Annotated in this window: 57 protein-coding genes, 1 rRNA gene, 1 other RNA gene and 2 pseudogenes (1 of these 61 cut by a window edge); 27 read left to right on the top strand and 34 right to left on the bottom strand. The window is 74.8% G+C overall.

The window, feature by feature from the left end; all coding sequences use genetic code 11:
* Window positions 1-543 carry the 5' portion of a carotenoid biosynthesis protein gene (locus LWC35_RS24965; protein ID WP_232872678.1) on the bottom strand. 255 nt of this gene lie to the left of the window's left edge, so the window shows 543 of its 798 coding nt (coding positions 1-543); its start codon is at window positions 541-543; its stop codon lies beyond the left edge, outside the window.
* 143 nt (window positions 544-686) lie between these two features.
* On the opposite strand from LWC35_RS24965, the gene LWC35_RS24960 reads away from it, so the two are divergent.
* Complete coding sequence (locus LWC35_RS24960) at window positions 687-1,811, top strand: glycosyltransferase family 2 protein (protein ID WP_232872677.1); 1,125 nt, start codon at window positions 687-689, stop codon at window positions 1,809-1,811.
* A 10-nt stretch (window positions 1,812-1,821) separates the two neighbouring features.
* Window positions 1,822-3,399, top strand: coding sequence for a phytoene desaturase family protein (locus LWC35_RS24955; RefSeq protein ID WP_232872676.1), 1,578 nt, complete (start codon window positions 1,822-1,824; stop codon window positions 3,397-3,399).
* Between the two features lie 49 nt (window positions 3,400-3,448).
* Here the strand turns inward: LWC35_RS24955 and LWC35_RS40455 are convergent.
* Window positions 3,449-3,790: pseudogene (locus tag LWC35_RS40455) on the bottom strand (CDP-alcohol phosphatidyltransferase family protein); the annotation flags it as partial.
* Window positions 3,791-4,003: 213 nt separating this feature from the next.
* On the opposite strand from LWC35_RS40455, the gene LWC35_RS24950 reads away from it, so the two are divergent.
* From LWC35_RS24950 to LWC35_RS24940, 3 genes and pseudogenes are all read left to right on the top strand, one after another.
* On the top strand, window positions 4,004-4,849 hold the full coding sequence (locus LWC35_RS24950) for a YhjD/YihY/BrkB family envelope integrity protein (RefSeq protein WP_232872675.1): 846 nt from the start codon (window positions 4,004-4,006) through the stop codon (window positions 4,847-4,849).
* Window positions 4,850-4,928: 79 nt separating this feature from the next.
* Complete coding sequence (locus LWC35_RS24945; RefSeq protein WP_232872674.1) at window positions 4,929-5,495, top strand: Dps family protein; 567 nt, start codon at window positions 4,929-4,931, stop codon at window positions 5,493-5,495.
* A gap of 34 nt (window positions 5,496-5,529) precedes the next feature.
* A pseudogene (locus LWC35_RS24940) lies at window positions 5,530-5,706 on the top strand (WhiB family transcriptional regulator); the annotation flags it as partial.
* A 188-nt stretch (window positions 5,707-5,894) separates the two neighbouring features.
* On the opposite strand, the gene LWC35_RS24935 reads toward LWC35_RS24940, so the two are convergent.
* From LWC35_RS24935 to LWC35_RS24910, 5 genes are all read right to left on the bottom strand, one after another.
* Window positions 5,895-6,530 carry an NAD(P)/FAD-dependent oxidoreductase gene (locus LWC35_RS24935; protein WP_232872673.1) on the bottom strand — a complete coding sequence of 212 codons (636 nt, stop codon included), beginning with the start codon at window positions 6,528-6,530 and terminating at the stop codon, window positions 5,895-5,897.
* A 523-nt stretch (window positions 6,531-7,053) separates the two neighbouring features.
* On the bottom strand, window positions 7,054-8,391 hold the full coding sequence (locus tag LWC35_RS24925; RefSeq protein WP_232872672.1) for a phenylacetate--CoA ligase family protein: 1,338 nt from the start codon (window positions 8,389-8,391) through the stop codon (window positions 7,054-7,056).
* A gap of 9 nt (window positions 8,392-8,400) precedes the next feature.
* The gene (locus LWC35_RS24920; protein ID WP_232872671.1) at window positions 8,401-9,924 is read right to left on the bottom strand and encodes an AMP-binding protein; all 1,524 of its coding nucleotides are present in this window, start codon (window positions 9,922-9,924) and stop codon (window positions 8,401-8,403) included.
* 34 nt (window positions 9,925-9,958) lie between these two features.
* Entirely contained in the window at window positions 9,959-10,795 is an 837-nt protein-coding gene (locus tag LWC35_RS24915) for an SDR family NAD(P)-dependent oxidoreductase (RefSeq protein WP_232872670.1), read from the bottom strand.
* Window positions 10,795-11,904, bottom strand: coding sequence for an LLM class flavin-dependent oxidoreductase (locus tag LWC35_RS24910; protein ID WP_232872669.1), 1,110 nt, complete (start codon window positions 11,902-11,904; stop codon window positions 10,795-10,797). The genes LWC35_RS24915 and LWC35_RS24910 overlap by 1 nt, the downstream gene beginning before the upstream one ends.
* A gap of 205 nt (window positions 11,905-12,109) precedes the next feature.
* Between LWC35_RS24910 and LWC35_RS24905 the strand changes: the two genes are divergently transcribed.
* From LWC35_RS24905 to LWC35_RS24895, 3 genes are read left to right on the top strand one after another with little or no spacing between them, the layout of a single operon-like run.
* Complete coding sequence (locus LWC35_RS24905; protein WP_232872668.1) at window positions 12,110-12,466, top strand: Zn-ribbon domain-containing OB-fold protein; 357 nt, start codon at window positions 12,110-12,112, stop codon at window positions 12,464-12,466.
* On the top strand, window positions 12,463-13,575 hold the full coding sequence (locus tag LWC35_RS24900) for a thiolase family protein (protein WP_232872667.1): 1,113 nt from the start codon (window positions 12,463-12,465) through the stop codon (window positions 13,573-13,575). The genes LWC35_RS24905 and LWC35_RS24900 overlap by 4 nt, the downstream gene beginning before the upstream one ends.
* Entirely contained in the window at window positions 13,572-14,795 is a 1,224-nt protein-coding gene (locus tag LWC35_RS24895; RefSeq protein WP_232872666.1) for a cytochrome P450, read from the top strand. The genes LWC35_RS24900 and LWC35_RS24895 overlap by 4 nt, the downstream gene beginning before the upstream one ends.
* Here the strand turns inward: LWC35_RS24895 and LWC35_RS24890 are convergent.
* The 7 genes from LWC35_RS24890 to rnpB form a co-directional block, all read right to left on the bottom strand.
* Entirely contained in the window at window positions 14,792-15,559 is a 768-nt protein-coding gene (locus LWC35_RS24890) for an SDR family NAD(P)-dependent oxidoreductase (RefSeq protein WP_232872665.1), read from the bottom strand. The genes LWC35_RS24895 and LWC35_RS24890 overlap by 4 nt on opposite strands.
* A complete protein-coding gene (locus tag LWC35_RS24885; RefSeq protein WP_232872664.1) occupies window positions 15,556-16,179 on the bottom strand; it encodes a TetR/AcrR family transcriptional regulator in 624 nt (207 codons plus the stop codon). Before LWC35_RS24885 ends, LWC35_RS24890 begins: the two co-directional genes overlap by 4 nt.
* Before the next feature lie 70 nt (window positions 16,180-16,249).
* Complete coding sequence (locus tag LWC35_RS24880; RefSeq protein ID WP_232872663.1) at window positions 16,250-16,579, bottom strand: hypothetical protein; 330 nt, start codon at window positions 16,577-16,579, stop codon at window positions 16,250-16,252.
* 584 nt (window positions 16,580-17,163) lie between these two features.
* Window positions 17,164-17,709, bottom strand: coding sequence for a hypothetical protein (locus LWC35_RS24875; protein ID WP_232872662.1), 546 nt, complete (start codon window positions 17,707-17,709; stop codon window positions 17,164-17,166).
* A gap of 151 nt (window positions 17,710-17,860) precedes the next feature.
* Window positions 17,861-18,427, bottom strand: a complete 567-nt coding sequence (locus tag LWC35_RS24870; protein WP_232872661.1) for a phage holin family protein — start codon at window positions 18,425-18,427, stop codon at window positions 17,861-17,863.
* 14 nt (window positions 18,428-18,441) lie between these two features.
* The gene (locus LWC35_RS24865) at window positions 18,442-19,206 is read right to left on the bottom strand and encodes a trimeric intracellular cation channel family protein (protein ID WP_232872694.1); all 765 of its coding nucleotides are present in this window, start codon (window positions 19,204-19,206) and stop codon (window positions 18,442-18,444) included.
* Between the two features lie 382 nt (window positions 19,207-19,588).
* Window positions 19,589-19,984: RNase P RNA component class A (rnpB, locus tag LWC35_RS24860), an RNA gene on the bottom strand.
* Between the two features lie 105 nt (window positions 19,985-20,089).
* Between rnpB and LWC35_RS24855 the strand changes: the two genes are divergently transcribed.
* The 3 genes from LWC35_RS24855 to LWC35_RS24845 all read left to right on the top strand — a co-directional run bounded on the left by LWC35_RS24855 (window position 20,090) and on the right by LWC35_RS24845 (window position 23,295).
* The gene (locus LWC35_RS24855) at window positions 20,090-20,743 is read left to right on the top strand and encodes a hypothetical protein (RefSeq protein WP_232872660.1); all 654 of its coding nucleotides are present in this window, start codon (window positions 20,090-20,092) and stop codon (window positions 20,741-20,743) included.
* A 555-nt stretch (window positions 20,744-21,298) separates the two neighbouring features.
* Window positions 21,299-22,060: a sulfite exporter TauE/SafE family protein gene (locus LWC35_RS24850; protein ID WP_232872659.1), complete on the top strand. Its 762-nt coding sequence runs from the start codon at window positions 21,299-21,301 to the stop codon at window positions 22,058-22,060.
* Window positions 22,060-23,295 carry an SLC13 family permease gene (locus LWC35_RS24845; protein WP_232872658.1) on the top strand — a complete coding sequence of 412 codons (1,236 nt, stop codon included), beginning with the start codon at window positions 22,060-22,062 and terminating at the stop codon, window positions 23,293-23,295. The genes LWC35_RS24850 and LWC35_RS24845 overlap by 1 nt, the downstream gene beginning before the upstream one ends.
* On the opposite strand, the gene LWC35_RS24840 is transcribed toward LWC35_RS24845, so the two are convergent.
* The 4 genes from LWC35_RS24840 to cobC are packed head-to-tail and all read right to left on the bottom strand — an operon-like array spanning window position 23,292 to window position 27,022.
* Window positions 23,292-23,981: a histidine phosphatase family protein gene (locus LWC35_RS24840; protein ID WP_308194659.1), complete on the bottom strand. Its 690-nt coding sequence runs from the start codon at window positions 23,979-23,981 to the stop codon at window positions 23,292-23,294. The genes LWC35_RS24845 and LWC35_RS24840 overlap by 4 nt on opposite strands.
* Window positions 23,978-24,715: a zinc ribbon domain-containing protein gene (locus tag LWC35_RS24835; RefSeq protein WP_232872657.1), complete on the bottom strand. Its 738-nt coding sequence runs from the start codon at window positions 24,713-24,715 to the stop codon at window positions 23,978-23,980. The genes LWC35_RS24840 and LWC35_RS24835 overlap by 4 nt, the downstream gene beginning before the upstream one ends.
* Window positions 24,716-24,740: 25 nt before the next feature.
* Window positions 24,741-25,871: a Nif3-like dinuclear metal center hexameric protein gene (locus tag LWC35_RS24830; protein WP_269804736.1), complete on the bottom strand. Its 1,131-nt coding sequence runs from the start codon at window positions 25,869-25,871 to the stop codon at window positions 24,741-24,743.
* Between the two features lie 20 nt (window positions 25,872-25,891).
* On the bottom strand, window positions 25,892-27,022 hold the full coding sequence (cobC, locus tag LWC35_RS24825; protein WP_232872655.1) for an Rv2231c family histidinol phosphate aminotransferase CobC: 1,131 nt from the start codon (window positions 27,020-27,022) through the stop codon (window positions 25,892-25,894).
* A 24-nt stretch (window positions 27,023-27,046) separates the two neighbouring features.
* On the opposite strand from cobC, the gene LWC35_RS24820 reads away from it, so the two are divergent.
* Together LWC35_RS24820 and LWC35_RS24815 are read left to right on the top strand one after the other, a co-directional pair.
* Window positions 27,047-27,505, top strand: coding sequence for a low molecular weight protein-tyrosine-phosphatase (locus tag LWC35_RS24820; RefSeq protein WP_308194658.1), 459 nt, complete (start codon window positions 27,047-27,049; stop codon window positions 27,503-27,505).
* 2 nt (window positions 27,506-27,507) lie between these two features.
* Window positions 27,508-28,320: a fructosamine kinase family protein gene (locus LWC35_RS24815; RefSeq protein WP_372463094.1), complete on the top strand. Its 813-nt coding sequence runs from the start codon at window positions 27,508-27,510 to the stop codon at window positions 28,318-28,320.
* Window positions 28,321-28,441: 121 nt separating this feature from the next.
* Here LWC35_RS24815 and LWC35_RS24810 read toward each other — a convergent pair whose 3' ends face one another.
* From LWC35_RS24810 to LWC35_RS24785, 6 genes are all read right to left on the bottom strand, one after another.
* Window positions 28,442-29,380, bottom strand: coding sequence for a GNAT family N-acetyltransferase (locus LWC35_RS24810; protein ID WP_232872654.1), 939 nt, complete (start codon window positions 29,378-29,380; stop codon window positions 28,442-28,444).
* Between the two features lie 53 nt (window positions 29,381-29,433).
* Entirely contained in the window at window positions 29,434-30,867 is a 1,434-nt protein-coding gene (locus LWC35_RS24805) for a WS/DGAT/MGAT family O-acyltransferase (protein WP_232872653.1), read from the bottom strand.
* Window positions 30,868-30,902: 35 nt separating this feature from the next.
* Window positions 30,903-32,147 (bottom strand): class I SAM-dependent methyltransferase, encoded by a 1,245-nt coding sequence (locus tag LWC35_RS24800; RefSeq protein WP_232872691.1) that lies wholly within the window; start codon window positions 32,145-32,147, stop codon window positions 30,903-30,905.
* A gap of 2 nt (window positions 32,148-32,149) precedes the next feature.
* Window positions 32,150-33,574, bottom strand: a complete 1,425-nt coding sequence (locus LWC35_RS24795; RefSeq protein ID WP_372463093.1) for an FAD-binding oxidoreductase — start codon at window positions 33,572-33,574, stop codon at window positions 32,150-32,152.
* 95 nt (window positions 33,575-33,669) lie between these two features.
* Window positions 33,670-34,650: an aldo/keto reductase gene (locus LWC35_RS24790; protein WP_232872652.1), complete on the bottom strand. Its 981-nt coding sequence runs from the start codon at window positions 34,648-34,650 to the stop codon at window positions 33,670-33,672.
* A gap of 90 nt (window positions 34,651-34,740) precedes the next feature.
* The gene (locus LWC35_RS24785; RefSeq protein ID WP_232872651.1) at window positions 34,741-35,817 is read right to left on the bottom strand and encodes an alpha/beta fold hydrolase; all 1,077 of its coding nucleotides are present in this window, start codon (window positions 35,815-35,817) and stop codon (window positions 34,741-34,743) included.
* A gap of 73 nt (window positions 35,818-35,890) precedes the next feature.
* On the opposite strand from LWC35_RS24785, the gene LWC35_RS24780 reads away from it, so the two are divergent.
* From LWC35_RS24780 to LWC35_RS24770, 3 genes are all read left to right on the top strand, one after another.
* Entirely contained in the window at window positions 35,891-37,033 is a 1,143-nt protein-coding gene (locus LWC35_RS24780; protein ID WP_232872689.1) for an acyl-CoA dehydrogenase family protein, read from the top strand.
* Window positions 37,034-37,151: 118 nt separating this feature from the next.
* Window positions 37,152-37,790, top strand: a complete 639-nt coding sequence (locus tag LWC35_RS24775; RefSeq protein ID WP_232872650.1) for a DUF47 domain-containing protein — start codon at window positions 37,152-37,154, stop codon at window positions 37,788-37,790.
* Window positions 37,790-38,788, top strand: coding sequence for an inorganic phosphate transporter (locus LWC35_RS24770; protein WP_232872649.1), 999 nt, complete (start codon window positions 37,790-37,792; stop codon window positions 38,786-38,788). Before LWC35_RS24775 ends, LWC35_RS24770 begins: the two co-directional genes overlap by 1 nt.
* A 22-nt stretch (window positions 38,789-38,810) precedes the next feature.
* Here LWC35_RS24770 and LWC35_RS24765 read toward each other — a convergent pair whose 3' ends face one another.
* From LWC35_RS24765 to LWC35_RS24750, 4 genes are read right to left on the bottom strand one after another with little or no spacing between them, the layout of a single operon-like run.
* Window positions 38,811-39,659, bottom strand: a complete 849-nt coding sequence (locus LWC35_RS24765; RefSeq protein WP_232872648.1) for a polyphosphate kinase 2 family protein — start codon at window positions 39,657-39,659, stop codon at window positions 38,811-38,813.
* Window positions 39,660-39,710: 51 nt separating this feature from the next.
* Window positions 39,711-40,559 (bottom strand): ABC transporter ATP-binding protein, encoded by an 849-nt coding sequence (locus tag LWC35_RS24760; RefSeq protein ID WP_232872647.1) that lies wholly within the window; start codon window positions 40,557-40,559, stop codon window positions 39,711-39,713.
* Window positions 40,556-41,665, bottom strand: a complete 1,110-nt coding sequence (locus LWC35_RS24755) for a FecCD family ABC transporter permease (RefSeq protein ID WP_232872646.1) — start codon at window positions 41,663-41,665, stop codon at window positions 40,556-40,558. The genes LWC35_RS24760 and LWC35_RS24755 overlap by 4 nt, the downstream gene beginning before the upstream one ends.
* Window positions 41,665-42,732 carry a FecCD family ABC transporter permease gene (locus LWC35_RS24750; RefSeq protein ID WP_372463092.1) on the bottom strand — a complete coding sequence of 356 codons (1,068 nt, stop codon included), beginning with the start codon at window positions 42,730-42,732 and terminating at the stop codon, window positions 41,665-41,667. Before LWC35_RS24750 ends, LWC35_RS24755 begins: the two co-directional genes overlap by 1 nt.
* 240 nt (window positions 42,733-42,972) lie before the next feature.
* Between LWC35_RS24750 and LWC35_RS24745 the strand changes: the two genes are divergently transcribed.
* From LWC35_RS24745 to LWC35_RS24700, 10 genes are all read left to right on the top strand, one after another.
* A complete protein-coding gene (locus LWC35_RS24745) occupies window positions 42,973-43,689 on the top strand; it encodes a pyrimidine reductase family protein (protein WP_232872645.1) in 717 nt (238 codons plus the stop codon).
* Window positions 43,690-43,803: 114 nt separating this feature from the next.
* Window positions 43,804-44,325, top strand: a complete 522-nt coding sequence (locus LWC35_RS24740) for an Asp23/Gls24 family envelope stress response protein (protein ID WP_232872644.1) — start codon at window positions 43,804-43,806, stop codon at window positions 44,323-44,325.
* Window positions 44,322-44,672, top strand: coding sequence for a hypothetical protein (locus LWC35_RS24735; protein ID WP_232872643.1), 351 nt, complete (start codon window positions 44,322-44,324; stop codon window positions 44,670-44,672). The genes LWC35_RS24740 and LWC35_RS24735 overlap by 4 nt, the downstream gene beginning before the upstream one ends.
* Window positions 44,669-45,019, top strand: a complete 351-nt coding sequence (locus LWC35_RS24730) for a hypothetical protein (RefSeq protein ID WP_232872642.1) — start codon at window positions 44,669-44,671, stop codon at window positions 45,017-45,019. Before LWC35_RS24735 ends, LWC35_RS24730 begins: the two co-directional genes overlap by 4 nt.
* The gene (locus LWC35_RS24725; protein WP_232872641.1) at window positions 45,016-45,195 is read left to right on the top strand and encodes a hypothetical protein; all 180 of its coding nucleotides are present in this window, start codon (window positions 45,016-45,018) and stop codon (window positions 45,193-45,195) included. The genes LWC35_RS24730 and LWC35_RS24725 overlap by 4 nt, the downstream gene beginning before the upstream one ends.
* Complete coding sequence (locus tag LWC35_RS24720; protein WP_232872640.1) at window positions 45,192-45,638, top strand: Asp23/Gls24 family envelope stress response protein; 447 nt, start codon at window positions 45,192-45,194, stop codon at window positions 45,636-45,638. Before LWC35_RS24725 ends, LWC35_RS24720 begins: the two co-directional genes overlap by 4 nt.
* 12 nt (window positions 45,639-45,650) lie before the next feature.
* The gene (locus tag LWC35_RS24715; RefSeq protein WP_232872639.1) at window positions 45,651-46,196 is read left to right on the top strand and encodes a DUF6286 domain-containing protein; all 546 of its coding nucleotides are present in this window, start codon (window positions 45,651-45,653) and stop codon (window positions 46,194-46,196) included.
* On the top strand, window positions 46,193-46,855 hold the full coding sequence (gene amaP, locus LWC35_RS24710; protein ID WP_232872638.1) for an alkaline shock response membrane anchor protein AmaP: 663 nt from the start codon (window positions 46,193-46,195) through the stop codon (window positions 46,853-46,855). Before LWC35_RS24715 ends, amaP begins: the two co-directional genes overlap by 4 nt.
* 21 nt (window positions 46,856-46,876) lie before the next feature.
* A complete protein-coding gene (locus tag LWC35_RS24705; protein ID WP_232872637.1) occupies window positions 46,877-47,641 on the top strand; it encodes a 3-hydroxybutyrate dehydrogenase in 765 nt (254 codons plus the stop codon).
* A gap of 35 nt (window positions 47,642-47,676) precedes the next feature.
* Complete coding sequence (locus LWC35_RS24700; RefSeq protein WP_232872636.1) at window positions 47,677-49,257, top strand: alpha/beta fold hydrolase; 1,581 nt, start codon at window positions 47,677-47,679, stop codon at window positions 49,255-49,257.
* Window positions 49,258-49,452: 195 nt separating this feature from the next.
* Here the strand turns inward: LWC35_RS24700 and LWC35_RS24695 are convergent, their stop codons facing one another.
* From LWC35_RS24695 to LWC35_RS24680, 4 genes are read right to left on the bottom strand one after another with little or no spacing between them, the layout of a single operon-like run.
* Window positions 49,453-50,433 carry a glycine betaine ABC transporter substrate-binding protein gene (locus tag LWC35_RS24695; RefSeq protein WP_232872635.1) on the bottom strand — a complete coding sequence of 327 codons (981 nt, stop codon included), beginning with the start codon at window positions 50,431-50,433 and terminating at the stop codon, window positions 49,453-49,455.
* On the bottom strand, window positions 50,433-51,236 hold the full coding sequence (locus tag LWC35_RS24690) for an ABC transporter permease (RefSeq protein WP_232872634.1): 804 nt from the start codon (window positions 51,234-51,236) through the stop codon (window positions 50,433-50,435). The genes LWC35_RS24695 and LWC35_RS24690 overlap by 1 nt, the downstream gene beginning before the upstream one ends.
* Complete coding sequence (locus tag LWC35_RS24685) at window positions 51,233-52,426, bottom strand: ATP-binding cassette domain-containing protein (RefSeq protein ID WP_232872687.1); 1,194 nt, start codon at window positions 52,424-52,426, stop codon at window positions 51,233-51,235. The genes LWC35_RS24690 and LWC35_RS24685 overlap by 4 nt, the downstream gene beginning before the upstream one ends.
* A gap of 1 nt (window position 52,427) precedes the next feature.
* Complete coding sequence (locus LWC35_RS24680; RefSeq protein WP_232872633.1) at window positions 52,428-53,075, bottom strand: ABC transporter permease; 648 nt, start codon at window positions 53,073-53,075, stop codon at window positions 52,428-52,430.
* 287 nt (window positions 53,076-53,362) lie between these two features.
* On the opposite strand from LWC35_RS24680, the gene LWC35_RS24675 reads away from it, so the two are divergent.
* Entirely contained in the window at window positions 53,363-53,581 is a 219-nt protein-coding gene (locus tag LWC35_RS24675) for a hypothetical protein (RefSeq protein WP_232872632.1), read from the top strand.
* A gap of 30 nt (window positions 53,582-53,611) precedes the next feature.
* On the opposite strand, the gene LWC35_RS40450 is transcribed toward LWC35_RS24675, so the two are convergent.
* Together LWC35_RS40450 and rrf are read right to left on the bottom strand one after the other, a co-directional pair.
* A complete protein-coding gene (locus tag LWC35_RS40450) occupies window positions 53,612-55,093 on the bottom strand; it encodes a heparan-alpha-glucosaminide N-acetyltransferase domain-containing protein (protein WP_232872631.1) in 1,482 nt (493 codons plus the stop codon).
* Between the two features lie 323 nt (window positions 55,094-55,416).
* A 5S ribosomal RNA gene (gene rrf / locus LWC35_RS24665) occupies window positions 55,417-55,522 on the bottom strand; the annotation flags it as partial.

The following is a 55,522-nucleotide window of genomic DNA, read 5'->3' as shown; positions in this document are numbered from 1 at the left end:
GTAGTTGGTGAACGGGATCCCGGGGACCAGCGGCAGCCCGGGTCCGGGGTCCAGCCAGCGCCAGTGCCCCGCGTCGACCATCTGCGGGTCGAGGAAGAGGTCCCAGGCGGCGAGCGCGGGGGCCCCGACGGCGACGACGCCCACCCGCGACCGGGCCAGCGTCCGCCCGACGACGAGCGCGGGCCAGGCCATCATCGTCCAGGCCAGCGGCACCACCAGGGGCACGTCGAGCAGCTCGGGCCCCAGGGTACCGGTGTAGGCGTAGGCGCCGAACGGGACGCCGGTGCGCAGCCCGACGGCCTCGGCCAGCAGCCCGCCCCCGCCGGCCACGGCGAGGAGCAGCAGGCCCCCGCGGGGGCCGTGCAGGCGGGTGGCGTCGCGCAGCGAGGCGGCCGCGAACACGACGACGGACAGCACGGTCACCTGCGTGCGCAACGCCTCGGGGACGAGCGGGTAGGCGATCTGGACGAGCACCGCGCCCGCGACGAGCGTCCAGGTCAGGCCGGGCGCGCGCCCGCGTACGGAGGGAGCGGTTCGGAGCACGCGTCGTCCTTCCAGGGGCAGGGAACGGGTGCGGGGCACCCGGGCTGCTCCGACCCTCCCGCGAGTCCGGCGCTCCCGCGAGTCGATCGCCCGCCCCGCGCGATCGACGTGCGGGCCCGGCCGGTGGCTCCTAGGGTTCGGCCGTGACCGCCGCGCGCCTTCCGGGACCGCTCCGGGCCGCGGCCGTCGCCGGGTCCGCGCTGGCCGTGCTCGGGACCCTGCACCAGCTCCGCAACCAGCGGCTCCTGCGCACCCCGCCCGCCGCGCCCCCGCCGGTCGCCGCGCCCGTCTCGCTGCTGGTACCGGCCCGCGACGAGGCCCGCCGCATCGGTCCCACGATCCGCTCCCTGGTCGCCCAGACCGGGCTGGCCGACGCGGAGATCCTCGTGCTCGACGACGGCTCGACCGACGGCACCGCCGCGGCCGTCCGGGCGGCGGCCGGCGGCGATCCCCGGCTGCGGGTGCTCACCGGCACCCCGCCCCCGCCCGGCCGGCTCGGCAAGCCGCACGCCTGCGCCCAGCTGGCCGCGGCGGCGCGCGGCGAGATCCTGGTGTTCGTCGACGCCGACGTCGTGCTCGCCCCGCGTGCGGTCGCCGCCGCCGTCGCCGTGCTCCGCGGTCCCGGCCCGCTCGACCTGCTCTGCCCCTGGCCGCGGCAGGTCGCCGAGGGCGTCGCGGCCCGGCTGGTGCAGCCGTTGCTCGGGTGGTCCTGGCTGGTCACGCTGCCCCTGCGGGTGGCCGAGCGCTCGGGGCGGCCGTCGATGGTCGCGGCGAACGGGCAGTTCCTGCTGGTCGAGGCGGCGGCGCTCGCGCGGGCGGGCGGCTGGGAGGCGGTGGCCGGCGCCGTGCTCGACGACATCGCGCTGGCCCGCGCGGTCCGGCGCACCGGCGGCCGGACCGGCGTCGCCGACGGGTCCGCGCTGGCCACCTGCCGGATGTACGACGACGGGCGGCAGCTCGCCGCGGGCTACCGCAAGTCGCTGTGGGCCGCGTTCGGGCCCGCTCCGGGCGCGGCCGCCGTGGCCGCGCTGCTCGCGCTGGTCTACGTCCTGCCCGCGGCCGCGGCCCTGGCCGGCTCGCGGGCGGGGGCGCTGGGGTACGCCGCCGGCGTCGCGAGCCGGGTGCTCGCCGCCCGGCGGACCGGCGCCCGTGCCTGGCCCGACGCCGCCGCCCATCCCCTCTCGATCGCCGCGCTGCTCGGGCTGCTCGCCTCCTCGTGGGCCGGCCGCAGGGCCGGCACGTTGACCTGGAAGGGCCGCACCCTGTGAGGCCGGACCGGTGAGCCGGGTGGTCGTCGTCGGAGCCGGTGTCGGCGGGCTGGCCGCGGCGGCGCGGCTCGCGGCGCTGGGCCACGAGGTGGCCCTGCACGAGCGCGCCGACACCCATGGCGGCAAGCTCGGCGTCGCCGAGGTCGGCGGCTTCACGTTCGACACCGGGCCCTCGCTGCTCACCCTGCCCGCGGTGCTCGAGGACGTGTTCGCGGCCACCGGCGGCCCGTCCGGGCTGGTCGTCGAGCCGGTGGACCCGGTGTGCGCCTACACCTTCGCCGACGGCACCCGCCTCGACATGCCGCACGATCCCGCCGCCGTGCCGGCCGCCCTCGACGCCGCGCTCGGGCCCGGCACGGGCGCGGCCTGGCAGGCGCTGTACGAGCGGTCCGGGCCGCTGTGGGAGCTCGTCGGCGACGCCGTGCTCCGTCGCCCGCTCGACCTGCGCACGCTGCTGCGGATGTCCGCGCGGCTGCAGGACCTGCGGGCGGTGGCGCCCTGGCGCACCCTGGCCGGGCTGGGCCGCACGCTGCTGCCGGACCCGCGGCTGCGCACCTGGTTCGCCCGGTACGCGACCTACTCCGGCTCCGATTTCCGCCGCACCCCCGCGGTGCTGTCGGTCACGCCGTACGTCGAGCAGCGGTTCGGCGGCTGGTACGTCCGCGGCGGTCTGCGGCAGATCGCCGACGCGCTCCTCGGCCGGTGCCGGGAGCTCGGCGTGGCCGTCCACCTCGGGTCGGAGGTCGAGGCGGTGACCGTCGCCGACGGCGCGGTGCGAGGCGTGCGGGTCGGCGGCCGCGCGGTGCCGGCCGACGTCGTGGTCTGCAACGCCGACGCCTCCCTCCTCCACGAGCGGCTGCTCCCGGCCGGGACCGCGCGGCGGGCCCGGCGGGACCTGCGCCGCACCCCGCGCTCGCTGGCCGGTTTCGTCCTGCTGCTGGGGCTGGGGAACCGGGAGCCCGGCCCCGCGCACCGGGTCTGGTTCCCCGAGGACTACGACGCGGAGTTCGACGCGATCTTCGGCCGCCGGCCGCACCCGGTCCCCGACCCGACGATCTACGTGCACGCCCCGGCCGACCCCGCCCTGTGCCCCGACGACGCGAGCGAGGGCTGGTTCGTGCTGGTCAACGCACCCGTCCACGACCCGGTCCGCGGCGTCGACTGGGACGCGCCGGGGCTGCGCGAGCGCTACGCCGACCACGTCCTCGCCACCCTGGCAGCGCGGGGCACGGACGTCCGGGACCGGATCCGTGTGCAGGACATCCGCACGCCGGCGGACCTCGAACGCGAGGCCGGCGCGCCCGGCGGCGCCATCTACGGCACCGCCTCCCACGGTCCGCGGGCCGCCCTGCGCCGCCCGGCCAACCGCTCGTCCGTCCCCGGGCTCTACCTGGTCGGGGGCTCGGCGCATCCCGGCGGCGGGCTCCCGCTCGTGCTGCTCTCCGCCGAGATCACCGCTGGGCTCATCGGCCCGGCGGGAACTCCCGTGGGATCGCCCGCCGGATCCCCACCAGCAGCTGGAGCAACCCCACCACGCCCACGACCGTCCACGCGACCACGAGCACCGTGGCCCAGTCCCAGCCGGTGAGCGGCGTGCCCGTGGGCAGCGCCCCCGCGCCCAGGGCGGCCACCGCCACGACGATCACGCGCGTCGGCCGCTCCGCGACCGTCACCGCCCCGACCCCCGGCATGCCGACGGACTGCGCCCGCGCCCGGACGTACTCGTGCAGCAGCACCAGCGCCGCGGCCGCCACCGCCCACCCGAGGGGCGCGCCCAGCGCCACCAGCACCGCCGCCAGCAGGAGGTCGCCGACCCGGTCCGCCGCGGCGTCGACCACCGCCCCGAGCGGCCGCGCCCGGCCGGTGCGCAGGGCCACCGCGCCGTCGAGCCCGTCGAGGATCCCGGCGGCCGCCGCGAGCACCGCCGCGAGCAGCGGCCACCGCCCGCCCGCCGCGGCGGCGCCCCATGCCCCGGCCACAGCCAGCACACCGACCAGCGACAACACGTCCGGGGGCACGCGCCCGACCGGGCCCGCGGCGAGGCGCTGCACCAGCCGCAGCCATCCCCGCACGACCGCCGACGGCTGCACGCCCGCGTGCAGGGCGGACCATCCCGCGGCGTCCGTCCGAGGCTCCTCCACGGCCTCAGCCTCGCACCGCCGGGCGGCCCGCGCCCGCCGCGGGAGCGGCCGATGAGCCCCGACCGCAGCCCGCGGGCCCTCCTGCGCGAGACGACCCGGTCCTTCCCCGGCAGCGACGTCGCCCTGTGGGCCGCCGGGGCGACGTTCTTCGGCCTGCTCGGCCTGGTCCCGCTCGCGCTCGTGTCGCTTCGGGTCGCGGGGGTGCTGGTCGGGCCCGACGCCCTGCGGAGCGGCATGGACACGGCGATCTCCGGGCTCCCGGGCGGGCACGGCACGCCGGCGGCGCTGCGCACGCTCACCGCAACGGCGTCGGCCATGTCCTGGTGGCAGACGCTCGTCGCGCTGTTCCCGGCGAGCCTCTACGGCGAGGGGCTGCGCCGGGCGTTCCTGCAGCTCTCCCCCGCGCGGGACCGCTTCACCGGCTGGCGGGGGCGGCTGGGCCTGCTCGCGCTGGCGGTGGTCGCCCCCGTGCTCGTGCTCGCCGTGCTCGCCGCCTCCCCGCTGGTCGCCCCGCTCTACGTGCGCGGCGGCTGGTGGCTCGTGCTGGGCGTCGTCGTCGCCTTCCACGTCGTGTGGGTGACCGTGTCGGTGGCCCTGGTGCTGGTGTTCCGGCTCGTCGGCCCCGGCCGGATCGGGGGGCGGGCGCTGCTGCTCGGCGGCTTCGGCACCGGGTCCGTCCTCGCCGGGTTCCTGCAGGGCTTCCTGCTGTTCCTCGCCATCCCGATCGAGTGGTCGGCGCCGTTCGGCGGGCTCCCGATCGTCGGGGCCGTGTCCGTCCTGGCGCTGTGGCTCTACCTGCTCCACATCCTGCTGCTCGCCGGGTACCGGGCCACGCTCGTGGCGGACGACGTCCTGCGCGGCCCGGTCCGGCCCGGATCCGCCCAGGACCACGTTTGAGCGGCGCTTCCACGACCTATCCCCCGGGTGGACCGCCGTGATGTGGACCACCGTGATCCGGCACGACAGGAAGGACACCATGACCAGCACCGAGTCCCGCCAGCAGATCAACTACACCGTCCCCGGCATGAAGACCGACCAGGCCGGCGAGGTCGTCACCCTCCTGCAGGACCGGCTCAACGCCCTCAACGACCTCGCACTGACGCTCAAGCACGTGCACTGGAACGTGGTCGGGCCGAACTTCATCGCCGTGCACACCATGCTCGACCCGCAGGTGGACGGCGTCCGCGCGATGGTCGACGACGTCGCGGAGCGGATCGCCACCCTCGGCGGCTCCCCGTGCGGCACCCCCGGCGCCCTGGTCGCCCAGCGCAGCTGGGACGACTACTCGATCGGCCGCAACGACGCGATCGCCCACCTCGGCGCCCTCGACCTGGTCTACACCGGGGTGATCGAGGACCACCGGGCCGCGATCGAGAAGACCGAGGAGCTCGACCCGATCACCCAGGACATGCTCATCGCCCAGGGCGGCGAGCTCGAGCAGTACCAGTGGTTCGTCCGAGCGCACCTCGAGAACGCCGACGGCACGCTGCGCTCCGCGTCCGCGGACACCGAGGTCGACGCCGCGAAGGCCGCCAACGGGTGACGCGCACGCCGGACGGGCGGCTTTCCCGGGCCGCCCGTCCGGCACGCGCCGCGAGACCCGGGCGAAGCAGATCTGCCGCGGCTGCCCCGTACTCGACGAGTGCCGCCGGCACGCCCTCGCCGTCGACGAGCCCTACGGCGTGTGGGGCGGGCTCTCCGAGCACGAACGGCTCGCGATCACCCGGCCGGAGCGCCGGCGCCCGCGCACCTGACGTCAGGATCGGCGCGTCGTCGGCCTGCCGGCGGGCGTCGTCGGCCTGCCGGCGGCGTCGTCGGTGCGCTCGCGGGCCCGGTCGCCGACGACCAGCCGGTCCTCGAGGTCCGCGATGGTCTGTGCAGAAGCAGGGTGTGCCCGTGTCGAGCGGCTCGCGCTGTCGATGGCCGACGCGGACCGCGACCTCTACCGCGCCGGCAGCAGCGAACAGGTGGTCGACCGGGAGGCGGTGGCGCGCCACGGCACGGGAACTGCGCACTCCGCTTCAGGCCGCGAGCAGCTCCAGGAGCCGGGTCCGGTCCGGCCCGGGCGGCGCCGGCAGGACGTCGTTGGCGTGCCGCTGGAGGGCAGGGAGATGCTGCCCATCGGCGTGATCGCCCGGCCGCGCAGCCGCGGCGGGGAGTCGCCCCGGAAGAACCGCGTGTAGTACACGAAGCCGCGGTCCTCGGACTCCTCGCGGGGTGGCCGCGCCCCCACCGCGGCCAGCCACGACGCCGCCCGGGTCCGCCGGCCCGTCGCGTCGACAACAAGATCGGCCGGCAGCATCTCTCCCACCGTCGTGACCACCCCGGTGACGTGCGGGACCCCGCCGAGCGCCGACGCCCCGGTCGCCACCGCGGCGACCTTCGTGCCGCGCCGCACCTCGACCCCCGGCTCGGTCCCGGCGAGCTCGGCGAGGACCGCCTCGACCACCGGCCGGCGTCCCGTGACGAACTGCAGGTCCTCGTCGCCCGGTCGCGGGGTCCGGTCGGTCAGCGTCGGCGGGGCCGCGGCGAGGTAGTCGACCCACACGCAGCCCGCCTTCTCCAGCAGCCCGACCACCTCGGGCAGCTCCTCGTCGCAGACCTGCCGGAAGCGGGCGAACAGGTTGTGCGGCTGGCGGAACTGGCTCGCTCGGCCCGGCGATCCGGGCGCCCTGTCCGTTCGGAGTGGGAGCAGGTCGATCTCGGACCTGATACGGACTTCCGGACCGGTTCCCCCCGGAAACCTGCAGCCGTGCAAAGTTGCACGCTCTGCACGATCGTGCGTCCCGTGATGCCGTGAACACGGCCGGACCCCGGCGACGCGAGCGGAAGAAGCAGCAGACGCGGGCGGCGCTGTCCGCGGCGGCGCCGCGGTTGGCGGCGGAGCGCGGGGTCGACCACGTGAGCGTGGAGGACATCGCCGAGGCCACCAGATCGCGCAGGGCTACTCCCCACCGCCGCCGGGCTGACGGGCCTGCCGATGGTCGCCGGCCCCCTGGTCTCGTCGACCGTCGCAGGCGCGCTGATCGCCCGCTTCGGCCGGTGGAAGGTGTTCCTGGTGACCTCTGATCTCTCCGTGAGATCCCCGTGGACCAGCTCCCTCAGCGCTCGTCGACCACCCGGCGGGCCTTGAAGGTGGTTTCGGGGAGGGTGCCGGGGGCCAGGAGGACGGCGGGGACCCGGATCCCGAGCACCCGCTTGAGCGCCTCCTCGGTGGGGCCCTGCAGCGAGGCGTCGCCCTCGGCCTCGACGGTCATCTCGTCGAGGGCGCCCTCCTTGCGGACCCGGATGCGGAACTCCGGGCCGAGCCCGGCCACCGAGCGCAGGGCGGTCTCGACGGCGCTGGGGAAGACGTTGGCGCCCCGGATCACCAACATGTCGTCGAGCCGCCCGAGCACGCCCTCCGGCATCCGGGGGTAGGTCCGGCCGCAGGGGCAGGGATCGGTGGCGAGGTAGGTCTCGTCCCCGGGGGCGAAGCGGATCATGGGCTGCGAGTCGCGCCAGAGGTGGGTGTAGACGACGGCACCGCGCTCGCCGACGGGGACGGGCACGTTCAGGTCCTCCGAGGACACGACCTCGGTGAGGACCTCGTCGGTGTAGAGGTGGGTCCCGGTGCCCGCCTCGCAGCCGACGCTGGTCTGGAACGGGTACATCTCCGACGTCGAGCCGGCGTCGGCGGCGATCGCGCCCCAGCCCTCCTCGATGATCTTCCGGGTGCCGGGCAGGGCGCCGCCGGGCTCCCCGCCCACGAGAAGGTGACGGATCGTGGACCGCCGCAGGTCGATCCCCAGGTCCTCGGCGACGGACAGCAGGTGGATGCAGTACGACGGCGTCGCGCTGAACACCGTCGACCCGAGCCGCCCGATCAGCTCCAGGTGCTTCTGCGAGTCGGTGATCCCGATCGGGAAGAGGGTGGCGCCGATCCGCTCGGCGCCCTGCACCACGCCCCAGCCGCCGAAGAACAGCCCGAACGGGAACCCGACCTGGACGACGTCGTCGGGCCGGACCCCGGCGCACCACTGCGCCATCGCGTGGACCTCGCCCGCGCGCTCCCAGTCCGCCTTGGACACCGCGTACAGGGTCGGCACCCCCGAGGTGCCGGACGACCCGTGGATCCGGGCGATCCCGCCGGGTGGCAGGTCACGGGCGTAGCTGCCGAACGGCGGGTGCGCGGCCTGGTCCGCCACCAGCATCTTCTTGGTGATCACCGGGACCTTCGTGGTGAAGTCCTCGAGCGACCGGACCTGGTCGGGGTGGAAGCCGTGCTCGTCGTAGTGGCGGCGGTAGAAGGGCAGCTCGGCGTACGCGTACCGGAGCTGGTGCTGGACCCGGTCGAGGATCAGGGCGTCCCGCTTGGCCGGGTCGATGGTCTCGCGCTCCTCGTCCCAGAACCGGGGGAAGCCGCGGGCGTCGGTCCGCACGGAACGGGGGCCGGTCATGGTCGCTCCTCAGCCGATGGCCCGGTCCCGGCCCGCCCAGTGCGGCGCGCGCAGGACCTTCTTGTCGATCTTCCCGAACGGCGTCTCCGGCAGGTCCGCGACGACCTCGACGGACTTGGGACGGGCGTAGCCGGCCAGCTCGCCCCGCGACCACCCGAGCAGCTCCTCCGGGGAGAAGCCCGGTCGCGGCACGACCACGGCGTGCACCGCCTCGCCCCAGTCCTCGTGCGGCACCCCGATCACCGCCACCCGCGCGACGGCCGGGTGCCGGGCCAGGACGTCCTCGACGTCGCGGCAGTAGACGTTCATCCCGCCGCTGATCACCATGTCCGCCTTGCGGTCCCGCAGGTGCAGGTAACCGCCCTCGTCGAGGAGCCCGACGTCGCCGGTGCGGATCCAGCCGCCGGGCAGGAACTTCGCCGCGGTGGCCCCCGGGTCGCCCAGGTAGGACTCGAGCGTGTACGGCGCCCGGAGGCAGACCTCCCCCGTCGCGCCGGGTGGGAGGGGCGCGCCGGCGTCGTCGACGACCCGGACGTCCGCCATGATCGACGCCTGCCCGCACGAACCGAGCAGCTCCGGCCGGGCGGGGTCGTGGTCGTGCTTGGCCAGCCGGGTGCCCCAGTTCGGGCACTCGGTCTGGCCGAAGAGCTGCACGAACACCGGCCCGAACACCTCCAGCGCCCGCGCCAACCGGGACGGCGCGATCGGCGCGGCCCCGTAGACGACCGTGCGCAACGGCAGGTCCTCCCGGTCCCGGGCCAGGTCGAGCAACCGGTAGATCATCGTCGGCACGAGGAACGTCCAGGTGACCCCCCGGTCGCGCAGCAGGTCGAGGGCGCGGCCGGCGTCGAAGCCCGGCTCGATCACGACCGTCGCGCCCCGGACCAGCGCGGACTGCGCGAACAGCCCGGCGGCGTGCGCGAGCGGGGTCATGAGCAGCAGCCGCTCGTCCTGGGCGAGCTCGGCCTCGAGGATCTGGGCGTACTGCACCGCGACGGCCGAGGCCTGGGTGTGCACGACCCCCTTCGGCAGCCCGGTGGTGCCGCCGGTGAAGTAGATCGCGGCGCGGTCCGTGGGCCCGATCCCGGGCGCCGGCACGGCGACGTCGCCGGGACCGGCCAGGGTCTCCCCCGCCGCCGGCCCACCGCCGTCGTCGACCCACAGGGTCGGCAGGCCCGCCCCCGCCCGCTCGCCGACGGCCGCGACACCGGTGCCGAGCACCAGCGCCCGCACCCGGGCCGCCTTCACGATGTGCGCGACCGTGGCCTCGGGCAGCAACGTGTTGACGGGCACCTTCACCGCGCCCACCCGCGCCACCGCGAGGTCCGCGACCACGAACTCGACGCAGTTGCCCAGGTAGAGGGCCACCGCGTCGCCCGGACGCACGCCGACGGCCCGGAGCTGGTCCGCCACCGCCGCGGACCAGCGGTCGAGGTCGCCGTAGGTCCAGCTTCGCCCGCCGGCCTCGACCGCCGTCCGCGCCCGGTGCCGCCGCAGGGCGGCCTCGAACTCCTCACCCAGCGTCGCGCGCACCGCTCGGCACCATCGTTCGTTCGGCGAGCTCCACTCAGCCCGGCCTCCCGACAAGGCCCTGCGCCTCGGCCACGTCCCAGTACGAGTGCAGGCCGCGGACGTGCTGGCCCCCGTCGACCGGGACGAAGTGTCCCGTGATCCGCTGCGCCGCAGGGGACATCAGGAACAACGCCACGTCGGCGATGTCCGACGGCTCCTGGTTCCGCTTGTCCGCCACCAGGGTCCGGTCGGTGAACTCCTGCCCGATCTGCCCGACGGAGAAGCCCTCGCCAAGCGGGGTGTTGACCAGGCCGGGCCCGATCGCGTTGACGCGGACGCCGCGCCGGCCGAGCTCTCCCGCACAGACCTCGGTGAAGCTCTTGACCCCGGCCTTCGCCGCGCAGTAGCTCCCCATCCCGTCCGTCGCCGCGACGGCGTTGAGCGAGGAGATGTTGACGATCGAGCGGGGCGCGCCGTCCGCCAGCAGCTGCCGCGCGAACGCCCGCGTGCACAGGAACGTCCCCTTCAGCAGGGTGTCGACGATGAGGTCCCAGTCCTCCTCCGTCGTGTCCTCGACGAGCGCGACCGTGGCGGTGCCGGCGTTGTTGACCAGGTGGTCGACCACGCCGAACCGCTCGGCGGCCAGCGCGAACGCCGCCTCGACGTCCGCGGCCACGCACACCGAGCCCTCGTGCCAGGCGATCCTGTCGCCGCCCCCGAGCTCCGCCGACGCGGCCTTGATGTTCGCGGGCTCGATCTCGAGGACGACGACGTTCGCCCCCTTCTCCAGCACCGCCGCCGTGATCCCCTTGCCGATCCCGCTGCCGCCGCCCGTGACGAGCACGGTGCGGCCGGCGAGCTCCGGGACGGGCGCGGACAGCCCCGCCTGCATCAGGCGATGCCGAGCGCGACGTTCGCCAGCTTCTGCCGGCGTGCCAGCCGCTCCCGCTTCGTGAAGTGCGGCATGACGTACCGGGCGAACATCTCCAGCGACCGGTTCCACTTGTCCGTGGTCACCCAGTCCCGGCAGTTGATCAGCAACGTGCCGAAGCCGCCGACCTCCTCCTCGAGCTCCTTGATCTGCCGCACGCAGTCCTCGGGGCTGCCGATGATCCACGGGATGTTGTCGACCATCCAGTCCAGCGTGAGGTCGGCGTCGGTCATCCCGTCGCCGATCTTCATCAGCGCGCCGAGACCCAGCCCGAACAGGTAGTCGTAGGAGAGCTTCACGCCCTCGCGGATGTCGCGCAGCGCCTGGTCCTTGTCGTCGGTCACGTAGACCTCGCGCACGATCCGCCAGTTGTCCCTGGTCACGGCGGGGTCGATCCCGGCGCGGGCCCCCGCGTCGAGCATGGCCGCGCCCATCGCCTTGAGGTCCGGTGCGTCCTGGTAGGTGCCGTTGTCGGTCGGCGCGAAGTGCACCGACAGCGGCTTCCAGCCCCGCTCACCGCACTTGGCGTAGTTGTGCACCCCGGTCAGGCCGGCGATCGCGAACGGCGGCACGTCCTGGTACGGCCCGACCTGCAGCTGCCGGTTCTCGTACTTCCAGTACACGCCCTCGTAGGTGACCGGATCGTCCGAGGTGAGCAGCTGCCAGATGATCTCCAGCGCCTCGTTCGTCCGCGGCGAGGCCTCGGAGGGCTCGAGCCCGAACAGCGCCTTGTCCGTGGGCAGCCCGCCGCCGCCGAAGCCGTACTCGAGCCGGCCGTGGGTGAGGTGGTCCAGGAAGGCCATCCGCTCGGCGACCATGAACGGGTCCTGGTAGGGCAGGTTGATCACGCCCGTCCCCAGCCGGATCCGGTGGGTCACCGCCGACGCCTTGGCGATCATGAACTCCGGCACCGGGACGTTCTCGTAGCCGCCCGTGTGGTGCTCGCCGATCCAGTACTCGTGGAAGCCCAGCCGCTCCGCCTCCACGATTCCCGCGATGTCACGGTCGTAGGACAGCGTCCAGTTCTCGCGCGGCGGGTGCTCGGGCATGGTGAAGAAGCCGAACTTCATCGGTCGGGTCCTCTCGCAGGTCCGGTCGGGACCGGGTGCAGGCATGACACCCGGTACACGACATCAAGGACGAACACGGGTTTGTTGATCGCAGGCCGAATCACTGTGTCGTGGGCCACGATGGGTGTCAAGAGCTCTCCGCCGCGCCCTTCGGCCACCACCACGATCGTTGATAGCCGAACCAGGGTTTGGTTTCATAAGCGCTGTGAGCACCCCCGACCCGCGGCCCCGGGTCGTCGCCGGAGCAGACGGCGGCGGCCTGGTCGAGGGCCGCCGCTGCACGGCGTGCGGCGAGGTCGCCGCGTTCGCCTGGCCCGCCTGCCCGGCGTGCGGCGGGCCGGTCGAGCCCGCCCGGTTCGGGCCCGAGGGCACGGTGTGGAGTGCGACGGTCGTGCGGATCCCGGTGCCCGGCCGGACCCCGCCGTACGGCCTCGCCTACGTCGACCTCGACGACGGGCCGCGCGTCCTGGCGCACACCGGCGGCCCGGTCCGGATCGGCGCCCGGGTACGCCTGCTCCCGGCCGGCGACGACGGCGACGTGCGGGTGGAGGTCCTCGGATGAGGGTCGGGATCGAGGGCGTCGGCACCTCGCACTTCGGCCGGCAGCCCGGCGTGGACCTGGTCGACCTCGCGTTCACCGCCGTCGACGAGGCCTTCCGCGCGGCCGGCGGGTCCCGGTCCGTCGACGCCGTGTGGGTCGGGACCGTGTTCGGTCCGGCCGGGGTGGCGCAACGGGTGCTCCGCGCGATGGGCCTGGCCGGCATGCCGGTGCTGACCGTGGAGAACGCCTGCGCCAGCGGCACCACCGCCTTCGCCGAGGCCTGCGAGGCCGTGCGGTCCGGGCGCTACGGGCGGGTGCTCGCGCTCGGCCTCGAGCGGATGGGCGACGGGGCGATCACGCCCGAGCCGACCGACCCCGAGGGCCGTTCCGGGCTGGCCCTGCCCGCGCTCTACGCCATGGCCGCCGCGCGCTGGCTGCACGAGGGCCGGGTGACGCCCGAGCAGCTGGCCGCCGTGTCGGTGAAGAACCATGCGCACGCCCTGCACAACCCCCGCGCCCAGTACGCCGGCCGGTACACGGTCGAAGAGGTGCTCGCGTCGCGGACGATCGCCGACCCGCTCACGCTCCTCCAGTGCTGCCCGACCTCGGACGGGGCGGCGGCCGCGATCGTCGGGCCCGCCGCCCCCGGGCGGGTCACGGTGCGGTCGGTCGCTCTGCGCTCCGGGGCGCCCTGGAACCACCGGTCCCCGAACGTCTGGGGGTACGACGTCGTGCGGGACACGGCCGCGGCGGCCTTCGCGGCCGCGGGCGTCGGCCCGGAGGACGTCGACGTCGCCGAGGTCCACGACGCCTTCACCGTCGGCGAGATCGTCACCACCGAGGCGCTGGGGCTCGCGGGCCCCGGGGAGGGCGGGAAGGCGGCCGCCGCCGGCCGCACCGCCCTCGGCGGGGAGCAGCCCGTCAACCCCTCCGGCGGGCTGCTCTCCCGCGGTCATCCGCTCGGCGCGACGGGCCTGGCCCAGCTCGCCGAGATCGTGTGGCAGCTGCGCGGCGACGCCGGCGGCCGGCAGGTCGACGGGGCGCGCCTCGGCCTCGTCGAGACGATGGGCGGCGGGGTCTCGGTGCTCGACGGCAACGCCTGCGTGGTCGCCGTGCTGGAGGCCCCGTGACCGCGTCGGGGCCGGCCACGCGGGCGGACCTCCTCTCCCCTGAGGCCGTCGCGGACCCGTACCCGTTGCTCGCCGAGCTGCGCGAGCACGATCCCGTCCACCGGAGCGAGCGCTACCGGTCCTGGTTCGTCACCCGGTACGCCGACGTCGACGCGGCGCTGCGCGATCCCCGCTTCTCCTCCGACCGGATCTCGCCCTACCGGCGCGCCCGGCTGGACGGCCCGGGCGCCGATCCCGGTGTGCGCGCGGCGTTCGGGGTCCTCGAGGACTGGATGGTGTTCAAGGACCCGCCGGACCACACCCGGCTGCGGAGGCTGCTGAGCCGGGCGTTCACGCCGCGCGCCGTCGAACGCGTCCGCCCCCGCATCGGCGAGCTCGCCGCCGAGCTGCTCGACGACCTGTCCGACGCCCTCTCCGGGCCCGCCGACCTCATCGGCGACTACGCGTACCCGCTCACCGCGAGCGTCGTCGCGGAGCTCCTCGGGGTGCCCCGGTCGGACCGCGACCGGTTCAAGGAGTGGTCGGACCGGATCACCGGGCTGGTGTTCGGCGGGATGGGCGACCCGGACCGGCACGCCGACGGTGCCGCCGGGATGGCCGACCTGACCGCCTATCTCGGTGAGCTGGTCGCCCGCCACGAGCGCGAGCCCGCCGACGACCTCCTCACCGCACTGATCCGGGCCCGCGACGCCGGCGACGCCCTGACCCACGAGGAGGTCGTCTCCACCGGGGTGCTACTGCTGTTCGCGGGCCACGAAACCACCACGAACCTCATCGGCAACGGGCTGCTCGCGCTCCTGCGGCACCCGGGTACGCCGGCGGACGCGCCCGGGACGGTCGAGGAGGCCCTGCGCTACGACGGCCCGGCCAAGACCATCGCGCGGATCATGGCCGCGGACGTCGAGCTGGGCGGGCGGGTGCTCCGCCGCGGCGACCGCGTGTTCCTCTGCCCCGCCGCGGCCAACCGCGATCCCGCCGTGTTCGGCGACCCCGACCGCTTCGACGTGACCCGCCGGCCCGGCCGCCAGCTGGGCTTCGGGATCGGGTTGCACTACTGCCTCGGAGCCCCGCTGGCGCGGCTGGAGGCCTCGCTCGCGATCCCGGCCGTGCTGCGGCGCTTCCCCGGACTCCGGCTCGCCGACGAGCCGCTGCGCTGGCATCCGGTGCTGCTCTCGCGCGGCCTGGCCCGGCTGCCCGTGCACCTCGGCCAGCACAGCTAGTGCATGCTCCAGCCGCCGTCGACCGCCAGGGTGGTCCCGGTCAGGTAGGAGCCGGCGGCGGAGGCCAGGAGCAGGAGCGGCCCGTCGAGCTCCTCCTCGCGCCCGATCCGCCCCATCGCCGTGCGGGCGGCGAGGGCCTCCGCCCCGCCCTCCCGCTCGAGCAGTGGCGCGGTCATCTCGGAGGCGAACCAGCCCGGCGCGAGGACGTTGACCCGGATCCCGTGCCGCCCGGACCACTGCGCGGCGAGGTCGCGGGTCAGCCCCGCGAGCCCGGCCTTCGACGCCGAGTACGCCGCCTCGGGGAGGTGCCCGGTGCTGTGCCCGAGCGCCGAGCCGATGTTGACGATCGCCCCGCCCCGGCCCGCGGCGATCATGGCGCGCCCCGCGTGCATCGTCATCCGGTACGCGCCGAGGAGGTTGACGTCGAGCAGCCGGGCCGCGCGCTCCGGGTCGTCCTTCTCCGCCCGCGCCGCATAACCCGTGCCGGCGTTGTTGACCAGCACGTCCGGCCCGCCGAGCGCGACGGCCGCGGCGACCAGGGCGGCGCACGACGCGTCGTCGGTGACGTCCGTCGGCAGGGCGACGCACCGGCGGCCGGCGTCCCGGACGGCCTTCTCCGCGGCCGCGAGCCCGTCGGACCGCCGGGCCCCGACGACGACGTCGGCCCCGGCCTCGGCCAGCACACGGGCGAACCGCAGGCCCAGCCCCGACGAGGCGCCGGTGACGACCGCGACCCGGCCGTCGAGCCGGAACCGGTCGCTCATGACTCGTCTGGGAAGGAGCGGGCGAGACCGGCCATGCCGCCGCCGGCGACGAGCCCGCCGAGCGCGAACGCGAAGAGGCCGTCGGCGAGCGCGCGGTCGGCCTCCTCGCCCCGCGGGACGAACCAGTGCTGCATCCAGTCGAGCATCCCGACCAACGCTCGCGCGACCGTCCGCGGATCGGTGGCCAGCGCGAACTCGCCGGTCCGGGCCCCCTCCGCGACCAGGGACTCGACCGCCGCCATGTAGCGGGCGTCCATGTCCCGGAACTCGTGGAACCGCGGCGCCGTCATCCGGCCGATGTGCTGCAGGTACACGAAGGCCGCCGGGTAGAAGTCGCCGAAGATCCGCACCTGCATCCGGATCAGCTCGCGCAGCCGTACCGCGACGGTCTGCCCGGTGTCGGCCTGCAGGCGTTCGAGCTCGGCCAGCAACTGCTTGGCGGGCTGCTCGACCACGGCCAGGAGCAGCTCCTCCTTGCTGCCCACGTAGTTGTAGATGCTGCCCTTGAGGATCCCGACCCGGGCGCCGATGCCCTCCAGGGTCGCGTTCTCGTAGCCGCGGTCGCGGAACTCCTCGCCGGCGGCGGCGAGGATCTCCGACCAGCGACTGGGGCGGGGCACGCGCGCAGCCTAACGCCGGGCGCGCGGCCCGCCCCCTCACGCCGATCGACCAGGGCGTGCCGCGTGCGGCTCAGCTGCCTTCCGCGCGCCGCCTCGCGAGCGGCGCGCCGGCCAGGTCCTCCTCGTTGCACAGCAGCTTGACCTCGTAGTACGGCGCCCCGGCCCGGTCGTCGTAGTCGAGGTGGATCGCGATGACGTCGAGCGGCTCGCCCAGCCACTCCTGCGCGTCGCGCAGCCACTCCGCCGAGCGGGCCAGCGCCGACGGGAGGTCGTCGTCGCGGAACACCACCGGCCGGAAGGGCACGTCCTGGATCTCGTCCTGCTCTGCGGCCTGGGGCCGGGGCAGGTCGCCGGACAGACCGGCCTCGTCGAGCTGCAGTTCGACCAAGTTGTCGCTCACCGTCCCGAGCCTAGGCCCCCGGAGAGGACCGGCAAGCGCGGTGCACTGCCCGTGCACTGTCCGTGGCCTTTCCGTGCAGCCGGGCGGGCCCTGTCCCGCGGCGCGCCGGCGCCGGCGCCGGCACCCGCGCCGCGGCCTCGGTGCTCTCGCTCGTCGCCCCGCTGTCGGGGTCCAGGCTGCGAGAGATGTCGAAGAAGTTGCCCGGCTCCTCGCGCTGGTGGCGGCCGAGCGTCGTACTCGTACCTGTCGCGCGAGCCCCGGGGAGACCCCGGCCGTGAGCGGGTGGGGCGGCCGAGCGGGCGGCCGAGCCGGAGCAGAGACGGCTCGGGCTCGGCGGCCGAAGGCCGGCCGGCCGCGGGCGCCGACCTCGAAGCGCCCACGGCCGGCCGTGTGCCTCACACCCCTCCCACCGGTCCGCTCACCGTCGACGCCGGTCCACCCGGCGGGCGGTGCGTCGTGCGGTGCGTCGTGCGACCCTGCGTGATCCGAACATCTCTACCTCCGCGTTGCCGTCGTGCTCGTCGTCGTGCTCGTCGTCGTGCTCGGTGTGCTCGTCGTGCTCGCCGTGGTCGTGGTCGTGCCGGTCATCTCCTGCTCGCCGACGCCGTCTCCAGGAGGTGCTGGTCCTTGGCCTCGTCGTTGGACAGCAGGCCGATCTCGACCAGGTCCAGCGGGCTGATGAAGGCGTCGTTGATGCGGAAGCCGTGGGCTTCGGCGACGGCGTCGCGCAGCGGCACCGCCCAGTGGTGCTCGATCAGGAGGAGCGCTGCGGCCGAGTCGTTCGGGATGTCGGCCAGGACGTCCCACGCCTCCTCTTCGGAGAACACCGTGGCTCCCTCGGCCGCCGCCTCGGCACCCGCCTCGGCGCCCGCCTCCATTCCCTCCACGCCCTCGAAGCCGAGGCCGATCAGCGCGCCGATCTTGCTGCCGAGCTCGATCGCCTCGTCCTGGGACAGGTTGCTCAGGTGCATCACCTCGAGGTCACCGGCCGCGTCCTTGTAGACGGCCAAGGAGTCGATCACCCGCACCGTGTCGCTCTCGCGCAACCTCTCCAGTTCCTCGATGATCCGGCCGTGGAAGTCCGGATGCCGGAATCCGAGGACGATCAACTGCACAGGCCCGATTGCCATGTCGCTTCCCTTCGACTGGTTCGCGGTCCGATCCGCTCCCCCGGTGGCCCGGCAGCGGACCGGCGGTGCCGAGCGTCACCGCGTCGTCGGCGGGTCGCCTCACCCGTGCGAGGCGAGGACGGCAGGGGCTCTCCGGCCGGTCCCGGCGCGCTCAGCCCGGCATCGCCCCGCGGATCTCCTCGCGCAGTTCGTCGAGGGCCCGCTCCGGAAGGAGCGGGAACACGCGCCGGACCTTCTCGAGCCCCATCGCGACGAGCACGGCAGCGGCGGCGGCGACGACGATCGTCACGATCGCAGCCGCCACCGTCGGGGGAAGGACCTTCTCCAGCATCCGCATGATCACCGCGGTGGAGGTGCCCGCCGCGACCGCGCCGAGCACCACGCCGACGCCGAGGAACAGCACCCCCTCGACGGCCGCACGCGCCTTGCCGGCCAGCTCCTCCTGCGCGGTGCGCAGCTCCCGCGGGAGCAGCTCGCGCATGTCATCGACGAAGGCACGCATCGCCTCGGCGCCGGAGTCCGCGGTGCGCAGCTCCTGCTGGAACAGCCGGCGCACGTCGTCGACGAAGCCGCGGATCGCCTCGGTGCCGGAGCTCTCGGTGCCGGAGCTCTCGGTGCCGGAGTTCTCGGTGCCGGGGTCCTCGGCTCCGGGGCTCGTGAGCCGATCGGGCTCCTCGGTCGGGCTGCCCACCGATGCGGGCCGTCGTGAGGTCGGCATGGGACATTCCTCGCTCATCGCGTCGGCGGGTCGCCCCGGCCGGAAGGCACACGGACGCGATCGTTGTTACACGCCTCGGCCGTCGACCGACAGGGCCGGGCGGGCGCACCGACCAGCGTCCGTCCCGGGAGCGGACCCACCGCCACCGAGGTGGAGACCGGCTCGGCTCCCGGCGGGGCTCCGGCGGCGACGCGCTCGCACATCAACAGCATCGTGGCCGCACACGCCGCAACCACGAGGCCGACGGCGGGGTCGAGCCGCCCGAGGCGCAGCAGGACGACCGCGGTGACCGCGGTGAGCACGAGCAGGAGCGGGCGGGTCTCCCGCCCGCGCCGGAACACTCCGGGAACACGGCCGGTCAGGCTGTCGCGCACGATGCCGCCGCCGACGACCGTGACGACTCCCAGCGCGGCCGCGGCGACCGGCGCCTGCCCGGCAGCGAGCGCCCTCGCCGTGCCGTTCACGCACAGCACACCGAGCCCGACGGCCTCGACCAGCTGCAGCGGGACGAGGACCCGCGGCAGGTGCCGGCCGAGCACGACGACGGTGAGACCCGCTGCCAGTGCCACGGCGGGGTCGCCGACACTGTGGAACGCCACGGGCGGCGCGCCGATGACGAGATCGCGGACGAGTCCACCACCGAGCGCGCTGACCATCGCGAAGAGCGTGACCGCGAGACCGTTGAGCTCACGGCGCCGGCACAGGTCGGCCCCGAGGGCGGCGATGGCGAAGACGCCGCCCAGCTCCAGGACATGTCCGGCGACGCCGTAGGCGGTCATGGGCACCTCTCGCTCCTGCGCTGACCGTTCGAGCGTCGCGCCGGGCAGGCCGGTCCGGTGCCCCACGACCGACGGGCGGTGGGGACGAACGCGGCGTCCCCCGGTCGGTGGACCCGCGCCCCGTGGATCACCGCCGCCGGCCCGCGCTCGCCGAGGAGCGGCGCCTGCCCGCGGAGGAACGACCGGGGGCGTGTGACGTGCCGCGGCCGGGAACGGGGCCGAACGTCCCGCAGGTCGACGACCGAGGACCTCGTTCCCGACGACCCTCGGCCGCGGCGACGCGCCGCCGGCGCGCCGGACCGCGGAGGGCGAGGACGAGGAGACCCGAGGCCGGCGACCAGCCGGAGCAGTAGCCCCGGGGCCTTCGCAGGCCGAGGGGGTGCGGGCGAGCGGGCCTGTAAGCCGGATCCTGTTCCCGGGCGCCTCGCGGCGCACCGTTCGGCGACCATCCATCTAGGCCTGCCGTCGCCGGCAGGCTCGAGCGGCCTACCCGCAGGCTCGGACGGGCCGTCCTCGAACACCTGCGCAGCCTCCCGAGGGAGGCCTCTTGGCCTTGCTCCGGGTGGGGTTTACCGAGCCACCCCGGTCACCCGGGGTGCTGGTGGTCTCTTACACCACCGTTTCACCCTTACCGCACGCCCGGGGGGGCGCACGGCGGTCTGTTCTCTGTGGCACTGTCCCGCGGGTCGCCCCGGGTTGCCGTTGACAACCACCCTGCCCTACGGAGTCCGGACTTTCCTCGGCGGCGTGATGCCGACGCGGTCGCCCGGCCCGCTCGTCCGCGTCATGGATCGTAGCGCGGGGATCACGGCACGGTGCACGGGGCTCCGCGCGGAGTGGGGCTCCCCGGGAGACCGGGCTCCGACCTGGACTGGCGCCGACGGTGGGTCAGCTCGGGGTCGTCGGCGTGGGCGGGACGGTCGTCGTGGTCGGCGTGACCGGGGTCGTCGGGAGCGTGCTCGGGCTGGGCGGGGTCGCGAGCCGCGTCCGCGTCCAGGTCCTGGGCGTGGTCGGGGTGGTCGGCTCCGCGGTCGGCTTCGGCGTGCTCGTGCCGCCCTCGGTCGTCGGGCCGGAGGCAGGAGTGGTCGACGGCCCGGGTCGCGTGGGCGTCGAGGGCGTGGGCGGCGGCGTGGGCGTCGGCGTGGGCGTCGGCGTGGGCGTCGGCGACGGTGTGGCCGAAGGCGGGATCGACGGCGGGGCCGAGGGCGGGATCGACGGCGTGCCGGGCACGGTGTCGTCCGCCGGCGGCGTGGGCGGGCCGGGCCTCGGGCCCGTCGGAGCGGTGGGGCCGGTCCCGCCCACGGGCTGGGAGACGGGGGGCCGGTTGGCGACCGGCTGGGCCTGGTGCGCCGCCGGCCGGCCCTCGGTGCCGCCCGACCGCACCGGTGCGGCACCACCGCCGGCCACCGCCGCGGCTCGCGGCGCGCTGTCGTCCATGGCTACCGGCCCCCGCCCGTCCGCGGCCGACGCATCGGGGTGGCCCGGCGAGCCCCCCTTGTCCGAGCCGTCGGAGCTGCCCGAGCCGTCCGAGCCGTAAGAGCTGTCGGAGCCGCCCGAGTCGTCGGAGGCGGCCAGGACCCGCTCCGGCGGCGGCGCGGCGGCAGGCTGCTGCCCCGCGACCTCCGCGCTCCCCGTCGTCGTGTCCGTGGCCGACGACGGCACCGTCGAGGGGAGGGCCGGCGCGGGAGCGGCCAGCGGCGGACGCGCCGTCGACGCCGGGCCGGTCACGATGGTGCGCAGCGTCCCCGCACCCGACGAGGTCCCGACCCAGGCCGCCAGCAACGCCCCGAGGCCGACGACCGCGACCACTCCGGCCACGGCCGCCCGCACCGCGCGCGTGGGCCCCTCGGGCCGGTGCAGCAGCAGCCAGATCGGCACCACGCACCAGGCGAGGATCAGCACCGTCGCCAGGACGACACCCCAGCGCTGCGACATCGCGACCTCCCCCCGGCCCCGCTCGGCACCGGGACCCCACCCCCATGGTGCTCCCGCCCCCCGTCCGGCGCGCAATGCAGTACCTCGCAGCTCCGGCACCCGGACGTTACGGACGAGGGCCGAGCGGGTCACCGACCGGACGTCTACTGTTCCGGCCGTGGTGGGCGCGTCGCCGGGTCAGCTGGTCTTCCTCCTCGCCGCCGGGCTGGTGGCCGGCGCGGTCAACGCCGTCGCCGGCGGCGGGTCCCTGCTGGTCTTCCCCGCGCTCCTGGCCGTCGGGCTCGACCCGCTGGCGGCCAACGTCACGAACTCGGTCGCGCAGTGGCCGGGCTACGTCGGCATCGTCGCCGGCAACCGGCGGGAGCTGCGCGAACAGCGCCGGCGGATCGTGCTGACCGCCGTCGCCGCCGCACTCGGTTCCGTCCTCGGCTGCATCCTGCTGCTGATCCTTCCGAGCTCGGTGTTCGACGCCGTCGTGCCCGTCCTGGTCATCCTGGCCAGCCTCCTGATGGCGCTCGGCCCGTACCTGAAACGGTGGATCGGCACCCCGGACGCGGACGCACCGGACCGCACGGCCTGGCTGCTGCCGGCGGTGTTCTTCGCCGGTGTCTACGGCGGCTACTTCGGCGGGGCGCTCGGGGTCATCCTGATCTCGGTGCTGTCGCTGCTGGCCAACGACACCCTCGTCCGGCTCAACGCCCTCAAGGGCCTGCTGTCGCTCGTGGCCGCCACGGTCACCGTGGTGATCTTCAGCCTGCGCGCCCCCGTCGACTGGTTCGACGTCGCGATCCTCGCGCCCACCACGCTGGTCGGCGGCTACGTCGGGGCCCGGATCGCCCGGCGCATGCGCGAGAACATCCTGCGCTGGTGCGTGGTGGGACTCGGCCTGGCGGTCGGCGTGTACCTGCTGCTCACCTGATGACGTTCGTCCTCGCGGCCGCGCTCCTCGTGGTCGTGCTGGCGGTCGCGGTCCTGCGACCCCGCGGCCTCCCGGAGGCGGCGGCGGCGCTGCCGGCCGCGGTGCTCGTCGTCGTGCTCGGGCTCCTGCCCTGGCCGGCGGCCCTGGCGGAGATCGGCGAGCTGGGCCCGACCGTCGGGTTCCTGGCGGCGATCCTCCTACTCGGGCGGCTCGCGGACGCCGAGGGCGTGTTCACCTGGCTCGGCGCCCGGCTCGCGAGTGCCGCCCGCGGCCACCCACCGCGGCTGTTCGGGCTGGTCTTCGCCGCGGCCACCGCCGTCACGGTGGTGCTGAGCCTCGACGCGACCGTCGTGCTGCTGACCCCGGTGGTCCTCGCGACGACGACCCGGCTGCGGCTCCCCGCGCGCCCGCACGCCTACGCCTGCGTCCACCTCGCCAACGCGGGCTCGCTGCTGCTGCCCGTGTCGAACCTGACGAACCTGCTGGTCTTCGAGGCGTCGGGCCTGTCGTTCCTCGGTTTCGCCGGGCTGATGCTGCTGCCGTGGCTGGTCACGCTCGCGGTGGAGTACGGCGTGCTCCGCCGGTTCTTCGGTGCCGACCTCGCCGAGTCGGTCCCGGTGTCCGCGCCCCGCAACGGCGAGCGGACGCCGCGGTTCGCGCTGGTCGTCCTCGCGCTCACGCTGGCGGGGTTCGGTCTCTCGTCGACGGCCGGGGTCGAGCCGGTCTGGGTGGCGGCGGCCGGGGCGGTGGTGCTCGCGGCGCGCGCGCTCCTCCGCCGCGAGATCGGCCTCGCAGGCCTGGTCCGCGGGACGTCGCCCTTGTTCTGCGTGTTCGTGCTGGCGCTCGGCGTGGTGGTCGCCGCGGTCGCGCGGCACGGGCTGGCGGGCTGGCTGGCCGGGATCCTGCCCGACGCACCGACCTTCCCCGGGCTGCTCGGGGTCGCGGCCGTGGCCGCCGCGCTGGCGAACGTGGTCAACAACCTGCCGGCCACGCTCGTCCTGGTCGCCGCGCTCGGCCCGGCGCCGCACCCGGCGCTGGTCCTCGCGCTGCTGCTGGGGGTGAACATCGGTCCGAACCTGGCCTACGTGGGGTCGCTGGCCACGCTGCTGTGGCGCCGGGTCCTGCCCGCGACGCCGAGCCTGCGCACGTTCACCGCGGTCGGCCTGCTGACCGTGCCGGTCGCGCTGACCGCGGCGACCGCGGCCCTGTGGGCGGTGTGGAGCCTGGTGGGTTAGCTCGGGTCGCCGGGCACGTGGGAGGTGTCGTTGACCAGCCGGACCGACGCCCCGCCGTCGGGGAAGAAGTCCGCGATGCAGAGCGACGCCAGGTCCAGGTGCAGCCGGTAGAGGATCGAGCTGCCGCTGGCCAGGGCCTCCTGCAGGATCAGCTTGATCGGCGTGACGTGGCTGACCACGACGACCGTGCGGCCGGGGAAGTCGGCGACGATCTTGGCGCGCTCGGCGGCGACCCGGACCCCGGCCTCGGCGAAGCTCTCGCCGTCCGGCGGCGCGACCTCCGTGCTGCCCAGCCAGCGCGCGAAGAGCTCGGGATCGCGGTCGCGGGCCTCGACGAAGGTCAGCCCCTCCCACTCGCCGAAGTCCGTCTCGATGAGCCCGTCGCGCACCTCGACCGGCAGTCCGGTGGTGGCGGCGACGGCCTCGGCGGTCTGCCGCGCCCGCAGCAGGGGCGAGGTGAGGATGGCGTCGACGCCGCCCAGGGCACCGATCCGCGCCGCCGCGCCCGCCGCCTGGGCCTCGCCCCGCGCGGTCAACGCGGGATCACCCAGCCCGGAGTAGCGCTTCTCCACCGACAGCGCCGTCTGGCCGTGCCGGAGCAGCAGCATCCGCGTCGGGGCGCCCTTCTGCCCGGTCCAGGCGGCGGAGCCGGAAGGGGTGGCCCTCGAGGAGGTCGAGCCCGTCACAGCCCCGACTCCCCCGTCCGCACCAGGATCGCGCCGCATTCCTCACAGTGGACGACGTCGTCGGCGGCCGCGGCCTTGATCCGGCCCAGGAAGGTGCGGTCCAGCTCGAGCCGGCAGGCGCCGCAGCGGCGCTCGCGCAGCAGCCCGGCCCCTGCGCGCCCCTGCTCGCGGCGCTTCTCGTAGACGCCCAGCAGGCCGGCGGGCAGGTCCGGGAGGATCGCCTCGCGGTCGCGGCGGCGGCCCGCCTCGGCGGCGTCGATGTCGGCGAGCGCGGTGTCGCGGCGGGCCGTGACGCCCTGCAGGTGCTCCTCGGCCTCGGCGAGCACGCGTCGGGCGTGGTCGAGGTTGCCGCCCAGCGCCTCCCGCTGCTCCATGACCTCGAGCTGCTCGTCCTCGAGGACGGACTGCCGGCGGGCGAGGGTCTCGAGCTCGTGCTGCAGGTCGACCGCCTGTCGCGCGCTCACCCCGGACCCCGCGAGCGCGGCCCGGTCCTTCTCGGTGCGCGCCCGCACGCCCTCGACGTCGCGCTCCAGCCTGCGGATGTCGCGGTCCAGGTCGCCCGCCGCGGTCTCGGCCTCGACCACCGCGTCCTTGCCCGCCCGCACGCGCGCCTCGGCCTCGGTCAGCTCCGCGTGCTCGGGCAGCGCCCGGCGGCGGTGCGCGAGCCGGGTGAGCTCCGCGTCGACCTCGGCCAGGTCCAGCAGCCGCCGCTGCGCGGCGGGATCGGCCTTCACGCCCCTCGTCCTCCTTCTCGGGTGATCACGCGCCGAGGGTCCAGGGATCGGTCCGGAGCCGGGACACGCGGGTCTCGACGCTACCCCCCAGCGCCTCGTCGACGACGGCCGCCGCCTGCGCGCACCACGGCCACTCCGACGCCCAGTGCGCGACGTCGACCAGCGCGGGTGTCGGCCGCCCGGGCAGCGACCCCGCCAGCAGGTGCTCCGACGCCGGGTGGTGGCGCAGGTCGGCGGTCACGTAGGCGTCGACGCCGGCCGCGATCGCCGCCGACAGAGCCGAGTCCCCCGCGCCGCCGCACACCGCGACCCGGCGGACCGGGCGGTCCGGGTCCCCGGCCGCGCGCACCCCCCACGCGGTCCGCGGCAGAGCCGCCGCGACCCGCTCGGTGAAGGCGGACAACGGCTCCGCCTCGGGCAGCTCCCCGACCCGGCCGAGCCCGCGCGCCGAGGGCAGCGGGGCCAGCTCGAACACGTCGAAGGCGGGCTCCTCGTACGGGTGCGACGCGCGCAGCGCCTCGACCACCGCCCGCCGGCGCGGGCGGGGCAGGACCATCTCCAGCCGCGTCTCCGCGACCCGCTCCAGCTTCCCGACCTCGCCGATCGCCGGGTTCGCGCCCGCGTGCGGCAGGAACTGGCCGGTCCCGGCCGTGGCGAACGAGCAGTGGCTGTAGTCGCCGATCTCGCCCGCCCCGGCCGCGGAGAGCGCCTCGTGCACGCCGCGTAGCGCCGGACCGGTCGGGACGAACGCGACGATCTTGTCGAGCGGCTCCGCCGGCTGCGGCTGCAGCGGCGCCGTCACCCGCAGGCCCAGGGCTCCGGCCAGCGCGTCGGACACCCCGGGGTCGGCGGCGTCGGCGTTGGTGTGCGCCGTGAAGAGGCCGACACCGGCGCGGATCAGCCTGTGCAGCAGCGCCCCCTTGGGCGTGTCGGCCCCGACCCCGTGCACCCCGCGCAGCAGCAGCGGATGGTGCGTCACCAGCAGCTGCGCGTCGGTCCCGAGCGCCTCGTCGACCGTCTCGGCCACCGCGTCGACGGCGAACAGCACGCGGCGCACCGGGTCCGCCGGGTCGCCGCAGACCAGGCCGACGGCGTCCCAGTCCTGGGCGAGGCCGGGCGGGTAGGCCCTCTCGAGGGCGGCGGTGACGTCGGCCAGCGACGCCGGGGGGTGCTCGCTCACGCCGCTACACCTACCAGGGCGGCGCTCAGTGCCTCGACCAGGAGCGCCACCCGGGCGGGGCCGCGCACCGCGACCCGCAGGTGGTCGGGCCCGAGGCCGGGGAAGGTGTCGCCGCGGCGCACCGCGATCCCGTTGTGCCGCAACCGTTCGCGGACCTGCCCACCGCGGCCCTCGGGCAGCCGCAGCAGCAGGTAGGGCGCCACGCCGGGCAGCACCTCGACCCCCGGCACCTGCGCCAGGGCCGCCGACTGGGCGCGGCGGTGCGCCGCCAGCTCCCCGGCCGCCCGCTCCGCCTCGGCGACCGCGGCCGGTTCGGAGCAGGCGATCACGGCCTCCAGCCCCAGGGTGCCGACGGGCCAGTGCGGCCGCGGGGCGGCCAGTCGGGCGAGCAGGGCGGGATCGCCGAGGGCATAGCCGGCACGCAGGCCGGCGAGCGCCCAGGTCTTCGTCAGCGAGCGCAGGACCAGCAGGCCCGGCAGCCGTTCCCCGGCGAGCGACTCCGGCTCGCCGGGCACCGCGTCGGCGAAGGCCTCGTCGACGACCAGCACGCGGCCGGGCCGCGCCAGGGTCCGCAGGGCGGCGGCGGGGTGCAGCACCCCGGTCGGGTTCGTCGGGTTCCCGACGACGACCAGATCGGCCTCCTCCGGCACGGCCGCCGGGTCGAGCCGGTGCCCGTCCGCCTCCGCGGTGAGCACGTGCCCGACGGCGAGCCCGGCGCCGCGCAGGGCGGCCTCCGGCTCGGTGAACCCGGGGTGCACGACGACCGGGCGGCGCGGCCGCAGGGCCGGGAGCAGGGCGAACCCCTCCGCGCTGCCCGCCAGCACCAGCACCTCGCCGGGCTCCCGTCCGTGCCGGCGCGCGACGGCCTCGCGGGCGCGCCGGTCGTGCTCGGCCGACGGGTAGCGGGCCAGGTCGTCGAGCGCGGCGGCGAGCCGGGCGCGCAGCCAGGCCGGCGGCGCGTCCCCCTGGACGTTGACCGCGAAGTCGACGAGTCCCGGGGTCGCCTCGACGTCGCCGTGATGATGCAGGGGATGACGCAGCGTGTCCGGCTCGGGACCCGGCGCGACCGCGCGCGAACCGGACACAGTGGCCTTGATCTCCTCCGGCGGCTCCGGGACACCCTCCATATCGGGGCACCCTACGGTGACGGGGTGCATGTCAGTTTCGTCTGTACCGGCAACATCTGCCGCTCCCCGATGGCGGAGAAGGTGTTCCGCGCCGCCCTCGACGAGGCCGGGCTCGCCGCCGCGGTCGCGGTGACCAGCGCGGGGACGGGTGGCTGGCACGTCGGCGAGCCGATGGACCCGCGGGCGGCCGAGGTCCTGGCCCGGCACGGTTACGACACCGCCCACACGGCGCGCCAGATCGACTCGCACGTGCTCTCCGCCGACGTCCTCGTCGCCCTCGACCACGGCCACCGCCGCGCCCTTCGCGACTCCGTGCCCGAGCCGGACCGGGTCGTGATGCTCCGGTCCTTCGACCCCGCGTCCTCGGACGAGGCCGAGGTGCCCGACCCCTACTACGGCGGTCCGGACGGCTTCGACGAGGTCCTGCGCATGATCGAGGCCGCCGTCCCGGGCCTGCTGGAGCGGGTCCGCAAGGAGCTCTGACGGTGCCCGGGGACGCGCTCGCCGCGGTCGGGCTGGCCCCCGACGCCGTCGGCGGCGGAGGGGTTCGCCGGGTGACCCTGCCGGACGGGCGGGCCGCGGTCGTCAAGCGGGATCCGTCCGTGCCGGCCGAGGCCGCGGGCCTGCGATGGCTCGCCGTCCGCGGCGGGCCACCCGTCCCGCAGGTATACGCGGCCGACGCGGAGTGGCTGGTCAGCCAGGCGGTGCCGGCCGGGTCCGCGTCCGCGTCCGCCGCGGAGGACTTCGGCCGCCGGCTCGCCGCGCTGCACGAGACAGGGGCGGCGGCGTTCGGTGCGCCCCCGCCCGGCGGCCCCGCGGACGCCTGGATCGGCACCACCGGCATGCGCAACGAGCCGGGCGACTCGTGGCCGGAGTGGTACGCCGAACACCGGGTGCTCGCCTACGTCCGCCGCGCCGGCCTGCCGGACACCGCGGTGTTCGACGAGGTCTGCGCCCGACTGCCGCAGCTCGCCGGGCCGGCCGAGCCGCCCGCGCGGCTGCACGGCGACCTGTGGTCGGGCAACGTCCTGTGGTCCACGGACGGCACCTGGCTGATCGACCCCGCGGCGCACGGCGGGCACCGCGAGACCGACCTCGCGATGCTGGCGCTGTTCGGCCTGCCCCACCTCGACCGGGTGCTGGCGGCCTACGACGAGGCCTCTCCGCTGGCCGCGGGCTGGCGGGCCCGGGTGCCGTTGCACCAGCTGTTCCCGCTGCTCGTGCACACGGTGCTGTTCGGTGGCGGCTACGCGAGTCGGGCGATGGCGGCCGCGCTCGCCGCCCTCCGCGCCGCCTGACCCGCCCGAAAAGTCCCGTTATGGAACCATAACGCGCCCAGAATGCCCGAAAAGTCGTGTTATGGAACCATAATGCGAGCAGAGCGCCCGCAGAATCGCGTCATGGAACCATGATGCGGTCTCAACGCCAGTCGTCGATCACGAACACGTCGTCCCGGTCGTAGCCCGCGTCGTTGGGCGCGTGCATCGTGACGCCCGGGACGTCGGTGGCGAAGCCGTGCGCGACCAGGTGCCGGTAGGCCCGGTGCCGGGCGGTGTTGACCCCGACGACGAGCCGCTCCGCCCCGAGCGCGGCGGCGTGGGCCAGGCAGGCGTCGACCAGCCGGGCGAAGTCCGCCTCCGCCCCCGGTCGGACCAGGCCGACCTTCACGTACGCCACGCCCGAGCCGGCCTCGGACCCCGGGCCGTCGTGCACCACGGCCACGCCCGTGGGCGCCACCGACGAGCCGGCCAGCACGACGTCGCCGATCTTCTGGTCCAGCACGCTCGCGATCTCGCCGCCGATGTCGAGCCCGGGGTACACGGCTCCGGCGAGCCGCGCGGCCGCGGCGGTCAGCTCCTCGCGGTCCAGGGCGGACCCCACCCCCCATTCCACCGCGGGTGGCGCGGCGGGCACGGACCGGGACATCAACGCCGTGAGGAACCGCGGCCAGTAGCCGAAGCGCTGGTAGAGCCGGTGGTGGCGGGGGCTGTGCGCGAAGGTGAAGAGCCCGCGGCGGACCACGCCCCATTCCCGCAGCACGCCGTCGGCCGCGGCCATGAGCTGCGAGCCGATACCGCGGTCCCAGCACTCCGGCTCCACCGACAGCGGCCCGACGAACCCGACGCTCCCCCACCGGGTGGCGAACACCGAGCCGACGAGCCGGGGTCCAGCGAAGGCGCCCAGGGCGGCGGTGTTCCCCGCCGCCCAGCGGGTGCGGACGAGCTCGGCGTCGCGCTGGTCGTCGCCCCCGACGAGGGCGGCGAACGCCCGGCGCTGGATCCGGTCGGCGGCGTCGAGGTCCGGTTCGCGCAGCGGCCGGATCTCGCACTCCGTCCGGTACCGCGTTCGTGGCCCCATTGCGCGAACGATGCACGTGCACCTGGCCCGCGGGAAGGGCTGCGGTGGACCGTTCAGCCGGACGTGCGCTCCGCCGCGGCGGCCGGTGCCTCCTTGAGCTCGGCGAGCGAGTCGTCGATCGCCGCGGCCAGGGTGTCGACGTCCGGAAGGGCGTCACGGTCCGCGTTCAGTCCATAACAGACGGTACCGTCGTAGGAGGTCACGCCGATGGCGACGGCCTGGCCGTGGGCCAGCGGGACGACCGGGAACATGTCCCGCATCCGGGCGCCCATCGCGTACAGCGGCCGCGGCGGCCCGGGTACGTGGGTGACCACGACGTTGAACAGCCGCGAGGACAGCCGGGAGGACAGCCGTGCGCCCATCTGGTGCACGGTGGGCGTGGCCAGCCCGGCGAGTCCGACCACGGCCGTGGTGCCCGCCGACCGGCCCTGCCGCTTGCGCGCCTCCATCTGCACCGCGATCGCGCGGAGCCGCTCGACCGGGTCGTCGACGCCGACCGGCAGCTCCACGAACACCGCGGAGATCTGGTTGCCGGAGGTCGCGGCGCCGCTGCGGCCGCGCATGCTCACCGGCACCATCGCGCGTACCACCGAGTCGGCGAAGATCGGCTCGCCGCGGCTGATCAGCCAGCGCCGCAACGCGCCCGCGACCACGGCGAGCACCACGTCGTTGACCGATCCCCCGCCCGCGCCGTGGCGGCGCCGGATCACCCGGTGCTCGAACAGCGAGGTCTTCGCCATCCCGAACCGGCGCTGCTCGCCGATGGACGCGTTGAGGGCACCGACGGGACGGCCGCGGCTGGCGGTGCGCACGGCCTCGGCCAGCCCGCCGAGCGAGCGCCGGACCGACGACGCGGCCTGCCGCAGGTCCGCGGCCGAGCGCGCGACCGCGTCGACCGCGCTGCGCGGGCGCAGCATGTTCTCCACGACGGCCGAGGCCGCCAGCTCCAGGCCGCTCGGCTCGCGGGCCGGCCGCCAGTCGTCCGGATCGACGAGCCGCGGTTTCGGCGTGGTGTCGAGCAGGACGGCGCCGATGTCCATCGAGGCCAGCCCGTCGACCATCGCGTGGTGGGTCTTGGTGACGACCGCGAGCCGGTGCCCCTCGAACCCCTCGACGAGGTAGATCTCCCACAGCGGGCGCGAGCGGTCGAGCTGGCGGGACAACAGCCGGCCGACCAGCTCGCGCAGCGCCGCGTCCGACCCCGGCGCGGGCAGCGCCGAGCGCCGGACGTGGTAGCTCAGGTCGAAGTCCGGGTCGTCGACCCAGACGGGCAGCCCGAGCCGCCCCGGCACCTCGCGCACCTTCTGCCGGTAGCGCGGCACCAGGGCGAGCCGGTCCCCGATGAGCCGGACGAACGCGTCGACGTCGAAGGCCCCGTCCTCGGCGGACCCCGTCTCGAAGGTCATCACCCCGCCGACGGTCATCGCCGTGGTGCGCTCCTCCATGAACAGGAACGAGGCGTCCAGGGGCGACAGGCGCTCGGGCACAGGAGGAACCCTAGCCGCGGACGATCAGGACCCGCTCACCACACGCCCTCGGCCCGCCAGCCGCGCAGCGGCATGCCCGACGCGCCGTGGTCGCCCAGCTTCACGCCCAGCATCTGGTGCAGCTGGATGTTGTCGAGCTCGAACCCGAGCCGGCACGCCGCCATGTAGAGCCGCCACACCCGCGCCCGGCCCACGCCGACCTCGGCCACCGCCTCGGTCCAGTGCTCCTCGAGGTTGGCGCCCCAGTCCCGCAGGGTCATGGCGTAGTGCTCGCGCAGGTTCTCCTCGTGCCGGATCTCGAACCCGGCGTCGTTCATCTCGGTCATGAGCAGGCCGGGCGACTCGAGCTGCCCGTCCGGGAAGACGTACCGGCCGATGAACGGGTCGACCTTGCGCTTGTTCACGGTGTGCGGCTGCGTGATGCAGTGGTTGAGCAGCCGGCCTTCCGGGCGCAGCTTCCCGTACAGGAAGCGGAAGTAGGAGCCGAGCTGCTTCTTGCCGATGTGCTCGGTGAGCCCGATCGAGCTGACGGCGTCGAACCCCGTCTCGGGGACGTCCCGGTAGTCGGAGTGCCGGACCTCGGCGAACTCCTCGAGGCCCTCGCGGCGGATCGCCTCCTGCGCCCACTCGGCCTGGTTCTTCGACAGCGTGACGCCCAGGGCGTGCACACCCATCCGGGCCGCGTGCCGGACCATGCCGCCCCAACCGCAGCCGACGTCGAGCAGCCGCATGCCCGGCTCCAGCGCGAGCTTGCGGGCGACCAGGTCGTACTTGCTCTCCTGCGCCTCCTCGAGCGTCGCGTCGGGACGCGGGTAGGCGGCGCAGGTGTAGGTCATCGACGGCCCGAGCACCCACTCGTAGAAGCGGTTGGACACGTCGTAGTGGTGCGAGATGGCCTGGCTGTCCCGGAACTTGGAGTGCAGCCGCCCGCGGGGCCGGGCCTCGAGCTCCGGCGGGGCGGGCCGGTACTTCAGCCACACGGGGCCGACGGTCGCGAGCAGCTTCGCGAAGTCCGCCTTCGAGATCCCGTGCAGGGTGACGTCGGCCAGCGCGGAGAGCGCGGTGTAGAGGTCGCCCTCCACGTCGATCTCCCCCGTGACGTACGCCCGGGCCAGGCCGAGCGTGCCCGGCGCCGACGCCAGCCGGGCCAGCGCCCGCGGCGACTCGATCCGCAACGCCACCTCGGCGTCGTCCGGACCGGACTTGCTGCCGTCGTAGGCCACCAGCCGAAGGGGCGCATCCGCCCCGACCACGTGCCCGAACACCTCCGCGACCCGCATGCTCACGCTCCCCCTCCGACCTTCGTGTACAGATCCGGTACCCGCCCCGCCGGGTCGTACCGCTCCTTCACGGCCCGGTACGCCGGTCCGTTGTAGCGCTCCCAGAACTCGGTCTCGCCGTAGTGGACGGTCGAGTACAGGCTCTTGTGGCCGTCCAGGTCGGCCACCAGCTTCTCGACGAAGCGATTGTGCTCCTCCCGGTCCGCGCCCACCGGCACGGACGACCAGAAGCCGACGTTCACGTACGGCGTGTGCGGTTCCATCGGGTACAGCGGCCAGGTCCGCTCCCCGCGCAGCTGCAGCGGGCAGAGCCACACCGGCGCGATCCCGACGTGCTCGTGGAACGCCGCGAGGAACTCCGGGAGCCGGGGCGTCGGGATCTCGACGTCCTGGACCACCATCTCCTCCTCGGGCCGGCCGAGGGCGCGGCGCACCGCGTTCGACGCCTGGTACCGCTGGTCGAGCGCGACCAGCCTGCGGTACACGTCGGACCGGCGGTACCGCTTCGGCCACACCCGACGGACGGCGGGCACCTGCACCCCGAAGGCGCGCGAGCACCAGAACCAGTCGGTGTCCCAGCGCCACAGGTAGTCGTGGACGGTGAGGTGGTCGACCGGCCGGCGCTGCAGCGACCGGTAGTACACGTCCATGCCGGTGTAGTCGGAGACCTGCGCGCCCGGCGTGGGGGTGTCGACGAAGTGCCCGACGCTCACGTAGTGCTCGTCGGCGGAGAACACGGTGCCGTCGACGAAGTCCGCGGGCCCGTCCGGGCGGGAGAACTCCGCCAGCGCGGCCGTGGCCTCCTCCGCGGTGCGGAAGCGGTGGTGGGTGAGCCTGACGTAGGGCTTCACCGGCAGCAGCTCGATGCGCAGCCGCAGGGCGTAACCGAGGGTGCCGTAGGAGTTGGCGAAGGCCGCGTAGAGGTCGGCGTGCTCGTTGTCCGGCGCCGCGGTCACGAGCTCGCCGGCGGGCGTGAGGACGTCCATCTCGAGCACGGACTCGTGCGGGAGCCCGTGCCGGAACGACGTCGACTCGATCCCCAGCCCGGTCACCGCGCCGCCGAGGGTGATCGTCTTGAGCTGCGGCACGACCAGCGGCATCAGCCCGTGCGGCAGGGTCGCCGCGACGAGGTCCTCGTAGGTGCACATGCCCTGGACGTCGGCGGTGCGCGCCGCCCCGTCCACCTCGATCACCCCGGTCAGCCCGGAGGTGTCGAGCAGCACCGACTCCGCCGCGCGCCCGCCGAACCGGAACAGGTTCGACGTCCGCTTGCCGAGCCGCACCGGGGTGCCGGCCGGGACCGACCGGTAGGCCCGCAGGAGCCCGGCGACGGTGGCGTCGTGCCGCCGCCGCGCGGCCGACGCCGCTTCCGAGCCCGCTTCCGCGCCTGCTTCCGGCCGCGTGCCCACCCGCTCGATCGTGCCCACGCCGCCACGCTAACGCCGCGGACGCGACTCCGTCAGGGCCGACGCCGGGGTACTACGTCACTCACCTGCGCGGGAAGCGAGGCGAAACGGACACCTCACGCACGCCGGCGGGAGGCGACCAGCTTCGGGATCGCCGGGAAGCCGGTGATCGGTCGGTACGCCTCCGCCGCGGCCGTGAGCCCGGCGTACTCCTCGTCGGTCAGCCGGATCTCCGCCGCCGCCACGTTGCTCTCCACCTGTGCGACGCTCGACGCCCCCGGGATCGCGACGACGTTCGGCGGGTGGACCACCCAGGCCAGGGCGATCTGCGACGGCGTGGCGTCGTGCGCGGAGGCGACGTCGCGCAGGGTGTCGAGCAGCGGCTTCGCGGCGTCGAGGTTCTCCGGCAGGAACATCGCGTTGGCCGCGCGCACGCCGTTGGTCGGGCGGTGGTCCCGGTCGTAGCGCCCGGACAGCAGGCCCTGCGCGAGCGGGCTGTAGGCGATGACCACGTGCCCGGTGCGCTGCGCCCACGGCAGCATCTCGGCCAGCGGCGCGCGTTGCACCAGGCTGAACTGGACCTGGTTGGACAGGAGCTTCGCGCCGAGCCGCGCCTCCGCGGACCGCCAGCGGTCGAGCTTGTAGTTGGACACACCGACGTCGCGGACCACGCCGACGTCGCGCAGCGCCTGCATCCCGCGCATCGTGGTGCCGTCGCTCACCAACGGGTTGGGCTGGTGCACCTGGTAGAGGTCCAGGGTCCGGACACCCAGCCGCTGGGCGCTGGCCACTCCCCGCTGCTGCACGACCGCTGCCGTCGGCAGCACCGGGAAGATCTTGGTGGCGACCACGACCCCGTCCGCGCCGCCCGTCTCGGCCAGGGCCTTGCCGAGGATGCGCTCGGAACGGCCGAACCCGTACACCTCGGCGGTGTCGAACACGGTGACGCCCAGCTCGCGGGCCCGGGCGACGATCCGGCCGGCCTCCGTCTCGTCGTACCCGCCGCCGTAGCCCCACTCCTTGGACCCGAACTGCCAGGTCCCGAGCCCGATCACCGAGTACGGCTTCTCCGTACCGACGTTCTCCACATGGCGCATGGCCCCAGTGTGCCCACGGTGCGGCCGGGCCCCGAAAACTCACTCAGTGGGCCCTCAGGAACCCCGGGAACCCGCGGCGGAGGGGTGATCTCAGTGCTCGGCCAGGAACGCGTCGAGGGCGGGCCAGGTGGTGGTCCGCGCCTTGCGCCCGGTGAGCACGCCGAGGTGCCCGCCCGGCGCGGTCTCGAACCGCACCTCCGGCGCCCCGGACAGCAGCGTGACGGCGCGGCGGACCGCGCGCAGCGGGGCGATGACGTCGTCCCGCCCGCCGACGACGAGGACGGGCACCTTCACCGAGGCCAGCTCGACCCGCCGGCCGGCCAGCTCCAGGCTCCCGCCGGCGAGGTCGTTGCTGCGCAGGAAGAGATGGAACAGCTGCCCGAACACCCGGCCCGGGTAGCCGTGCATGTTGGCCATCATGTGGTCGACCGCCTCGATCTGGGCGAGGGTGTCCCGGTCGTCGAGCCGGGAGAGGATCGCCAGCGGCCGCGTGATCATCCTGTCCACCGTGGTCAGCTGGAACACGGTGCTCACCAGCGGCGCGGGCCAGCTGCCCACCGCGCGGTAGAGCGCCGAGACCGCCCGCCCGCCCGCCACCTCCGCGAGCGGGCGCAGCGGCGCGACCAGGGGCACCGCCGTGACGTCGACGGGGCTGCCGATCGCGGCGACCGCGCGGACCGGCAGCGGTTCCCCCGCCTCCTCCGCCGCCGCCAGGGCGAGCAGGCAGAACAGCCCGCCGAGGGACCAGCCGACCAGGTGCACCTGCTCGTCGGTCAGCCCGGCGACCCGGCGGACCGCGCCCGGCACCACGTCGTCGACCCAGTGCTCGATGCCCAGCCGCCGGTGCCCGAACGCGATCGGGCCGTAGTCGACGAGGTAGACCGGCCGGCCCGCGCCGAGCAGGTGCTCGACCAGCGAGCAGTCCCGGCGCAGGTCGTAGGCGAAGTCCGGCGCGCCCAGCGGCGGGACGAGCAGCACCGCGGGGCCCGAGGGCGACACCCCCGGCAGCGGGTCGTAGCGGTACAGCGTCCCGCCGGGGTCCCGGGCCACCTCGGTGCGCGGCATGCGCCGCAGGTCGGCGACGCCGCCGGCCACCGTCCGGTCCCAGGCGTTGACGGCGGCCGCCCCCAGGCGGGAGCCCAGCTCGTCGGTCAGCGCACGGAGCACGGCGGCAGCCTACGGCCCGCGCGGGCCGCGGACGGCCCACGGGGTTACCGGCGAGTATGTGAGACTGCGCGTCATGCAGCGCGACATCTTCGACGCCGAACACGACGCGTTCCGCGACCTGGTCCGCACCTTCCTGGAGAAGGAGGTCGTCCCGCACCACGCGCAGTGGGAGAAGAACGGACAGGTCGACCGCGACATCTGGCTCTCCGCCGGCAAGGCCGGCCTGCTCGGCACCGACGTCCCCGAGGAGTTCGGCGGCGGCGGCACCCCCGACTTCCGGTACAACGCCGTCGCCCTCGAGGAGATCACCGCAGCAGGCACCAGCGGCCTGGGCTTCCCGCTGCACAACGACGTCGTCGCGCCGTACCTGCTCCGGCTCGCGAACGACGAGCAGAAGCAGCGCTGGCTCCCGGGCTTCTGCTCGGGCGAGATCATCACGGCCATCGGCATGACCGAGCCCGGAACCGGCTCGGACCTCCAGGGCATCACCACCCACGCCAAGAGGGACGGTGACGACTGGGTCCTCAACGGCGCCAAGACCTTCATCACCAACGGCATCCTGGCCGACCTCGTGATCGTGGTCGCCAAGACCGACCCGGAGGCCGGGGCCCGCGGCTTCTCGCTGCTCTGCGTGGAGCGCGGCATGCCGGGCTTCGAGCGCGGCCGCCGCCTGGAGAAGGTCGGCATGAAGGCACAGGACACGGCGGAGCTGAGCTTCACCGACGTCCGGGTGCCCGCGGCCAACGTCCTCGGCGAGGTGGGCCAGGGCTTCATCTACCTGATGCAGAACCTGGCCCAGGAGCGGCTGTCCATCGCCGTCGGCGCGGTGGCCGGCGCGGCTGCGGCGCTGCGGATGACGCTGGAGTACACGAAGGAGCGCAAGGCCTTCGGCCGCGCGGTCGCGACGTTCCAGAACACCCGGTTCGAGCTCGCCGAGATGGACACCGAGATCGACGTGACGCGGACCTACGTCGACCGTTGTCTGAGGGAGCACGTGGCCGGCAACCTCTCGGTGGCCGACGCCGCCAAGGCCAAGTGGTGGGCCACCGACGTCCAGAAGCGCGTGGTCGACCGGTGCCTGCAGCTGCACGGCGGCTACGGCTACATGATGGAGTACCCCATCGCGAAGGCCTTCGTCGACTCGCGCGTGCAGTCCATCTACGGCGGCACCAACGAGATCATGAAGGAGATCATCGGGCGGGCGCTGATCGGCTGAGTACCCGCGGAGATCCGCTGCCGCTCCCGGGACGATCCCGCAGCCGGGGCCGGTGGCGCGGTGCCGCCGGCGGGCCCCGGCCGGGATGAGACGCGGGTGAACGGGTAGAAAACCCCCCATGGCCTTCCGGTTGACGCCGCACGAGCGCGGCTTCTACCCGCTCTTCACCCGCGCCGCGGAGAACATCGTGGTCGCGGCGAACGAGCTCAACGAGTTGGTGGGAGCCCCGCCCGACGAGCGGGCCGCGATCGCGAAACGGGTGAAGGACGCCGAGAACGCGGGTGACGAGGTCACCCACGAGATCCTGGTCAAGCTGAACTCGGTGTTCGTCACCCCGTTCGACCGCGAGGACATCTACCGGCTCGCCGGCTCCCTCGACGACGTCGTCGACGCCATCGAGGAGGCGGCGGACCGGATCGTGCTCTACCGGCTGCAGCGGCTCCCGGCGGGCATCGCGATGCAGGTCGACGTGCTCTGCCGGGCCGCGGCCGCCACCGCCGAGGCGATGCCGCGGCTGGAGAAGATGGCCCAGCTGCGCGACTACTGGATCCACGTCAACTCGCTGGAGGACGAGGCCGACGAGGCCTACCACGCGGTGCTGGCCGGCCTGCTGACCCCGGACGAGGCGATCACCGACCCCGCCGCGGTGCTCGAGATCATCAAGCTCAAGGAGGTCGTCGACACCCTCGAGGAGGCCGCGGACGCCTTCGAGACGGTCGCCAATACCGTCGAGAGCATCGCGGTCAAGGAAGCCTGATGCTCCTCGCGGCGGTCGTCGTCGTCATCGTCGTCGCGGTGGCGTTCGACTACACCAACGGCTTCCATGACGCCGCCAACGCCATCGCGACCTCCGTCGCCACCCGGGCCCTCTCGCCCCGGGTGGCGCTGCTGATGGCGGCCGTGATGAACCTGGTCGGCGCGTTCCTCGGTACCGAGGTCGCGGCCACCGTGGGCAGCGGGATCATCGAGGCTCCGCAGGGGCTCGCCGGCCTCGCGGTGGTGCTGGCCGCGCTGATCGGCGCCATCGTCTGGAACCTCGTCACCTGGTGGTTCGGGCTCCCCAGCTCCTCCTCGCACGCGCTGATCGGCGGCCTGGTGGGCGCCGCACTGGCCTCCGCCGGCACGGTGAAGTGGTCCGGCGTGCTGGACAAGGTCGTGATCCCGATGGTCCTGTCGCCGGTCGTCGGGTTCGTGCTGGGTGGGCTCGTGATGATCGTGATCCTGTGGCTGTTCAAGGACACCCGGCCGATGCGGACCACCCGCGGGTTCCGGATCGCGCAGACGGTGTCCGCCGCCGGCATGGCGCTCGGCCACGGCCTGCAGGACGCCCAGAAGACGATGGGCGTGATCGTCCTCGCGCTGGTCGTCGGCGGGTTCCACCAGGGCGAGGAGATCCCGTGGTGGGTGGTGCTGACCTCCGCCGGCGCGCTGTCCCTGGGCACCTACGCCGGGGGCTGGCGCGTCATGCGCACCCTGGGGCGGCGGATCATCGACCTCGACCCGCCGCGCGGGTTCGCGGCGGAACTCACGGCCTCGGCCGTGCTCTACACGACCGCGTTCGTCTTCGCCGCACCGATCTCCACCACGCAGACGATCACGTCGTCCATCCTGGGCGTGGGCGCGACGAAACGGCTGTCGGCGGTCCGCTGGGGGGTCGGCGGCAACATCGCCGTGGCCTGGGTCCTGACGCTCCCGGCCGCCGGGTTCTGCGCCGCCGTGGCCTACTGGCTGCTCCACTTCCTCGTGGTGGCCTGACCGTCCGACCACGAGGAGCGGCTCAGCCGAGGCCCGTGGACGCCTTGAGCCGCGCCCGCTCCGCCTCCAGGTCGTAGTCCGGCGGCGGGAACTGCGGGGCCAGGTCGTCGAGGGTCTCGGCCAGCAGCGCGGCGACCGCCCAGTTCCGGTACCACTTGCGGTCGGCGGGGACGACGTACCAGGGCGCCACGTCGGAGTCGGTGCGTTCGAGGGCCGCGGCGTAGGCCTCCTGGTAGGCGGGCCACTTCTCCCGCGCGTCGAGGTCGCCGGGGTTGTACTTCCAGCGCTTCTGCGGGTCGTCGAGCCGGGCGAGCAGCCGCTCCGCCTGCTCCTCCGGCGAGATGTGCAGCATGCACTTGAGGATCGTGACGCCCTGCGCGGACAGCTCCCGCTCGAAGTCGGCGATCGCCGCGTACCGGGCCTGCCAGACCTCCTCCGGCACGAGCGCGTCCACCCGGGCGACCAGCACGTCCTCGTAGTGCGAGCGGTCGAAGACGCCGACCCGGCCGGGCACGGGGACCTGCCGGCGGATCCGCCACAGGAAGTCGTGGGCGAGCTCCTCCTCGGTCGGGCGCTTGAACGAGGCGACGTGCACGCCCTGCGGGTTCACCATCCCGAGGACGTGCCGGATCGTGCCGCCCTTGCCGGAGGTGTCCATGCCCTGCAGGACGAGCAGGACCGCGCGTCGGCCGCCGGCCGTCCCCTCCGCGTAGAGGGCCTCCTGACGGGCGTCGAGGCGCGCCCCGAGGTCCTCCAGCTCGAGCGCGGCGTCGGGCTTGTCGCGGGGGCCGATCGGGTGCCCGCGCGGGTCGATCGCCGTCAGGTCGACGGGCCCGGACGGCACCCGGAAGGTCTCGCGCGCGGTCGCCATGGCGGCACCCTACGGGCTGCGGACGACGAGATCATCCCCTGCGCCGCACGGTCACCGGGTGCCGACGGGGACGACGAGCGGCGTGCCGGCGACGGGGTCGGGGACGACCCGGGCCTCCAGCCCGAAGACCTCGCGCAGCAGCGGCTCGGTGATCACCTCGACGGGCGGGCCCTGGGCGACGATGCGGCCGGCCTTCATCGCCACGAGCCGGTCCGCGTAGCGCGCCGCCAGGTTGAGGTCGTGCAGGACCATCACGACGGTCCGGCCGCGCTCCTCGTGCAGCCGCTCCACCAGCTCGAGCACCTCGACCTGGTGGGCCAGGTCGAGGAAGGTCGTGGGCTCGTCGAGCAGCAGCAGGTCGGTGCCCTGGGCCAGCGCCATCGAGATCCATGCGCGCTGCCGCTGGCCGCCGGAGAGCTCGTCGACCGGCCGCTCGGCGAGGTCGGAGATGCCGGTCCAGGCGAGCGCCTCGGCGACCGCCTCCTCGTCGTCGCCCGACCACTGCCGGTACCACGCCTGGTGCGGGTGCCGGCCGCGGGCGACGAGGTCGCCGACGGTGAGACCCTCGGGCGCGGTGGGCGCCTGCGGGAGCAGGCCCAGCACGGTGGCGACCTGCTTCGTGGGCATCTCGTCGATCTTGCGGCCGTCGAGCAGCACGTGCCCGCGGCTGGGCTTGAGCAGCCGCCCGAGCGCGCGCAGCAGGGTCGACTTGCCGCAGCCGTTGGGGCCGATCACCGCGGTCACGGTGCCCTGCAGGACGTCGAGGTCCAGGTCGTCGACCACGACGCGCTCGCCGTAGCCGAGCCGGACGCCCTCGGCGCGCAGCCGCACCCGCGAGCCGTCGGGCCCGACGGGCGCCTGCGTGTCCTCCGCCAGGGCGGTCTCGGCGTTCGGTGTCATGCACGGGCCTCCCGGCCTTGTCGGACGAGCAGGTAGAGCAGGTACGGGGCGCCGAGCACGGCGGTGACGACGCCGACGGGCAGCTCGACGCCGCCGAAGGCGGTGCGCGCGATCAGGTCGGCGGTGACGGTCAGCGCGGCGCCGATCACGAGGGAGGCGCCGATGGGCGGGCGCGAGGAGCCGACGAGGCGCTGGGCGATCTGCGGCGACACCAGCGCGACGAACGCGATCGGCCCGGCCGACGCCGTGGCCACGCCGGCCAGCACGACGGCGACCAGCAGCAGCAGGCTCCGCGCACGGTCCACGCGCACGCCGAGGCCGCGCGCGGTGTCGTCGCCGTACTGCAGGGCCCCCATCACGAACGAGAGGACCAGCGCGGCCGGCACCAGGATCAGCAGGGCGAGCCCGACGGGGACCACGTGCTCCCAGCCGCGGGCGTTGAGGCTGCCGTTGATCCAGACGGTGGCGCGCGCCGCCTCGTAGACCTGCGCGACGATCAGCAGCCAGTTCACGACGGCGACGAGCATCGCGTTGATGCCGATGCCGACCAGGACCAGGCGGAAGCCCTGGATGCCCTTCCGCCAGGCGAGGCCGTAGATCACGGTCGCGGCGAGGAGCCCGCCGACCAGCGCCGCGAGCGGCAGCCCGACGGCGGCGAGCGTGCCGACCAGGCCCGCGCCGCCCAGCACGATCAACGTGACGGCCGCCGCGCTCGCGCCCCAGGTGATGCCGATGATGTCCGGGCTGGCCAGGGGGTTCCGTGCGACGGACTGCATGATCGCGCCGGACACCGCGAGCGCGCCGCCGACCAGCAGCCCGGTCAGGGACCGCGGCAGCCGCAGCTCCAGGATGATGAACTGCTGGCTGGGGTCGCCGCCGCCGAACAGGGTGGCCAGCACGTCCGGGATGCCGATCGGGAACTCGCCGCGGCCCACGTTGAGCGCCACCGCGAGCACCAGGACGACCAGCGACACCACGAGGACCAGGACGTTGCGCGGGCGCCGGACGCCCGAGACCGCGCCGCGGCGGAACGGCCGCCGCCCCCGGACCCGCTCCAGACCCTCGCGCGCGGTCGGGTCGCGCGTCGGCCGGGTCGGTGCGGCCATCAGATCGACACCAGCTTCCGGCGGCGGACGAGCGCGATGAAGAACGGGGCGCCGACCAGGGCCAGGACGATGCCGACCTGCAGCTCGCCGGGCCGCGCGACGAGCCGGCCCAGCACGTCGGCCGCGAGCAGCAGCACCGCACCGAGCAGCCCCGACGCCGGGAGCAACCACCGGTGGTCCGGCCCCGTGAAGGAGCGCACGACGTGCGGCACCACCAGCCCGACGAAGCCGATCGGGCCGCAGGCCGCGGTGGCCCCGCCCGCGAGCAGGGTGATCGCGACGATCCCGAGCACCCGGGTGCGCCGCACGGACTGCCCGAGCGAACGGGCGACGTCCTCGCCGAGGGACAGCGCGTTGAGCGCCGGTGCGGTGGCGAGCGCGATCAGCGCGCCGATGACGATGAACCACACGACCTGCCCGGCGACGGCGGTGTCGCGCCCCGCGAGCGAGCCGACGTTCCAGAACCGGTAGGCGTCGAGCGTGTCGGTGTCGACCAGGATGATGGCCGACACCAGGCCGCTGAGCAGGAACGACAGGGCCGCGCCGGCGAGGGCGAGGCTCACCGGGGTCGGTCCGCCGCGGCCGCCCGCGGAACCGAGCAGGAACACCGCGACGCTCGCGACCATCGCGCCGGCGAAGGCGAACCAGACGTAGCCGAACAGCGTGGTCACGCCGAACACGTAGATCCCGACGACCACGAAGAACGCCGCGCCCATGTTCACGCCCAGCAGGCCGGGATCGGCCAACGGGTTGCGGGTGTGCCCCTGGATCAGCGCGCCCGCGAGGCCGAGCGCGACGCCGACCAGGACGCCGAGCACGGTGCGCGGGACCCGCAGCGAGCGGATCACGATGTCGTCCTCGGTGCCCGTCGGCGCGAACAGCGCGCTCCCGACGTGCGAGAACGGGATGACCTTCGTGCCGAACGCGATGCTGGCGAGCACCGCCAGGACGAGGAGCACGAGGAGCACGCCGAGGCCGATCAGCCGCCGACGACGCAGGGACCGCTTCGGCCGGGCGCGTCCGCGCCCTCCCGCGGTCGGCACCACCGGCGCCGATCCGACCGTCACTTCTCGCCCTCCCGATGGTTCCGGACAGGTGAGGCACACCTCGCTGTGAGCACAGGGTCACCACAGTGCGGTGTGCCTCAGTCGTGGCGAGGCTATCCTTAGCTCGTCCGTGCGAAAACCCCTGGCGCCCTTCCCGTGGATCACACCTCTGTGGATCCGGTCCGTGGCGCCCGCCCGACGACGGGGCCCGCCGGGACACGACGGGGCGCGCCGGTCGGCCGGAGGTGCTGGGATGACCCGGTGCGCCGACTGCTGCCGGACCCCGCCGACCTCGCCCCGGACGACCTGCCGGAGGTGTACGCGTACCCGCCGGACCCGGGCCGGCCCTGGGTGCGGGTCAACTTCGTGTCCAGCCTCGACGGCGCCGTCTCGGTCGACGGCCGCTCCGGCGGGCTGGGCACGCCGGCGGACAAGGTGGTGTTCGGTGCCCTGCGGCGGCTCGCCGACGTGGTGCTCGTCGGCGCCGGGACCGCGCGGGCGGAGCGCTACCGCGGCGCCCGCAGGCCGACGATCGGCCGGGACGCTCCCCCGCCGATCGCCGTCGTCACCGGGTCGGCCGCGCTCGAACCGGACCTCGGGCTGTTCACGGACACCTCCGTCCCGACCATCGTGCTCACCACCGCCGGGGCGCCCGCCGAGCGGCGGGCGGCGCTGCGCGCGGCCGGCGCCGACGTCGTCGAGCTGCCGGACCTGAACCCCGCGACCCTGCTCGGCGAGCTGGAGCGGCGCGGCCTGCGGCGGGTGCTGTGCGAGGGCGGCCCAGGGCTGCACGGCGACCTGATCGCCGCCGGGGCCGTCGACGAGCTCTGCCTCACCCTCTCGCCACTGCTGGCCGCGGGCGGGGCCGGGCGCATCGCGCACGGGCCGGGCGGCCGGGCGCCCGAGGGCATGGCGCTCGTGTCGGTGCTCGAGGAGGACGGCACGCTCCTGCTGCGCTACGCCCGCGCGGCGACCTGAGAGCGACGATCCGCCGATCGGGTGAAGCGGCGTGAGGGTGCCGGGGCCCGGTCCGTCGGATGCTGTGTACGGCGCCGGACACCGGCGCACCCCACGGGCTTCCGAGGAGTACGCATGAGCAGCACCACCGGCAGCACCACCGGCGGCGTCCCCGCCGCCGCCACCCCGTCGACCTCGGCCGCCGCGGGTACCGCGGGCAGCCCGGGCCGGCTGGCCGAGGAGACCGCGCAGGGCCGCACGACGATCGCGGCGTCGGTCGTCCAGAAGATCGCCGGCATCGCGGCCCGCGAGATCTCCGGCGTCCACTCGATGGGCGGCGGCCTCTCCCGCACGTTCGGGGCGCTGCGCGAGCGCATCCCCGGTGGCGGCACCGGCGCGTCGAACATCGCGGGCGTGCAGGTCGAGGTGGGCGAGAAGCAGGCCGCGATCGACCTGGACATCGTCGTGGAGTACGGAGCGTCCATCGTGGACCTCGCACGCGCGGTGCGGCGCAACGTCATCACCGCGGTGGAGCGGATGACGGGGCTCGAGGTCATCGAGGTCAACATCGCGGTCAACGACATCCACCTGCCCGACGAGGACGGCCCCGAGGCGCCGCCCGTGCCCGCCACGCCGGCCCCGTCGCGCGTCGAGTGACGGGTCCGGCACCGGGCGCGGACCGCGACGCCGCCGACGAGCTCGCCCGGCGCGTGGCCGAACGGGTGGCCGCGCACCCCGCGGTCGTCCGGCTCGACGGCGGGATCTTCGGCGCCGTCGCCACGTACCTGCCGGGGCACCGGCTCGTCGGCGTACGGGTCGACGAGCACGGCGGGCCCGTCGAGGTCGCCGTCGTGCTGTCCCTCGCGGCGCCGATCCCCGAGGTCGTGGCCCAGCTGCGCGCCCGGGTGGCGGCGGTGGCGGGCGGGCGTCCGGTGGACGTCACCGTCTCCGACGTCGTCACCGGGCCGGCCGGGCCGGACGTCACGGTGGAGATCGGCCCGTGAGCGGGGGCCCGGCGCCGGAGCCGTGGACGCGCGAGGAACGGGCGGCCTACCGCGCGTTCGTCCGCGACCACCACCCGGACCGGGGCGGCGACCCCGAGGCCTTCGTGGCGGGCCTCACCCACCTGCGGGCGGCGCGGGCCGCCGGCCCCGGGGCGGTGCCCGACGACCGGCGCTACGACGCCCCGGTCGAGATCGTCCCCGACCTGCCGCTGGCGGTCCGGATCGTCGTCGCCGCGATCCGGACCGCCCGCCGCCGGACCCGCACCCGCGTGGACCGGCCCTCCCCCGACCCGGCTCGCCCCGGGCCGGGTCACCCCGATCCAGATCCAGGAGTGGAACGAGAATGAACGCCACCCAGACCGGCCTGCTGGCCGGTCTCCTGCTCGGCCTGGCGGCCGCGTTCGGCGGGTTCGTCGCCTTCGTCATCGTGCTGGTCCTCGGCGCGATCGGGCTCGCGGTCGGCCGGTTCCTCGACGGCGAGCTCGACCTGTCCGGCGTCCTCGGCCGGGCCCGCGACAAGTGAGCGCCCCGGCCGCGGCCCGCCCGGCCCCGTCCCCTGTCCCGAGCCCGGCGAGCCGGGCCCCGGCCGGCGTCGCGCTGCCCGGCTGGGCGCCCGACGCGGACGAGCGTGGAGCCCTGGACATCGCACCCCTCGTGCTCCGCAAGATCGTCGAGCACGCGACCGACCTCGTCCCGGGCACGCTGCACCGCGAGCGCCGGGTCGCCGGGGTCGAGATCGGCGACTCCGGGCCGCGGGCGCGGATCAGCGCCACGGGCGACGCCGTCGACGTCCGGCTCGAGCTCACCTGCGCCTATCCCGCCCCCGTGCGCGAGACCGTCGCCGCGGTGCGGGAGAGGGTCGCCGCGGAGCTGGAGCGGATCGCCGGGTACCGGGTCCGCTCGCTCGCCGTCACCGTCTCCGGCCTGCGCGAGCCGACGGCTCCCGTCCAGCCCCGGATCCGATAGAGGAGGTCTGCCGTGCGCGTGCTGCTCCGCACGCTGTCGCCGCTGCTGGGCCTGGCCCTGGCCGCGGTCGGCGCGATCGGTGTGATCGAGGTCGTCACCGCCTGGGTCCGGCCCGCCTCGAGCGGGCTCGTGGTGCCGTGGCCCGCCTGGCAGCTCGTGCTCTCCGAGCTGACCTGGTCGGACCGGCCGGTGATCGTCGTGTCGATCTGCGTGGCCGTGGTCGGGCTGCTGCTCCTGCTGGTCGCCCTGCTCGCCCGCCGGCACGACGTCGCGCTCACCGCCCCGACCCCCGAGATGACCGTGGCGACCTCGCCGCAGGTGCTCGCCCGCCTGGTCGGGCGCACCGTCCGCGAGTCCGACGACGTCGCGGCGGCGACCGTGAGCGCCTCGGCCCGCACCGTCGTCGTCCGGGCCGAGGGCTGGCCGGACCCCGACGGCGGGTTCCGCGGGCTGACCGACACCGTCCGCGGCCGCGTCTCGGCCCTGCTCGACGAGCTGCCCCTCGCCCGGCGCCCGCGCGTCGCCGTGTCCACCCGCGGCCGGAAGGAACCCCGATGAGCACGACCGACGTGCAGGCCGACGCCCCGACGACCGGCACGGCCGCGCCGCCGCGGCGGGTGCTGCGCGGCTCCCGGAGGGCCGTGGCCCGGTCCGCCCGCGTCGACCGGATCTGGCTCGCACTGCTGGGGTTCGTGCTGCTGGCCGCGGGGACGCTGGCCGCGCTGCTCGGCTACGGCGTGTTCGGTGCCGGGCGGGCCGCCCGGCCACTGCTGGACCCGCTGATCGTCGACGCCCTGCGCGCGCAGCAGCAGCTGTGGCGGTGGGTCGCGATCGCCGTGGGCGTGGTGCTCGTGGTGCTCGGGCTGTGGTGGGCCGTGCGATCGCTGCGCCCGGAGCGCCGGCCCGACCTCCTGCTCGACGGGAGCACGGACAGCACGCTGCTGGTCACGGCCGGAGCGGTAGCCGGGGCCGTCGGCGACCGGGCGGCCGCGCTGCCCGGCGTCGGCCGGGCGCGGGCGCGGATGGTCGGCTCGACCGGCACCCCGGCGCTGCGGCTCACCGTGTGGGTCACCGACGAGGCCGACGTCGCGGACGTGTGCCGCCGCCTCGAGACCGAGGTCGTCGCCGAGGCCCGGCGGGCGCTCGGCCTTGCGCACCTGCCGGTGGCCGTGCGGCTGGAGCTCGACTCGGTCACGCAGGCTCCGCGCGTCGCGTGATCGCTGGTTAGCCTCGACGGTATGACGCCCAGCACTCCTCCCGTCCTGTCCGGCCGCACCGCCCTGGTCACGGGTGCGGCCAGTGGGATCGGGGCGGCGATGGCCCGCCGGCTCGCCGCCGACGGGGCCCGCGTGTACGCCGTCGACCTCTCGGCCGACGCCGTGAGGGCCCTGGCCGCCGAGGTCGAGGGCATCGAGGCCCTGCCCTGCGACCTGACCGACCTCGACGCCGTCGACGCCCTCCCCGGGGACGTCGACGTCCTGGTGAACAACGCCGGTCGCCAGCACGTCTCCCCGATCGAGGACTTCGACCCGCAGCTGTTCCACCAGATCCTCACGATCATGCTCGAGGCGCCGTTCCGGCTGGTCCGGCGCGTGCTCCCGCACATGTACCGGCGGGAGTGGGGCCGGATCGTCAACATCTCCAGTGCGCACGGGCTGCGCGCCTCGCCCTACAAGTCGGCCTACGTCGCGGCCAAGCACGGGCTGGAGGGGCTGTCCAAGGTCACGGCGCTGGAGGGCGCGGCGCACGGCGTGACCAGCAACTGCGTCAACCCCGCGTACGTGCGCACCCCGCTGGTCGAGAAGCAGATCGCCGACCAGGCCCGCCACCACGGCCTCGACGAGGCGGAGGTCGTCGAGAAGATCATGCTGACCCCCGTCGCGGTGAAACGGCTGATCGAGCCCGACGAGGTCGCCGAGTTCGCAAGCGTGCTGTGGGGCCCCGCGTCCGCGTCCGTCACGGGGGTCTCGCTGGTCCAGGACGGTGGCTGGACCGCCCACTAACGACCGGTTCACCGGGGGACGGGCAGACTGGGAGCGTGGGGGCTCGTGCACGCGTCGTGATCGTCGCGCTCCTGGGCGTGCTCCTGCTGGCCGCCTGCTCGGTCGGGCCCTCGCAGCGCCCGCCCGTCGCGGTGCGCGGCGAGAGCAGCCCGGGCGCGCCGCCGACCACCGCGACCGCGCCGGCCGACCCTGACGCGCTGCCCGCACCACAGGAGCAGGACCCGCTGCTCGACTACGCGGACTGCACCACGGACACGCTCGAGGCCGTGGCGGCGGCCGGTTTCCCGGCGCCGGCAGGCCGCGCCCTCGCCGCGAGCTGCGGCGAGCTCCCCGTCGCCACCGATCCGGCCCATCCCGGCGCGGGAGCGACCCGCCTCGGTGTGCTGCGCGTGGGGACCGCGGACGCCCCCCGCACCCGCCCGGCCCTGGTCGTGGTCGGCGACAGCGCCGGCGGCGGCTCGGCCCGCGCCGCCGGGCGCCTCGCCACCCTGGTCTCCGACTCCGTGCTGGCGCAGTACCAGCTCGTCGGGCTGGACCGGCGCGGCACCGGCAGCGATCTCCTCGACTGCGCCCCGCCGGAGGCGCGCGCGGCGATCACCGACACCCCGCCGGTCGGGGGCCGGACGGACCTCGGACCGCTGCTGGAGCAGGCGCGGTCGGTGGTGCAGGACTGCTACCTGCTGCTCGACGACACGATCGGCTCGTACCGCAGCGCCTCCACCGCCGCAGACCTCGAGCAGCTGCGGACCGCCCTGCGGGTGGACCGGCTCGACGTCGTCGGGATCGGAGACGGCGCCAGCGCGGTCGCGGGGTGGGCGGCGGCGCACCCGCGGTCGGTCGGTCGGGTGGTGCTCGACTCCCCCGTCGACCTGGTCTCCGACGAGCCGGAGCGCAGCGAGGACCGGGCCGGGGCGGCCGAGGCCGCGTTCGACGCCTTCGCCGCGAGCTGCGTGGCCCGGGGCGGCTGCCCGCTCGGCGCGGACCCGCGGGCCGCGGTGGCCGGCGTCGTCACCGGGCTGGGTGCGCGCCCCCTCGCGTCGGCCGACGGCGACCGGCTCACCGCGGGCGGAGCGCTCGCCGCCCTGCGCACGGGGCTGGGCGAGCCGGCCCGCTGGCCGGCGCTGGCCTCCGGGCTGGCCGCGGCCGGCGCGGGCGACCCCCACGGGCTCATCGCCTTCCTCGCCCCCCTGCTCGGCGCCGGCGGCACGTTCGACGACGAGCTGGCCACGGCCTGCAACGACACCACCCGCCGGCTCGCCCCGCCCGAGGTCGCGCAGCTGGCGGACCGGTGGTCGACGCAGTACCCGCTGTTCGGGGCCGCGGCGGCGCAGCGGCTGCTGGCGTGCGGACCGTGGCCCGCGTCGGCGGGCGCGCCGACCCTCACCGCGCTGCCCGCCGACACCCCGCCGGTTCTCGTCCTGGGTACGGCGGCCGACCTGCGCGCCCCGCAGGACGGGTCGCGGCGGGTGGCGCAGCTGCTCGGCCGCAGCTCCTTCGTCGGCTGGCAGGGGGCCGGGCAGGGCGCCTACCCGCGCAACGCCTGCGTGACCGCCCTGGTCGAGCAGGTGCTCGTCGCGGGGTCGGTCCCCCGCGACGGCACCGTCTGCCCCGCCTGAACACGCAGTAAGGAACCATAGTGCGCTTTTCACGGCGCCCTGAACGCGCTATGGAACCATAACGCGCTTTTCCCGGCACCCTGGACGCGTTATGGAACCATAACGCGCTTTTCACAGCGTTCTGAACGCGTTGTGGAACCATAACGCGGCCGGTACCGGGGCCGATCGCGCATCATGGCTCCACAGTGCGAGCGGTCAGGACGTGTCGGGGCCGATGAAGCCCTTCTGGATCATCCAGTCCCGGGCGACGATGCCCGGGTCCTCCCCGTCGACGTCGACCTTCTTGCCGAGCTCGATCATCTCGTCGTTGTTCAGCGCCTTCGCGACGGGCTGCATGACCTGCTCGATCTCCGGGTGCGCCTTGTAGGTGTCCTCGCGGAGCACGACGGAGATGTTGTACTGCGGGAAGAACTTCTTGTCGTCCTCCAGCACCGCGAGGTTCAGCCCGGCGATGCGACCGTCCGTCGTGAAGATCTCGCCGAAGTTGCAGGTGCCGTTGGCGATGCCGGCGTAGATCGCGCCCGTGCCGAAGGTCTTGACCTCCTTGGGCGTGAACCCGTAGGCCTTCTCCGCGCCCGGCAGGCCGTCCTGGCGGCTGGCGAACTCGGTCTCCACGCAGAACACGCCCTGGTCCGGGTTCTGCTTCAGGAAGGTCGTCATGTCCGAGTCGGTCTTGAGGTCGTGCTGCTCGGCGTACGCCTTCGTGGTGCCGAACGCGTAGGTGTTGTTCAGCTCCGAGTACGGCAGCCAGACGATGCCGTTCTCCTTGAGGTCCTCGTCGCGGACGGCCTCGTACTGGCCCTGCTCGTCCGGGATCGGGTCGGTGTGGCCGAGGTAGTTGATCCAGCCCGTGCCCGTGTACTCCCAGGTCAGGTCGATGTCGCCGGTCTTGAGCGCGAGCCGGGAGTTCGACGAGCCCTGGATGTTGGTGAGGTCCTTGACGTCCGCGCCGGCCGCCGAGAGCGCCAGCTCGGCCATGTAGCCGACCAGGATCTGCTCGGTGAAGTCCTTGGACCCCACGGTGATCGGCACGCCCTCGAGTGCCGGCACCGGCTTGATCGACCCGGGCGTGACGGTGAACGGGACGGCGGTGTTCGTGGACAGCCCGCAGCCCGCCAGCAGGGCCGCCGAGGCGACGGCGGCCACCGCGGCCCCGACGCGCCGGATCCGCCGCATCACTCGGCTCCCTTCGGGGCCAGCCACCGCTCCGCGATGCCGCCGAGCCAGTCGACGAGCAGGGCGAGCCCGATCGCGAGGACCGCGCCCACGTACATCACGGAGTTGAGCTGCAGCTTGTAGCCGGTGTCGATCAGCTCCCCCAGCCCGCCGCCGTTGACGAAGAACGCCAACGTGGCGGTGCCGACCGCGAGCACCAGGGCGGTGCGCAGGCCCGCGAGGATCAGTGGCACGGCCAGCGGCAGCTCGACGCGCATGAGCACGCCGCCTGCCGACATCCCGATCCCCCGCCCGGCGTCGATCAGGGAGCGGTCGACCTGCTGGATGCCCACCATCGTGTTCCGCAGCACCGGCAGCAGCGTGTAGAAGACCAGCGGGATTGCGACGGCCCACAGGCCTTCGATGCCCGACCAGAGGAAGAACAGCACGATCACGCCCAGCGCGGGCGCCGCCTGGCCGACGTTGGCGATCGCCAGGAACACCGGGGCGAGCCATTTCAGCGCGGGCCTCGTGAGCGCCACGCCCAGGGGGACGGCGATCGCCACGACGAGCAGGCTGACCACGATCGTGATCACGACGTGCTGCCCGAGCAGCCCCATGATCGTGGGGAGGTTGAGCGTCTCGCGTTCGTTGGCGTTGAGGTCGCTGGTCAGTGCCCAGATGACGACGGCGGCGACGATCACGACCACCGCGATCGGCTGGAAGAACAGCCGGAAGCGCTCCGACCGGGAGGTGACGCTGGGCCTGCGCTCGACGGCGCTGGTCTTGCTGACGCCGGGCAGACCCTCCGCGACGGCGGTCATCCGGCCTCCCCCACCCCGTGCTCCTCGCGGACGCCGGCGATCACGTCCGTGACGGTCGTGATGTCGATGGTGCCGACGACCTCGCCGCGCGTGCCCGTGACCACGGCCCGGCCGCCCTCGGTGAGGATCGCCTCCAGCGCGTCCTGCAGCGTGGACTGGGTGCTGACGGAGTCGCCGACCGGCTTGCCCGCCTGCTGCAGCGAGCTGCGGCCGGCGAGCTCCCGGACGTGCACCCAGCGCAGCGGCCGGTGCCGCACGTCGACGACCAGGGCGTAGGTGCGTCCGGCCCGCGTGAGCCGGTCCGCCACGGTGGCGGGGTGCTCGTCCTCGGTCACGGTGAGCACCTCGTCGGTGCTGTACTGCACGTCCCGGACACGCATCAGCGTGAGCTGCTTCAGCGAGGCGCCGGCACCCACGAACCCGGCCACGGTGTCGTTGGCCGGGTTGGCCAGGATCGCGTCGGGGGTGTCGTACTGCTGGATCGTGGACCGGTCCCCCAGTACGGCGATCTTGTCGCCGAGCTTCACGGCCTCGTCGAAGTCGTGGGTCACGAACACGATCGTCTTGCCCAGCTCGGACTGCAGCCGCATGAGCTCGTCCTGCAGGTTGCCGCGGGTGATCGGGTCGACGGCGCCGAACGGCTCGTCCATGAGCAGCACCGGCGGGTCGGCGGCGAGCGCCCGGGCCACGCCGACGCGCTGCTGCTGGCCGCCCGAGAGCTGGCGCGGCAGGCGGTTCGCGAAGGTGCCCGGGTCGAGCCCGACGAGGTCCATCATCTCCTCGACCCGGGCCGCGATCCGCCTCTTGTCCCACTTGAGCAGGCCTGGCACCACCCCGATGTTCTGCGCCACCGTGTAGTGCGGGAAGAGCCCCGCCTGCTGGATGGCGTAGCCGATGGTACGGCGCAGCTGGTCGGGGTCGATGTGCAGCGCGTCCTGGCCGCCGATCGTGATGGTGCCGGAGGTCGGCTCGACCATCCGGTTGATCATCCGCATCGTGGTGGTCTTGCCGCAGCCGGAGGGCCCGACGAACACGACGACCTTCCCGGCCGGGATGGTCATCGTGAACTCCTCGACCGCAGGGGCGGCGGTGTTGGGGTAGCGCTTGGTGACGCGGTCCAGCCGGATCTCGGCTCCGGAGACGCCCGAGGAGTCGCTGGTGGTCACATCGGCGGTCGGCGACGTCGTCATCTCAGTCACGCACACCCTTCGGGATGGTGAGACGGGAGATCAGGACGAAGACCCCGTCGAGGAGGAGGGCCAGGATCACGACGCCGAGCGTGCCGGCGAGCGCCTGGTTCAGGGAGTTGGCCGACCCGGCCCGGGTCAGCCCGGAGAAGACCTCGGAGCCCAGCCCGAAGCCCTTGGCGTAGGCCGCGATCACGGCGATGCCCATGAGCATCTGGGCCGAGACCCGCATGCCCGTGAGGATCGCGGGCCAGGCCATCCGCAGCTCGACGCGGGTGAGCACGCCGGTCCGGCTCATCCCGATGCCCTTCGCGGCGTCGGTGACCGCGGGATCGACCCCGGCCAGCCCGACGATCGTGTTGCGCACGATCGGGAGCAGGCCGTAGAGGGTCAGCGCGATCACGCTCGGGGTCACGCCCAGGCCGACGATCGGGATCAGCAGGCCGAGCAGTGCGAACGACGGGATCGTGAGGACCGTGCTGGACAACGCGGTGGCGACCGCGGAGCCGGCCGGGCTGCGGTAGACCGCAATGCCCACGGCCACGCCGATGATGGCCGCGAGGATCGTGCACTGCACGACGCCGCTCAGGTGGAGCCACGCCTGGAGCGACAGCCGGTCCCATCTCTCGGTGACGTATTGCCAGAGGCTCACCGTCGCCCTCCTCTCGTCACTTCCGAGGCCGTTCACCCGGTGCGCGTTTCGCCCGAGTGTGGGAGGGAATTTACGTGTATGCGGGTGTTCCTGCCCGCTGGAACGACGACCGCGAGGCCCCGCGCACGCCCGGCGTGGCCGTGCCGCCGGCCCGGTCGGCGCAGCTGGACAGGGCCGTCCTCAACAGTGATGAAACCGGCCGTCCGGGCGACACGTTCCGGGCCGGACGCGCGACGAGCGAGGTGAACACAGAACAACCGGACTTCTCCTCGGGGGTAGAAGCCAGCATGACCGCGATCCTCCCGGACCGCCCTGCCGCTCCGTACGTCGCCGTTGCGGCCCCGGCCACCCCGGCCTCGGCCCGCGTGGCCGGCGTCGTCGACGCCGCCTGCCGCTGCGGGCACGGCGCCACGGCCCACGAGCACTACCGTCGCGGCACCGAGTGCGTGACCTGCGCCTGCCCGCGGTTCCGCCGCAGCGCCGGCATCCGCCTGTTCCGCCGCTGACCGACCCCGGGTCCCGGCACGGAACGGGGCTCAGGAGGGCGGGTCGGCCGGGCCCTCCGGCTGCTCGTCGGCCGAACCGCCCGGCTCACGGTCCTCGTCACGATCAGCGTCACGGTCCTGGTCGCCGGCCCTGCCCGGCGGCAGCGGCGCGAGGGTCGAACCGTCGGCGCCGTCGCCGGCCTCCGTGTCGGGTCCCACGACCGTCTCCACCTCGTCCGTGGCCCCGGCCGAACCGTGCCGGCCCTCGGACCCGAGCACGGCCAGCGCCCCCAGCCCCAGCAGGGCGACCACCAGCGCGATCGCGGCCACCCGGGCCGGATCGCGGCGCCGGGTCGGCAGGGTCGCGCCGGCCCCCTGCGTCGTCCTGTCTTCCCGTGCGCGCCTCCGCCCGCCGAGCGCGCGCCGCGCGGCGGTCGCGGGGACCGAGACGAGCGTCTCGAGCGGTCCCCGTCCGAAGGTCCGCTGCCATCCCACCGCGACCGCCAGTGCCCCCAGGACCATCGCCACGAGCAGCAGCACCGGCTCGTCGGACAGGACGCCGCTCGCCAGCACGACGAGGTGGGTGCAGTAGAGCGTGAGCGACAGCGCGCCCGCCGCCGCCAACGGGGAGAGCAGCCGACGCAGGGCCTCGACCCGGGTCAACAGCAGCAGGGTGCCCAGCAGCGCCATCGCGCAGCCCAGCGTGTGCGCGAGATCGACCGGTGTGTGCCCGTGCGGTGTGGGCAGGGCGAGATACCACCACGTCGGCATCGGGTGCGCCTCCCACAGCAACCGCTGCGCGACCTCCGCGGTCGAGGCGTTGCCGTGCGGGGCGACCGCCGTGAGCTCGGCGAGGCCTCCCAGCGGGTACAGCAGGATCCACGAGACGAGGCGCGACCCGGCCGCGAGGGCCAGCCCGCCGCCGACGAGGCCCCAACCCACCCGTCGTGACGACAGGTCGAGCCGACCGATCGCCAGCCCCGCCGCGAGGTACCCGACGTACACGACGGCCGGGTACTCGCCCGTCACGCACAGCTGGAGCAGCAGCCCACCCGGGTCCTGGACCAGCGTGGCGAGGGTGGGATCGGTGGCCGCCCGCGACAGGCCGGCCGTGGCGACGAGCACGACCGGCCCGAGCAGGAACGCGACGACGGTGACTGCGGCCAGCGCGCGGGGCCCCAGCCAGAGCAGGGGCACGGCGAGCAGGAAGAAGATCCCGTAGAAGGGCAGGATCCCGTCGATCCCGTTCTGCGGGGCGAGGACGCCGAACAGCAGCCCGAGCAGGCCGATCAGGGCTGCGCGCACGACCAGGCCTGCCGCCGCGGCGCCCCGTCCGCCCGCCCGCCCACCGCTGCGGGCACCGGCCAGGAACGCCACGCTGACCCCGGCCACCAGCACGAACGTCGAGACGGCCCGGCCCGCCGCGATCACCGTCGCCGCGGTCGGCGCACCGTCGGCGCCGAACACCGGGAAGACGTGCGTCGCGATCATGCCCAGCAGCGCCACACCCCGCGCCGCGTCGACCCCGGCCACCCGGCCCCCTCCCCGCGCGGGCGCCGTCCGGAGCGGGACCGTCGGTGGGTCGGCGGCGAGCGGGACGGTGGGTGGCTCGGCCCACGCTGGGCCGGCCCGGACGATCGACGTCGACACAGTGAGTCCTCCCCGACGGTCTGCGCACCGTCTGGGCGCGCCTCGGGGAACGAGCCTGGCGACGCCGGCCTGGTCCGTCGCTGGGGTGCTCCCCCGGACGCGCGGGTGCCGCCCCCACCGCGGCACGGCAGAATCCGCGCCGGAAGTCGTCCGAGAACGCGAGAAAGCCCCGGAACCAGTGGTTCCGGGGCCTTCTCGATGTTTGATGTCGGCGGCGACCTACTCTCCCACACCCTGGCGAGTGCAGTACCATCGGCGCTGGAGGGCTTAGCTTCCGGGTTCGGGATGGGACCGGGCGTTCCCCCTCCGCAA

This window comes from Pseudonocardia kujensis, assembly GCF_021283305.1.
Taxonomy (GTDB): Bacteria; Actinomycetota; Actinomycetes; order Mycobacteriales; family Pseudonocardiaceae; genus Pseudonocardia; species Pseudonocardia kujensis.
This window is presented reverse-complemented; position numbering and strand designations above follow the sequence as displayed.

Bases quoted from the DNA above. Each gene is read 5' to 3' on its own strand.
- LWC35_RS24950 (WP_232872675.1), top strand. From the start codon at position 4,004: ATGAGCCCCGACCGCAGCCCGCGGGCCCTCCTGCGCGAGACGACCCGG.
- LWC35_RS24945 (WP_232872674.1), top strand. From the start codon at position 4,929: ATGACCAGCACCGAGTCCCGCCAGCAGATCAACTACACCGTCCCCGGC.
- LWC35_RS24925 (WP_232872672.1), bottom strand. From the start codon at position 8,391: ATGACCGGCCCCCGTTCCGTGCGGACCGACGCCCGCGGCTTCCCCCGG.
- LWC35_RS24915 (WP_232872670.1), bottom strand. From the start codon at position 10,795: ATGCAGGCGGGGCTGTCCGCGCCCGTCCCGGAGCTCGCCGGCCGCACC.
- LWC35_RS24910 (WP_232872669.1), bottom strand. From the start codon at position 11,904: ATGAAGTTCGGCTTCTTCACCATGCCCGAGCACCCGCCGCGCGAGAAC.
- LWC35_RS24900 (WP_232872667.1), top strand. From the start codon at position 12,463: ATGAGGGTCGGGATCGAGGGCGTCGGCACCTCGCACTTCGGCCGGCAG.
- LWC35_RS24890 (WP_232872665.1), bottom strand. From the start codon at position 15,559: ATGAGCGACCGGTTCCGGCTCGACGGCCGGGTCGCGGTCGTCACCGGC.
- LWC35_RS24875 (WP_232872662.1), bottom strand. From the start codon at position 17,709: ATGGCAATCGGGCCTGTGCAGTTGATCGTCCTCGGATTCCGGCATCCG.
- LWC35_RS24870 (WP_232872661.1), bottom strand. From the start codon at position 18,427: ATGCCGACCTCACGACGGCCCGCATCGGTGGGCAGCCCGACCGAGGAG.
- LWC35_RS24865 (WP_232872694.1), bottom strand. From the start codon at position 19,206: ATGACCGCCTACGGCGTCGCCGGACATGTCCTGGAGCTGGGCGGCGTC.
- LWC35_RS24845 (WP_232872658.1), top strand. From the start codon at position 22,060: ATGACGTTCGTCCTCGCGGCCGCGCTCCTCGTGGTCGTGCTGGCGGTC.
- cobC (WP_232872655.1), bottom strand. From the start codon at position 27,022: ATGGAGGGTGTCCCGGAGCCGCCGGAGGAGATCAAGGCCACTGTGTCC.
- LWC35_RS24810 (WP_232872654.1), bottom strand. From the start codon at position 29,380: ATGGGGCCACGAACGCGGTACCGGACGGAGTGCGAGATCCGGCCGCTG.
- LWC35_RS24800 (WP_232872691.1), bottom strand. From the start codon at position 32,147: ATGCGGGTCGCGGAGGTGTTCGGGCACGTGGTCGGGGCGGATGCGCCC.
- LWC35_RS24790 (WP_232872652.1), bottom strand. From the start codon at position 34,650: ATGCGCCATGTGGAGAACGTCGGTACGGAGAAGCCGTACTCGGTGATC.
- LWC35_RS24780 (WP_232872689.1), top strand. From the start codon at position 35,891: ATGCAGCGCGACATCTTCGACGCCGAACACGACGCGTTCCGCGACCTG.
- LWC35_RS24775 (WP_232872650.1), top strand. From the start codon at position 37,152: ATGGCCTTCCGGTTGACGCCGCACGAGCGCGGCTTCTACCCGCTCTTC.
- LWC35_RS24770 (WP_232872649.1), top strand. From the start codon at position 37,790: ATGCTCCTCGCGGCGGTCGTCGTCGTCATCGTCGTCGCGGTGGCGTTC.
- LWC35_RS24765 (WP_232872648.1), bottom strand. From the start codon at position 39,659: ATGGCGACCGCGCGCGAGACCTTCCGGGTGCCGTCCGGGCCCGTCGAC.
- LWC35_RS24760 (WP_232872647.1), bottom strand. From the start codon at position 40,559: ATGACACCGAACGCCGAGACCGCCCTGGCGGAGGACACGCAGGCGCCC.
- LWC35_RS24755 (WP_232872646.1), bottom strand. From the start codon at position 41,665: ATGGCCGCACCGACCCGGCCGACGCGCGACCCGACCGCGCGCGAGGGT.
- LWC35_RS24740 (WP_232872644.1), top strand. From the start codon at position 43,804: ATGAGCAGCACCACCGGCAGCACCACCGGCGGCGTCCCCGCCGCCGCC.
- LWC35_RS24725 (WP_232872641.1), top strand. From the start codon at position 45,016: ATGAACGCCACCCAGACCGGCCTGCTGGCCGGTCTCCTGCTCGGCCTG.
- amaP (WP_232872638.1), top strand. From the start codon at position 46,193: ATGAGCACGACCGACGTGCAGGCCGACGCCCCGACGACCGGCACGGCC.
- LWC35_RS24705 (WP_232872637.1), top strand. From the start codon at position 46,877: ATGACGCCCAGCACTCCTCCCGTCCTGTCCGGCCGCACCGCCCTGGTC.
- LWC35_RS24695 (WP_232872635.1), bottom strand. From the start codon at position 50,433: ATGCGGCGGATCCGGCGCGTCGGGGCCGCGGTGGCCGCCGTCGCCTCG.
- LWC35_RS24690 (WP_232872634.1), bottom strand. From the start codon at position 51,236: ATGACCGCCGTCGCGGAGGGTCTGCCCGGCGTCAGCAAGACCAGCGCC.
- LWC35_RS24685 (WP_232872687.1), bottom strand. From the start codon at position 52,426: ATGACGACGTCGCCGACCGCCGATGTGACCACCAGCGACTCCTCGGGC.
- LWC35_RS24675 (WP_232872632.1), top strand. From the start codon at position 53,363: ATGACCGCGATCCTCCCGGACCGCCCTGCCGCTCCGTACGTCGCCGTT.